General features: G+C 72.5%; 33 protein-coding genes, 2 pseudogenes and 1 riboswitch. Of the genes and pseudogenes, 19 read left to right on the top strand and 16 right to left on the bottom strand.

The genetic code is table 11. The features are described 5' to 3' along the window. Positions 1-117: 117 nt before the first annotated feature. The 6 genes from mmsA to NHG27_RS15395 all read left to right on the top strand — a co-directional run bounded on the left by mmsA (position 118) and on the right by NHG27_RS15395 (position 8239). On the top strand, positions 118-1668 hold the full coding sequence (gene mmsA, locus NHG27_RS15420; protein WP_193718768.1) for a multiple monosaccharide ABC transporter ATP-binding protein: 1551 nt from the start codon (positions 118-120) through the stop codon (positions 1666-1668). Next, positions 1665-2837, top strand: a complete 1173-nt coding sequence (gene mmsB, locus NHG27_RS15415; RefSeq protein WP_193718769.1) for a multiple monosaccharide ABC transporter permease — start codon at positions 1665-1667, stop codon at positions 2835-2837. Before mmsA ends, mmsB begins: the two co-directional genes overlap by 4 nt. 438 nt (positions 2838-3275) lie before the next feature. Continuing rightward, positions 3276-3366, top strand: a riboswitch (ZMP/ZTP riboswitch). A 79-nt stretch (positions 3367-3445) separates the two neighbouring features. Further along, positions 3446-4732, top strand: a complete 1287-nt coding sequence (gene glyA / locus NHG27_RS15410) for a serine hydroxymethyltransferase (RefSeq protein ID WP_193718770.1) — start codon at positions 3446-3448, stop codon at positions 4730-4732. A gap of 106 nt (positions 4733-4838) precedes the next feature. Continuing rightward, on the top strand, positions 4839-5729 hold the full coding sequence (locus tag NHG27_RS15405; RefSeq protein WP_193718771.1) for a bifunctional methylenetetrahydrofolate dehydrogenase/methenyltetrahydrofolate cyclohydrolase: 891 nt from the start codon (positions 4839-4841) through the stop codon (positions 5727-5729). A 111-nt stretch (positions 5730-5840) separates the two neighbouring features. Further along, the gene (locus tag NHG27_RS15400; protein ID WP_497016877.1) at positions 5841-7337 is read left to right on the top strand and encodes an MFS transporter; all 1497 of its coding nucleotides are present in this window, start codon (positions 5841-5843) and stop codon (positions 7335-7337) included. A 98-nt stretch (positions 7338-7435) separates the two neighbouring features. Continuing rightward, positions 7436-8239, top strand: coding sequence for an exodeoxyribonuclease III (locus tag NHG27_RS15395; RefSeq protein ID WP_193718773.1), 804 nt, complete (start codon positions 7436-7438; stop codon positions 8237-8239). Positions 8240-8290: 51 nt separating this feature from the next. On the opposite strand, the gene NHG27_RS15390 is transcribed toward NHG27_RS15395, so the two are convergent. Further along, positions 8291-9583: an MFS transporter gene (locus NHG27_RS15390; protein WP_497016876.1), complete on the bottom strand. Its 1293-nt coding sequence runs from the start codon at positions 9581-9583 to the stop codon at positions 8291-8293. A 53-nt stretch (positions 9584-9636) separates the two neighbouring features. Between NHG27_RS15390 and NHG27_RS15385 the strand changes: the two genes are divergently transcribed. The 3 genes from NHG27_RS15385 to NHG27_RS15375 all read left to right on the top strand — a co-directional run bounded on the left by NHG27_RS15385 (position 9637) and on the right by NHG27_RS15375 (position 16075). Beyond that, complete coding sequence (locus tag NHG27_RS15385; RefSeq protein WP_193718775.1) at positions 9637-10227, top strand: winged helix-turn-helix domain-containing protein; 591 nt, start codon at positions 9637-9639, stop codon at positions 10225-10227. A gap of 154 nt (positions 10228-10381) precedes the next feature. After that, positions 10382-13690, top strand: a complete 3309-nt coding sequence (locus NHG27_RS15380; protein ID WP_497016875.1) for a 3-keto-alpha-glucoside-1,2-lyase-like domain-containing protein — start codon at positions 10382-10384, stop codon at positions 13688-13690. A gap of 195 nt (positions 13691-13885) precedes the next feature. After that, on the top strand, positions 13886-16075 hold the full coding sequence (locus NHG27_RS15375; protein WP_497016874.1) for an MMPL family transporter: 2190 nt from the start codon (positions 13886-13888) through the stop codon (positions 16073-16075). Here the strand turns inward: NHG27_RS15375 and galK are convergent. The 10 genes and pseudogenes from galK to NHG27_RS15325 all read right to left on the bottom strand — a co-directional run. Then, positions 16052-17254: pseudogene (galK, locus tag NHG27_RS15370) on the bottom strand (galactokinase); the annotation flags it as partial. The gene NHG27_RS15375 and the pseudogene galK overlap by 24 nt on opposite strands. Positions 17255-17380: 126 nt before the next feature. Further along, positions 17381-18574 (bottom strand): annotated as a pseudogene (gene galT / locus NHG27_RS15365) (galactose-1-phosphate uridylyltransferase); the annotation flags it as partial. Further along, complete coding sequence (locus NHG27_RS15360) at positions 18571-19404, bottom strand: DeoR/GlpR family DNA-binding transcription regulator (RefSeq protein WP_497016873.1); 834 nt, start codon at positions 19402-19404, stop codon at positions 18571-18573. The pseudogene galT and the gene NHG27_RS15360, both read right to left, overlap by 4 nt. Before the next feature lie 75 nt (positions 19405-19479). Further along, entirely contained in the window at positions 19480-20778 is a 1299-nt protein-coding gene (locus NHG27_RS15355; protein ID WP_193718779.1) for an ABC transporter permease, read from the bottom strand. 50 nt (positions 20779-20828) lie between these two features. Then, positions 20829-22028, bottom strand: coding sequence for an ABC transporter permease (locus NHG27_RS15350; RefSeq protein ID WP_193718781.1), 1200 nt, complete (start codon positions 22026-22028; stop codon positions 20829-20831). After that, positions 22025-22912, bottom strand: coding sequence for an ABC transporter ATP-binding protein (locus tag NHG27_RS15345; RefSeq protein ID WP_193718782.1), 888 nt, complete (start codon positions 22910-22912; stop codon positions 22025-22027). Before NHG27_RS15345 ends, NHG27_RS15350 begins: the two co-directional genes overlap by 4 nt. After that, positions 22909-23931: a permuted SH3 domain-containing protein gene (locus NHG27_RS15340; protein WP_193718783.1), complete on the bottom strand. Its 1023-nt coding sequence runs from the start codon at positions 23929-23931 to the stop codon at positions 22909-22911. The genes NHG27_RS15345 and NHG27_RS15340 overlap by 4 nt, the downstream gene beginning before the upstream one ends. 279 nt (positions 23932-24210) lie before the next feature. Continuing rightward, positions 24211-25416, bottom strand: coding sequence for an Mrp/NBP35 family ATP-binding protein (locus NHG27_RS15335; RefSeq protein WP_497016872.1), 1206 nt, complete (start codon positions 25414-25416; stop codon positions 24211-24213). A 9-nt stretch (positions 25417-25425) separates the two neighbouring features. Next, positions 25426-26118, bottom strand: a complete 693-nt coding sequence (locus tag NHG27_RS15330; protein WP_497016871.1) for a DUF1003 domain-containing protein — start codon at positions 26116-26118, stop codon at positions 25426-25428. Next, complete coding sequence (locus NHG27_RS15325) at positions 26111-27433, bottom strand: magnesium transporter MgtE N-terminal domain-containing protein (RefSeq protein ID WP_193718785.1); 1323 nt, start codon at positions 27431-27433, stop codon at positions 26111-26113. Before NHG27_RS15325 ends, NHG27_RS15330 begins: the two co-directional genes overlap by 8 nt. Positions 27434-27752: 319 nt before the next feature. On the opposite strand from NHG27_RS15325, the gene NHG27_RS15320 reads away from it, so the two are divergent. The 9 genes from NHG27_RS15320 (at position 27753) to NHG27_RS15280 (ending at position 36651) form a co-directional block, all read left to right on the top strand. Further along, positions 27753-28994 (top strand): extracellular solute-binding protein, encoded by a 1242-nt coding sequence (locus tag NHG27_RS15320; RefSeq protein ID WP_497016870.1) that lies wholly within the window; start codon positions 27753-27755, stop codon positions 28992-28994. A gap of 104 nt (positions 28995-29098) precedes the next feature. Beyond that, positions 29099-30043: a carbohydrate ABC transporter permease gene (locus tag NHG27_RS15315; RefSeq protein ID WP_193718787.1), complete on the top strand. Its 945-nt coding sequence runs from the start codon at positions 29099-29101 to the stop codon at positions 30041-30043. Continuing rightward, a complete protein-coding gene (locus NHG27_RS15310; protein WP_321575271.1) occupies positions 30040-30954 on the top strand; it encodes a carbohydrate ABC transporter permease in 915 nt (304 codons plus the stop codon). The genes NHG27_RS15315 and NHG27_RS15310 overlap by 4 nt, the downstream gene beginning before the upstream one ends. Beyond that, positions 30951-31817, top strand: coding sequence for a DeoR/GlpR family DNA-binding transcription regulator (locus tag NHG27_RS15305; RefSeq protein ID WP_321575272.1), 867 nt, complete (start codon positions 30951-30953; stop codon positions 31815-31817). The genes NHG27_RS15310 and NHG27_RS15305 overlap by 4 nt, the downstream gene beginning before the upstream one ends. Before the next feature lie 105 nt (positions 31818-31922). Beyond that, complete coding sequence (locus tag NHG27_RS15300) at positions 31923-32819, top strand: SIS domain-containing protein (protein WP_193718788.1); 897 nt, start codon at positions 31923-31925, stop codon at positions 32817-32819. Continuing rightward, the gene (locus NHG27_RS15295; RefSeq protein WP_497016869.1) at positions 32816-33865 is read left to right on the top strand and encodes an ROK family protein; all 1050 of its coding nucleotides are present in this window, start codon (positions 32816-32818) and stop codon (positions 33863-33865) included. The genes NHG27_RS15300 and NHG27_RS15295 overlap by 4 nt, the downstream gene beginning before the upstream one ends. Next, entirely contained in the window at positions 33862-34842 is a 981-nt protein-coding gene (locus tag NHG27_RS15290) for a 1-phosphofructokinase family hexose kinase (RefSeq protein WP_497016868.1), read from the top strand. Before NHG27_RS15295 ends, NHG27_RS15290 begins: the two co-directional genes overlap by 4 nt. Then, on the top strand, positions 34843-35679 hold the full coding sequence (locus tag NHG27_RS15285; RefSeq protein WP_193718790.1) for a class II fructose-bisphosphate aldolase: 837 nt from the start codon (positions 34843-34845) through the stop codon (positions 35677-35679). It abuts the gene before it with no gap. Between the two features lie 135 nt (positions 35680-35814). Further along, the gene (locus NHG27_RS15280; RefSeq protein ID WP_497016867.1) at positions 35815-36651 is read left to right on the top strand and encodes a YflT domain-containing protein; all 837 of its coding nucleotides are present in this window, start codon (positions 35815-35817) and stop codon (positions 36649-36651) included. Between the two features lie 109 nt (positions 36652-36760). On the opposite strand, the gene NHG27_RS15275 is transcribed toward NHG27_RS15280, so the two are convergent. The 3 genes from NHG27_RS15275 to NHG27_RS15265 form a co-directional block, all read right to left on the bottom strand. Continuing rightward, complete coding sequence (locus tag NHG27_RS15275; RefSeq protein WP_497016866.1) at positions 36761-37756, bottom strand: TetR/AcrR family transcriptional regulator; 996 nt, start codon at positions 37754-37756, stop codon at positions 36761-36763. 75 nt (positions 37757-37831) lie between these two features. Next, positions 37832-38668, bottom strand: coding sequence for an ABC transporter permease (locus tag NHG27_RS15270; RefSeq protein ID WP_497016865.1), 837 nt, complete (start codon positions 38666-38668; stop codon positions 37832-37834). Then, positions 38665-39690 (bottom strand): ATP-binding cassette domain-containing protein, encoded by a 1026-nt coding sequence (locus NHG27_RS15265; RefSeq protein WP_497016864.1) that lies wholly within the window; start codon positions 39688-39690, stop codon positions 38665-38667. The genes NHG27_RS15270 and NHG27_RS15265 overlap by 4 nt, the downstream gene beginning before the upstream one ends. 127 nt (positions 39691-39817) lie before the next feature. Here NHG27_RS15265 and NHG27_RS15260 point away from each other — a divergent pair, with 127 nt between their 5' ends. Beyond that, positions 39818-40567: a class I SAM-dependent methyltransferase gene (locus NHG27_RS15260; protein ID WP_497016863.1), complete on the top strand. Its 750-nt coding sequence runs from the start codon at positions 39818-39820 to the stop codon at positions 40565-40567. Positions 40568-40702: 135 nt separating this feature from the next. On the opposite strand, the gene NHG27_RS15255 is transcribed toward NHG27_RS15260, so the two are convergent. Continuing rightward, positions 40703-42241, bottom strand: a complete 1539-nt coding sequence (locus NHG27_RS15255; RefSeq protein ID WP_497016862.1) for an aminopeptidase P family protein — start codon at positions 42239-42241, stop codon at positions 40703-40705. A 160-nt stretch (positions 42242-42401) separates the two neighbouring features. Further along, entirely contained in the window at positions 42402-44567 is a 2166-nt protein-coding gene (locus NHG27_RS15250) for an OmpL47-type beta-barrel domain-containing protein (RefSeq protein ID WP_497016861.1), read from the bottom strand. Between the last annotated feature and the right edge of the window lie 94 nt (positions 44568-44661).

The raw sequence follows: 44661 nt of genomic DNA, 5'->3' as shown, positions 1-44661 counted from the left end.
GCACCGTTCCCCGGGGCCGGGCACGCCACGCGCAGCAGGACGGGCGACGGCCCGTCGCCGCGGCACCCCCGCGGTGACGGGCCGTCGAGAAGGAACGGACGAGTGAGGAGCTGACCCATGGCCAGCGAGAGCAACATCCTCGAGATGCGGGGGATCACCAAGGAGTTCCCCGGCGTCAAGGCCCTGCAGGACGTCACGCTGGACGTGCGCCGCGGCGAGGTCCACGCGATCTGCGGGGAGAACGGGGCCGGGAAGTCGACCCTGATGAAGGTGCTGTCGGGCGTCTACCCGCACGGCACGTACGACGGCACGATCGTCATGGACGGCGAGGCGTGCGAGTTCAGGACCATCCGGGACAGCGAGGCCCGCGGGATCGTCATCATCCACCAGGAGCTGGCGCTCGTGCCGCACCTGTCGATCGCGGAGAACATCTTCCTCGGCAACGAGAAGGCGACCGCGGGCGTCGTCGACTGGCACCGCACCACGAGCGAGGCCGCGGCCCTGCTCGAGCGCGTGGGGCTGTCCGAGAACCCCGCGACCAAGGCCATGGACATCGGCGTCGGCAAGCAGCAGCTCGTCGAGATCGCCAAGGCGCTGTCCAAGCGCGTGGACCTGCTCATCCTCGACGAGCCCACCGCGGCGCTCAACGACGAGGACAGCGCCCACCTCCTCAAGCTGATCGACGAGTTCCGCAGCCACGGGATCACCTGCATCATCATCAGCCACAAGCTCAACGAGATCGCCGCGATCGCCGACCGCGTGACCATCCTCCGCGACGGCGCGACGATCGAGACCCTCGACCTGCACGGTGACGAGCCCGTGACCGAGGACCGCATCATCCGCGGCATGGTCGGCCGCTCGCTCGACAGCCGCTTCCCGGACCACGAGCCGACGATCGGCGAGGAGGTCCTGCGCATCGAGGACTGGACGGTCCACCACCCGATCGACACCGAGCGCGTCGTCGTCGACCACGCGAACCTGTTCGTGCGCGCGGGCGAGATCGTGGGCATGGCCGGCCTCATGGGAGCCGGGCGCACCGAGCTCGCGATGAGCGTGTTCGGCCACTCGTACGGCTCCCGGATCTCCGGGACGGTCCTCAAGAACGGATCGCCGATCAGGACCCGCAACGTCGCCGAGGCGATCGGGCACGGGCTGGCCTACGCGACCGAGGACCGCAAGCGGTACGGCCTCAACCTCATCCAGACGATCCGGGAGAACATCTCGGCCTCGGCCCTGGGCAAGGTGTCCCGCTGGGGCGTCGTCGACTCGCAGGCCGAGACGCAGGTCGCCGAGCGCTACCGCACGGACTTCCGCATCAAGGCGCCCACGGTCGAGGCCGTCGCGGGCAAGCTCTCGGGCGGGAACCAGCAGAAGGTCGTCCTGTCGAAGTGGGTGTACTCCGACCCGGACGTCCTCATCCTCGACGAGCCGACCCGTGGCATCGACGTGGGTGCCAAGTACGAGATCTACGCGATCATCAACGCCCTCGCCGACGCCGGCAAGGCCGTGATCGTCATCTCCTCCGAGCTCCCCGAGCTCATCGGCCTGTGCGACCGCGTCTACGCGATGAGCCAGGGCCGGATCACCGGCGAGGTGGCGCGAGCCGACGCCACCCAGGAAGCACTGATGCACTACATGACCATGGACAAGGGAGTCGACGTCCGATGAACGCCGTCAGGGAATACCTCGGCCGCAACGTCCGCCAGTACGGCATCGTCGCGGCACTGCTCGTGATCGTCCTGCTGTTCCAGGTCCTCACGGACGGGCGCCTGCTGTACCCGAACAACGTCGCGAGCCTCATCCAGCAGAACGCCTACGTGATGATCCTGGCGATCGGCATGGTCATGGTGATCGTGGCCGGGCACATCGACCTGTCGGTCGGTTCGGTCGTCGCGTTCGTCGGCGGGCTGTGCGCCATCATGATGAGCCAGTGGGAGCTGCCGTGGCTCCTGGCGGTCGTCCTGTCCCTCGGGGTCGGTGCGCTCGTCGGGATGTGGCAGGGCTTCTGGGTCGCGTACGTCGGGATACCGGCGTTCATCGTGACGCTCGCGGGCATGCTGATCTTCCGTGGTCTGGCGATCGTCCTGGTCGGCACCACGGTCGCGGGCCTGCCCGCCGGGTTCATCGGGATCAGCAACGGGTCGGTGCCCAACTGGTTCGGGTTCGTGGGCGACCTCGACGTCGTGACGCTCGTGATCGGCGCGATCGGGATCGTGGCGTTCGCCGTCGCGCAGTGGCGCTCGCGGATGTCGCTGCGTCGTCACGAGCTCGCGGTCGAGCCGATGCCCGCGTTCGTCGTCAAGATCGTCCTGGCTGCGGTGCTCATCGGCGTCGTGACGTACTGGCTGTCGCTCAGCTCGGGCGGCACCCCGATCGTGCTGCTCATCGTCGGCGTCCTCATCATCGCGTACTCGTTCGTCCTCAACCGCAGCGTGTTCGGCCGGCACATCTACGCGATCGGCGGGAACCGTCACGCCGCGGTCCTGTCGGGCGTCAACTCGCGCCGGGTCGACTTCGGCATCTTCGTCAACATGGGCGTCCTCGCGGCTGTCGCGGCCGTCATCACGACGTCGCGTGCGGGGGCCGGCGTGGCTGCGGCGGGCATGAACTACGAGCTCGACGCGATCGCTGCCTGCTTCATCGGCGGGACCGCGGTCGCGGGCGGTGTGGGACGCGTGTCCGGCGCGATGATCGGTGCGCTCATCATGGGCGTGCTCAACATGGGTCTGTCGATCATGGCCGTCGACGCCGCCTGGCAGCAGGCGATCAAGGGCCTGGTCCTGCTCCTCGCGGTCGCGTTCGACCTGCTGAGCAAGAGGCGTGCCGCGCTCGCCTGAGCCGGCACCTGGTGACGAGGGGGAGGGCGCACACCGTTCCCTGCGTCGCCGACCGGCGGGGTGCGTGCGACGGGGGTCGCACGCGCCCCGCCGTGTCGTGCCCGGGGTCCGACGGCGTCGCCCGCCCCGGTCCGTCCGCGGCGGTCGCGGCGGCCGGGGCCGCCCGGGCCCGAACGAGACGGGTGGTCCGGCACGAGACGGGCCCCTGGGCGGGTGCCGGACCACACGTCTCGTGCGGGAGCACCCGTCTCGCGGCGGCGGCCCGCCCGGCGGGGTGACCCGACCGTCCGAGGTGCGCTCCGCCGTCGGGCAGGGACGGGCTGCCGCCCCGGCGTGGTGACCGGACGACACGACCCGGCCGTCGCTCCCGCGCGCTGCGGACGTGGGCTAGGATCGTGCACGTCGCGACTGGCGCACCCGCGCCCCGCACGCCGCCCTCCGGGAGGCCGCGGGACGGACGGGGATGGTGGATCACCACCGGGGAGCGGCATGCTGTGTAGACGACGGGTCGTTCGCCTGGGCCCCGGGTCGCCCCCTGCGGGGAGCGTGCCCGGATGGAGCACGCCTTTCCGCGAGACCGTCATCCGCAGACACACGCAAGGAGACGCATGAGCGCCCAGCCGGACAACGTCCTGAACCAGTCCCTGCTCGAGGTCGACCCGGAGATCGCCGCGGTCCTCGACGGAGAGCTCGCGCGCCAGCGCGACACCCTCGAGATGATCGCCTCGGAGAACTTCGTGCCGCGCGCGGTCCTGCAGGCGCAGGGCTCCGTCCTGACCAACAAGTACGCCGAGGGCTACCCGGGCCGCCGCTACTACGGCGGCTGCGAGCAGGTCGACGTCGCGGAGAACCTCGCGATCGCGCGCGCCAAGTCGCTGTTCGGCGCGGAGCACGCGAACGTCCAGCCGCACTCGGGCGCGACCGCGAACGCGGCCGTGCTGCACGCCCTCATCAACAAGGGCGACAAGATCCTCGGCCTCGAGCTGGCGCACGGCGGCCACCTCACGCACGGCATGAAGATCAACTTCTCGGGCAAGCTGTACGACGTCTCGGCGTACGGCGTGGACCCGCAGTCCTACCGCATCGAGATGGACGAGGTCCGCAAGACGGCCCTCGAGACGCGCCCCGACGTGATCATCGCCGGCTGGTCCGCGTACCCGCGCCACATCGACTTCGCGGCGTTCCGCGAGATCGCGGACGAGGTCGGTGCCAAGCTCTGGGTCGACATGGCGCACTTCGCCGGCCTGGTCGCCGCCGGGCTGCACCCGTCCCCGGTGCCCTACGCCGACGTCGTGTCCTCGACGGTCCACAAGACCATCGGCGGCCCCCGCTCGGGCTTCATCCTCTCCAAGGAGGAGTACGCCAAGAAGATCGACTCCGCGGTGTTCCCGGGTCAGCAGGGCGGCCCGCTCATGCACGTCGTCGCCGCGAAGGCCGTGTCCTTCAAGATCGCCGCCTCGGACGACTTCAAGGACCGCCAGGAGCGCACGCTGCGCGGCGCGAGCATCATCGCGGACCGCCTGGCCCAGCCCGACGTCGCCGAGAAGGGCGTGTCCGTCCTCACGGGCGGCACGGACGTCCACCTGGTGCTCGTGGACCTGCGCCACTCGGAGCTCGACGGCCAGCAGGCCGAGGACCTCCTGCACGCCGTGGGCATCACGGTGAACCGCAACGCCGTGCCGTTCGACCCGCGCCCTCCGCGTGTCACGTCGGGCCTGCGCATCGGCACGCCCGCGCTCGCGACGCGTGGCTTCGGCGACACCGAGTTCGCGGAGGTCGCGGAGATCATCGCGGCGACCCTCAAGGCCGGCGCGGGCGCCGACGTCGAGGGCCTGAGCGCTCGCGTGAGCAGGCTGACGGCCGACTTCCCGCTGTACCCGGGTCTGTCGCAGTAAGCCCGTGACCCGCTGGGTGCGGAGCACCCGTCGTCGATCCGGCCGATCCGCGACAGGCTCCGCACCCAGCGGTGCGCTCACCCCCGCCAGACCCTGAGGAGCCCCCATGACCGCACAGATCCTGGACGGCAAGGCCACGGCCGCCGCCATCAAGTCCGAGCTCAAGACCCGCCTCGCGACCCTCGCCGAGCACGGCATCCTGCCGGGTCTCGGCACCCTCCTCGTCGGGGACGACCCGGGCTCGCAGTGGTACGTCGCGGGCAAGCACCGTGACTGCGCCGAGATCGGGCTCGCGTCGATCCGCGAGGACCTCCCGGCCGAGGCCACGCAGGAGGAGATCGAGGCCGCGGTCCGCCGCCTCAACGACGACCCCGCGTGCACGGGGTACATCGTGCAGCTCCCGCTGCCCAAGGGCATCGACACCAACCGCGTGCTCGAGCTCATCGACCCCGACAAGGACGCCGACGGCCTGCACCCGACCAACCTCGGCCGCCTCGTGCTGCGCGTCAACGAGGAGGTCACGTCGCCGCTGCCGTGCACGCCGCGCGGCATCATCGAGCTCGTCGAGCGCCACGGGATCTCGCTCGCGGGCAAGGAGGTCGTGGTCGTGGGCCGCGGCGTGACCGTGGGCCGCTCGATCGGCCTGCTGCTCACGCGCCGTGCGGTCAACGCGACCGTGACGCTCACGCACACGGGCACCCAGGACCTGGCCTCGCTCGTCCGGCGCGCCGACGTCGTCGTGGCTGCCGCGGGCGTCCAGGGCATCATCACGCGCGACATGGTCAAGCCGGGCGCCGTCGTGATCGACGTGGGCGTCTCGCGCGAGGTCGACGAGGAGACCGGCAAGAGCCGCGTCGTCGGTGACGCCGACCCGGCCGTGGCCGAGGTCGCGGGCTGGATCTCCCCGAACCCCGGGGGCGTCGGGCCCATGACCCGCGCGATGCTGCTCGCGAACGTCGTGGACTCGGCCGAGCGCGCCGCGGGGATCACCGCCTGAGGTTCCCGCTCCGCGGTACGGCGGGACGGGCGCCCCCACCGGGTCGCGCCCGTCCCGTCCTTTCCTGACGCGCTGTCGTGCCGAGCCGCCGAGCAGGACTAGTGTTCCGCCATGACCCCCGCGTCCCGGGCCGGGGGAGACGACGGCATCGCGGCCCTCGTCCCTGCGCCCCACGCCGTCCCCGTCCCTGTCCGACGCGCGCGCCGCAGCGCCACGGCCGCGTACGCGGCGCAGGGCTTCGGCTTCGCCGTGATGCTGACCAACGTCCCCACGTACGAGCGTTACCTGGGCATCGGCCCCGACGTCATCACGCTCGTGATCCTGGGCGTCTGCGTGTGCGCGGCGACCGGCAGCGCGCTGTCCGGGTGGTTCGCCGCGCGGTTCGGGTCGGCGCGCGTCGTGACGGGCGGGCTGCTCGTGGCGGCGGCGGGGATCCTCGCGGTCGGTCTGAGCGCGGGGGCTGGGCTGCTCGGGGCGTTCTTCGTCGCGTTCGCGGTGTACGGGCTGGCGCTCGGGTCGGTCGACGCCTCGACGTCCATGCAGGGCATCGACGTGCAGCGCGCCTACGGGCGCAGCCTCATCGCCGCGTTCTTCGCGGCCAACGCCGCGGGCGGTGTCGTCGGGTCGCTCGCGGTCTCGGGGGCCGCGGCCCTGGGGCTCGCGCTGCCGGTGTCGCTCGCGCTGGTCGCGGGGGTGGTCGTGATGGCGGTGCTCGTGCTGCGGGCGGGGCTGCTCTCGCGGACCGCGGCGGTCGCGGTCGCGGGGGAGGTGGTGGGGTCGCGGAAGGGGCGCGCCCCGGCGGTGCCCGACGGCGCCGATCCCGTCCCGGGGGCAGGCGGCGGTGCCGCAGAGCGCGGGGAGGGGGAACCAGGTGCCGCCGCGAGGGGATCCGCCGCGCGGGGCGCGCGGGGTGCGACAGGCATGGTCGGCGCGGGGACCGTCCTCGTGCTCGGCGCCGCGATGCTGGCCTTCCCCGTCGCGGACTCCGCGGTCTCGAGCTGGGGGGCGACGTTCCTGCAGGGCGTGCTCGGGGCGAGCGCCGTCGTCGGGCCGCTGGGGTTCGGTGCCTACCAGGCGATGCTCATCTGCTCGCGGCTCCTGGGCGACCGCGCGGTCGAGCGGTGGGGGCGCGTGCGCGTCGTGGCGTCGGGTGGTGCGGTGGGCGTGCTCGGGCTGGGGCTCGTCGCGGTCTCGCCGGTGTGGCCGCTCGCGGTGCTCGGGTTCGCAGCGACGGGTCTCGGGCTCGGGGTCGTGGCGCCCATGGCGTTCTCGGCCGCGGGGGACCGGGCCGCCGAGTCGGTCGCCGCGGTCGCGGGTGCGCGGCCCTTGGCCGGCGCGGTGACGCCGACGGCCCCGACGGCCCCGGCGGCCCCGACGGCCCCGGCGGCCCCGACGGTCGAGGAGGCGACGGACCGGGCGGTGGCCCGGCTCAACGTCTTCACGTACGTGGGCGCGGTGCTCGGCGGCGTCATGACGGGAGTCTTCGCGACGACGGACGCGCTGCGGATCGGGTTCGGGGTGCTCGCCGTGCTGGCGCTCGCGACCGTGCTCCTCGCGGGGAGGTTCCGCGAGGCCGCGCTCCCGGCCGACCCGCCGGGACGGGCGTGACCTCGACGCCACGCGCGCACCGGGTCCGCGGCGGGTCGTGACCAGCGTCTCGCCCGCCGGGCTTCGCCCGTGTGGGTGGCGTGGGGTTTGATGTCGAGGTGCTCACCATCGCCAACGCCAACGTCAACGGGATCCGCGCCGCCTACCGCCGGGGGATGGACGCCTGGGTCGCCGCGCGCACCCCGGACGTCATGCTCCTGCAGGAGGTCCGCGCTCCCGACGAGATCCTGAACGAGCTCGTCGGCGAGGACTGGCACGTCGCGCACCAGGCGTGCGACATCAAGGGCCGCGCAGGGGTCGCGGTCGCGTCACGCCTGCCCGTGACCGCGGTGCGCATCGGGCTGGGCAAGGGCGAGCCCGAGCCCCCGGTCGACACGGGCCGGTGGGTCGAGGCCGACCTCGAGCTGGCCTCGGGCGAGAAGCTGACGGTCGTCTCGACGTACATCCACTCCGGCACCGCTGGCACGCCCAAGATGGACGAGAAGTACGCCTACCTCGAGAAGGTCACCGAGCGGCTGCGCGAGCTGTCCGCGGCGGGCGGGCTCGCGGTCGTCGCGGGGGACCTGAACATCGCGCACAAGAACGTCGACATCAAGAACTGGAAGGGCAACCAGAAGTCCGCCGGCTTCCTCCCCGAGGAGCGCGCGTACCTCGACACCTGGTTCGACGAGCTGGGCTGGGTGGACCTCGGCCGCAAGCACGGCGGCGAGGGCCCCGGCCCGTTCACCTGGTGGTCCTGGCGTGGTCAGGCCTTCGTCAACGACTCGGGCTGGCGCATCGACTACCAGCTCGCGACGCCCGCGCTCGCCGAGCACGCCGTCAAGGTCGAGGTCGACCGTGCCGACGACTACGAGAGCCGCTGGAGCGACCACGCCGCACTCGTCGCGACGTACGACCTCTGACGCCGACGCCGCGAGCGAGGGTCCGGCCGCGAACGCTCGGGGCGTCCGGGGTCAGTCGTGGGCGGGGACCGGGAGCTCGGTCGTGCGCGCGAGCGGCGACAGGACGACGGGCAGGGCGCCGAGCGTCATGACGACGGCCCCGACCCACAGCGCGGGGGCCGCGCCCCACACCGACCCGATCCACCCGCCGAGCAGACCGCCGATCGGGAGGGGGCCCCACACGATGAAGCGGGCCGAGGCGTTCATGCGACCCAGCAGCGCGGGCGGGCACAGCCGCTGACGGAAGCTCACCTGCGCGACGTTGTAGACCACGACCGCGAGGTTGAACACGAAGCCACCGACGACGAGCACGACCGGGACCACGGCGGCCGGTGCGCCGGTCACGGCCACGACAGCCGCCGCAGGCGTGATGGCGTAGGACAGCCCGGTGACCACGGCGGAGGCAGGGATGATCCGGGCGGGGCCGACCCAGCGGGACGCCCGGTCGGCCAGGACGGCGCCGAGCAGCCCGCCCGCTGCGCTCGCCGAGAGCACGACGCCGTAGGTCGAGGTCCCGACGTCGAGCGTGCGCAGCGCGAAGATCACCAGGACGGCGTTGCCGATCGCCCCGCCCAGGTTGCTGAGCGCCGTGCAGGCCAGGATCCGTCGGAGCAGCGGCTCGCTCGCGACGAACCGCAGCCCGTCGGCGATCTCGGTGCGCAGCGGACGTCGCTCGGTCGGGTCGGGCAGGTCCTCGTGGTGGCCGATCCGCGAGACCGCCAGCGCGCTCGCGAGGTAGGTCCCGACGGTCGCGACCATGACGAGAGGGGCGGACAGGACGCGCAGCGCGAACCCGCCGATCGCCGGACCTGCGATCATCGCGACGGACTGGGTCGCCTGGAGCTTGGAGTTGCCCTCGACGACGTGGTCGAGCCCGACGAGGCCTGGGACGTAGCTCTGGTGCGCGACGTCGAAGAAGAGGCTGAACGCGCTGATGACCACGGCGGCACCGATGAGCAGGCCCATGCTCGCGTGGCCGGTCAGGGCGGCGAGGACGACGACCGAGAGGATCGCCGCGCGTGCCAGGTCGGCAGCGACGAGGACCCGGCGCTTGCGCAGGCGGTCGACCCACGCGCCCGCCGGCAGGCTCAGGAGCAGGAACGCCGCGGTCTCGGCGGCGTTGAGGGCGCCCATCTGCCACGCGCTCGCGTGCAGGTGGGACACGGCGAAGACGGGCAGGACGAAGCCCGTGAGCTGGGCGCCGAGCTGCCCGAGCGCGTCGCCGCCCCACAGGCGGCGGAAGTCCCGGTGGTGGACCAGGCTGCGGGGCGGCGCGGTGGCGCGTACCGGTCCGTCGGGCGTCATGGGGACAGCGTGGTGCAAGTGATTGGGAACTGTCAATCGGTTAGCCTGGGGGCATGCCCCCCTCGCGCGCAGTCCCCGACCCGTCGCCCGTGGACGCGCGACGCGGTGCGCACGCGCCGACCGCCGGCCTGCCGAGGGCGGCCGGCTCGGACGCCGAGCGGGACGCGGACGCACGCGCGCTCGCGTCGTCCCTGCGGGTGCGGATCCTGCGCATCTGCCTCGACGAGCCGCGGACCAACAAGGAGATCGCCCAGGCCCTCGGCAAGAACCCGGCGACGACGCTCCACCACGTCCGGACGCTCGTGGCCCGGGGGTTCCTCGCGGCGCAGCCCGCCCGTACGGGGGCGCGGGGCGCGCGCGAGGTGCCGTACCTCGCGACGGGCAAGTCGTGGACCGCAGACCTGGGCCCTGGCGGCCACCGGGTGCTGCTCGACGCGTTCCTCGAGGAGCTGTCCGCAGCGGACCCGGCGCGCGTCGACATGGGTCGGCTCGGCCTGCGGCTCGACGCCGAGGGCAGGGACGAGCTCTCGCGACGACTCAACGAGGTCCTCGAGGACTTCCGGCAGCGCGAGCCCGCGGCGGACGGCGAGCCCTGGTCGGTGTTCATCGCGATCCACCACGACGCGAGCCGCGAGCCGCGCTGAGCGGCCCGGCCGCCTGGCTGCCAGGCGGCCCGGCCGCCCGGCCGCCCGGTCAAATCTGTTGACCGACATGGGACTTTTGGTTGACAGTAGGCAAAAGCCTCCTTAGGCTCCGACGTGGTCACTGCCGACCCGTCTTCAAGGAGGAAGAACACTCGTGCACACCTCACCGCGTCATCGAAGAGGTCTCTCAGGCCTGCTCGGAGCTTCCCTGCTCGTCCCGCTCGCCTTCGCCGGAGCGCTCCCCGCCGCACAGGCGGCCGACACCATGGAGCCCGGCGTCACGCTGCGCACCTTCCAGCTCGCTCAGGACCCGGGGTCCGTGTGCACCCTCAAGTCGGGCACCACCCCCAACGTCGACAAGCTCATGCCGACCATCGACTGGAGCACGCCCGAGCAGTTCGGTGCGTCGGACCGCTTCATCACGCACGCCCTCGCGACGCTCACGGTCCCCACCGAGGGTGAGTACACGTTCCGCGTGACGAACGACGACGGCGCGCTCGTCTACGTCGACGACCAGCTCCTCCTCGAGAACGACGGCCCGAACGACTCGACGTCGGTCGAGGGGGCGATCACCCTCACCGCAGGAGCGCACGACCTGCGGGTCGAGTACTACGAGGGCACGGACAAGCAGCGCCTGACGCTCGCGTGGAAGACCCCGGGGTCGTCGACGTTCGTGGTCGTCCCGACGTCGGCCCTGAGCACCGAGGCGAACGTCGTGCGCGTCACCGCGCCCGGCAACAAGTACTGCGAGGGGGCGACGGACACCTCGGGCGACGGGCTGCGCCTCGACGCGGTCAACCCCAACTACGAGCTCGTCGACCTGCGCCCCGCGGGCTTCGAGCCCAAGGTCTCGGGCCTCGCCTTCACCCCGGACGAGAAGCTTGCCGTCGTGACCACGGGCGACGTGAGCTCCGGCGGATGGCGGCCCGACCCGACGACCGGTGAGGTGTACCTCCTCGACGGTGTGATCGACGCGACCGGACCGGAGGACGTCACCGTCACGAAGGTCGCGGACAAGCTGCTGAACCCGATGGGCATCGAGGTCATCGAGGACTCGATCTTCGTCTCCGAGCGGTACCAGCTCACGCAGCTCACCGACCCGGACGGCGACGGCTTCTACGACACGCACACCAAGATCGCCGGGTGGCCCGACGGCGGGAACTTCCACGAGTTCGCGTTCGGCCTGATCCACGACGAGGACTACTTCTACGTCAACCTCTCCGTCGCGATCGACAACGGCGGCGCGACGACCACGCCGCAGCCCGCCGCCAACCGAGGCACGTCGATCAAGATCGACCGCGCGACGGGCGAGGTCACGTACGTCGCGGGTGGTCTGCGCACCCCGAACGGGATCGGCTTCGGCCCCGAGGGCGAGATCTTCGGGACGGACAACCAGGGCGCATGGCTGCCCGCGAACAAGCTCGTGCACATCGAGCAGGACAAGTTCTTCAACCACTTCACCACGCCGGCCGGTCCGTTCGACGCGAACCCCGTCTCCCAGCCCGCGCTGTGGCTCCCGCAGAACGAGATCGCCAACTCCCCGGGCAACCCGATCCTCGTGCAGGACGGCGAGTTCGCCGGCCAGATGCTCCTGGGCGACGTCACGTACGGCGGTCTCCAGCGTGCGTTCCTGGAGAAGGTCGACGGCGAGTTCCAGGGTGCGGTCTTCCGCCACACCGCGGGCCTCGAGGTCGGTGCGAACCGCGTCATCACCGGCCCCGACGGTGCGCTGTACGTCGGTGGCACGGGCGAGGGCGGCAACTGGGGTGAGTCCGGCAAGCTGCGGTTCGGCCTGCAGAAGCTCACCACGGTGAACGAGGACTCGTTCGACATGGTGGAGATGCGCGTCGTCGAGGGCGGGTTCGAGATCGAGTACACCGACCCGGTGTCCGACGCCGTGGTCGCGAAGCTGGCCGACGCCTACCGCCTCACACAGTGGCGCTACGTGCCGACCCAGCAGTACGGCGGCCCCAAGGTCGACGAGCAGCCGCTGTTCGTCACGGACGCCATCGTGTCCGAGGACCGCACCACGGTCACGCTGACGGTCGACGGGCTCAAGCCCGGCCACGTCGTGCACCTGCGTTCGCCGCGTCCGTTCGCCTCGAACGAGGGGGCCGAGCTCCTGAGCACCGAGGCCTGGTACACGCTCAACTCGCTGCCGGGCTACGTCGCCCCGGCCGAGCGTGGCTGGTACGAGGCCGAGGAGGCGCAGCCGCTCGGTGGCTCGAGCCTCGGCTCGGACCACAGCAACTACTCCGGCACGGGCTTCGCCGCCGGGATGCAGAACGTCGGCTCGGGTCGGCAGTTCTCCGTGACGGTCCCCGAGGCGGGCACCTACCCGCTCAACCTGCGCTACGCCAACGGCATCCACCCGTACACCGAGCTGCGCTCCAAGGACGTGTCGCTCTACGTGAACGATCAGAAGGTCGGCCCGTGGACGCTGCCCACGACCGGCGACTGGAAGAAGTGGGACACGATCACCCGTGAGGTCGCCCTCGTGGCGGGCCACAACACGGTCACCCTGAAGTACGACCAGGGCGACCAGGGCAACGTGAACCTCGACGTGCTGTCGATCGGGCAGAACCCTGACATCTGCTCCCCGGCGGACGTCGAGGACGGCTACCGCGGCATCTTCGACGGCACCCTCGCGAGCCTCGCGGACTGGAGCCTCGCCGGTGCCGGCACGTTCGGGCGTCAGGACGACTGCTCGATCCGCACCAACGGTGGCATGGGCCTGCTCTGGTACACGGCCGAGGAGCTCGAGGAGTACTCGCTCAAGCTCGACTGGAAGCTCGTCAAGGACGACAACGGCGGCGTGTTCGTCGGCTTCCCGAACCCCGGCAACGACCCTTGGGTCGCGGTCAACAAGGGGTACGAGATCCAGATCGACGCGAGCGACGCCGCTGACCGCACGACCGGTGCGATCTACACGTTCCAGGGCGCCGACGCGGCGGCCGTGACCGCGGCCCTCAAGCCCGTCGGGCAGTGGAACGCGTACGACATCCGCGTCGAGGGGGACCGGATCCGGATCTACCTCAACGACGTGCTCGTCAACGACTTCACGAGCACCGACCCGGCTCGTGACCTGTCGAGCGGGTTCATCGGGATCCAGAACCACGGCAACGGTGAGACGGTCTCCTACCGCAACATCCGCGTCAAGGACCTGGGCGCCGAGCCCGAGCCCGAGGTCGCGGTGTCCGTGACCGTCCAGGCCAAGTGCCTCGCGGGCAAGGTCTCGCTGAGCGTCCGTGCCGTCAACGACGACACGGTGCCGGTCGACGTCGTGCTCAGGACGCCGTTCGGCACGAAGACCATGGTCGGCGTCCTGCCGGGCAAGTCCGCCCAGCAGACGTTCTCGACGCGCTCGACCTCGGTCGAGGCCGGGACAGCCACCGTGTCGGCGAGCGCCGGGGACAGGGAGGTCGTGGTCGAGACGGCCTACGACGCGTCGAGCTGTGGCTGACGCGCCCTCCCCTCGCTGAGTGCATGACTCGGCTGCGGCACGCACGGCGTGCCGCAGCCGAGTCGTGCACCCGGGACGACGGCGGGCCGCGCAGCGCGGCCGCATCCTCGTTTGCCGCCGCAGCGCGGCGTCTGTCACCATCTGCCAGGGCGTCGACGACGACGTCCTGCCGTGCCGTCGAGAGGTGGTCGAACGATGCTCGCGCACCTGGGACGGGCCGTGACCCGGTACCGCGCTGCCGTCCTCGCCCTCTGGGCCGTGCTGGCGCTGCTGGGCGCTGTGATCGGCGGTGGGGTCTTCGACCGCACGACCGCGGTCGACAGCCTGCCGCCCGGCGCTCCGGCCGCGCAGGCGCAGGCGCTGCTCGACGAGCTCGACCCGCAGGGCGAGACGCTCACGGCGGTCGTCGGCGGCGTCGACTTCTTCACGCCCTCGCTCGTCGCGAGCGGGTACCGCGTCATGCAGGAGGTCCGTGAGATCCCCGGTGTCCTGGAGGTGACCGACGCGTTCACGGCGGGCGGGCTGATCTCGGACGACGGGTTCGGGTCGCTCGTGGTGGTCGAGCTCGACCACGACCTCACGGACGAGCAGGCGCTCGAGGTCGGGGACCGTGTGGTGGCGGTCCTGCAGACGCTCGACGCGCCCGAGGTCGTCGTGGGCGGGGAGCTCATGGCCGAGCGGACGTTCGCCGACATCGCGACGGCGGACGCGGTCGTGGGCGAGTCGGTCGCTCTCGTGGTGCTGTGCGTGGTCCTCGTGCTCGTGCTGGGCGGCTTGCGCGCCGGGCTGCTGCCGGTCGCCGCCGCGCTCGCGTCGATCGCGGCCTCTCTGCTGGCGCTGAGCGCGCTGGCCGGCGCGGTCCCCGTGAGCGAGTTCGCGGTCAACGTCGTGACGCTCCTGGGCCTGGGGCTGGCCGTCGACTACAGCCTCCTGGTCATCGTGCGGTTCCGGGAGGAGCGTGACCGCGCACCCGAGGCCCTGCTCGAGGAGCTGCTGGCCAGGACCGTGACGACCGCGGGCCGGGCCGTCCTCGTCTCGGGGCTCGCGGTCGCGTCGGCGCTCACGGGGCTGCTCGTCCTCGCCGACCCGCTGCTGGCGAGCATGGCCCTGGGCGGTCTGCTCGTGGTCGGGCTCACGACGCTCGCCGGGCTCACGCTCGTCCCTGCCCTGGTCGCGGTGCTGCACCGCTCGATCCCTGCGCCGCGGACCCGGACCTGGGCTCGCCGCCGGACGGGGACGGGGACCGGGCTGCTGGCGCGGTCGGCGTCGTTCGCGCAGCGTCGCCCCGTGGCCGTGACGCTCGGCTCGACGGCCGTGCTCCTGCTCCTGAGCGCTCCGCTGGCCTCGCTCGCGCTGGGGAGCTCGGACGCGCGGTCGTTGCCGCCGGGGACCCCGGAGCGGGTGGCGCAGGAGAGGATCGAGCAGGACTTCGACGTCCTGGGCGTCCAGCCGGTCACCCTCGTCCTGGGGGAGTCGGTCGAGGACCCGCAGGTCCGGTCGCTGCTCGACGCGGTCTACGCCCTGCCGGGTGTCGAGGACGTCGAGCACCTGGTGGACTTCCCGGCGGACGTGACGGTCGCCGAGGTGACGCCCGTGGGCGCGGCCGCAGGCGAGGAGGCGCAGTCCGTGGTCCGGTACGTCCGGGGCCTCGACGTGCCGTTCCCCGTGCAGGTCGCGGGGCCGGCGGCCGAGCTCGTCGACGCGACCCAGCAGTCCCGGGACCGGCTCCCGTGGGCCTTCGCCGCGGTCGTGCTGCCGGCCATGCTCCTGCTGGGCTGGCTCACGCGGTCGGTCGTGGTCCCGCTCAAGGCGCTGGTCCTGAACCTGCTCGCGCTGACCGCGTCGCTCGGGGTGCTCGTCGCGGTCTTCCAGTGGGGCTGGGGGGCGCGGCTCCTGGGCTTCGAGCCCACGGGGACGATCGACGCGACGAGCCCCGCGCTGCTGTTCGTCTTCCTGTTCGGCCTGTCGATGGACTACGAGGTGTTCCTCCTCGCGCGCATCGCGGAGGAGTGGCGTCGACGGACCGGCGACGACCGTCGCGCGAACGACCGGGCGGTCCTCGCGGGCATCGTGGCGTCGGGTCCGGTCATCACGGTCGCGGCCGTGTCGATCGGGATCGTGTTCGCCGGCTTCGCGCTGGGCGACCTCGTGGCCATGAAGGAGATCGGCGTGGGGATGGCCGTCGCGGTCCTGCTCGACGTCACGATCGTCCGCGGCCTGCTGCTCCCGGCCTCGATGTCGCTCCTGGGGCGCTGGAACTGGTGGCTCCCGGGAGGACGGAGAGGCTCGGCCCGCGGCACCGAGCCGGACGGGGCGCGCGGCGAGGAGGCCTCGCCGCGCACCCTCGTGGGCAGCGGTGCGTCAGCAGGCGCCGGCAGGGGCTGACGGCACGGCCAGCAGGAAGCCGGGGGCCGCGAGGCCGGCGCGGGCGAAGGCTCCGGCCACGGCGTCCGCGACCGCGGACGCGCGCTCGGCCGGGACCAGCGCGATCGCGGACCCGCCGAACCCGCCGCCCGTCATGCGGGCCCCCAGCGCGCCCGCCTCGCGCGCGGCCTCGACCGCCACGTCGAGCTCGAGCGCGGAGACCTCGTAGTCGTCGCGCAGGGACGCGTGGGACGCGTCCATGAGCGGCCCGACGTCGGAGGCTCGCCCTGCGCGCAGCAGCGCCACCAGGTCCTGGGTCCGGGCGATCTCCGTGACGACGTGGCGCACGCGGCGGCGCGAGACGTCGTCGGGCAGGCGGTCGAGCGCCGCGCCGAGGGCGTCGGCGAACGCGGCCTCCCGGGCTGCGGGGTCGCCCGTGGCGGCAGCCGCAGCGGCGACCGAGTCCGCGAGCTCACGCAGGTTCGCGAGGCCCAGGGTCGCGGCGGCCGCCTCGCACGTCGCCCGGCGCTGGGCGTACTGGCCGTCGACGAGCGCGTGCTCGGCCCGGGTGTCGATCACGAGCAGGGCGAGCCCCTCGGCCGCGAGGTCGAACGGGATCTGCGCGACCGCGTCGACCGGGTCGAGCCCCGGGCGGCAGTCGAGGAGCAGCGCGTGACCCGGGGCGCACCGCAGCGACGCCGACTGGTCCATGCCGCCCGTCGGGGCGCCTGCGACCTCGTTCTCGGCGCGGATCGCGGCGGCCGCGAGCGTCGCGCGCCCGGCGTCGGTGGCCGCGAGCCCCAGGCCCGCGACGTCGTCGATCCCGACCGCGACCGAGCACTCGAGCGCGGCCGACGACGACAGGCCCGCACCGTAGGGCACGCACGAGTCGACCACGGCGTCGAAGCCTCGGACGGTCCCGGCCGAGCCACCCGTCTCCTCGAGGTGCTGCCCGAGCGCCCACGCGACCCCGGCCACGTATGCGGCCCAGCCGGACACGGCCCCCGGTGCGACGTCCTCGAGCCGCCCGGTCCACGCCGCGCCCGGCTCCTGGGCCGAGGCGAGGCGCACGACCGAGTCGGTCCGGGGGCGCAGCGCGACGTACGTGCGGTGGGGGAGCGCGACGGGCAGGCACAGCCCGGCGTTGTAGTCGGTGTGCTCGCCGATGACGTTGACGCGCCCGGGGGCCGCGTAGACGCGGACCTCCGGAGCGCCGTCCGCCTCGTCCCCGCCGTCCGCGGGGTACGCCGCCGCGAAGGCCTGCCGGACGCGGTCCGCGCCGACGTCGTCGGGCCAGGACTCGACCCACTGCGCGGCCGGGGCCGGGGCGAGCGCCTGCAGGCGCGCCGCGATCCGCTCGGGGGTCGTGTCGCTGACCCACGCGCCCATGCCGGACTCCGAGCCCGCGAGGTACTTGAGCCTGCCCGGCGCGCGCAGCACCGAGAACACCCGCAGGTGCAGGCGCGAGAGCTCGCGGCCCTCGCGCACCGGTGCCTGGTGCCAGGCCGCGATGTAGGGCAGGGGGACGGGGGCGCCGTCGGGCCCCTCGAAGAACAGGTCGAGGCGGCGCAGGAGCTCGAGGTAGACCACCGCGAGGTCGTCGCGCTCGGGGTCGGTGAGCGCGGGCAGGTCGGGCACGTCGCGGCGCGGAGCGAGGTGCACCTCGACGGGCCAGCGCGCCGCGAAGGGCACGTAGGCGACCCAGTGCTCGGTCTCCAGGACGATCCGGCGGCCGTCCGCGAGCTCGGCGTCGAGGACGTCGCGCAGCAGGTTGCCGCCCGTGCGCTCGTGGTGGGCACGGGCCTGGTCGAGCATCGCGCGGGTCGTGGGCGTGACGTACGGGTAGCCGTAGATCTGGCCGTGCGGGTGGTGCAGGGTGACACCGATCTCCTGGCCGCGGTTCTCGAAGCAGAAGACCTGCTCGACGCCGGGCTCGCGTCCGAGGGCCTCGGTGCGGTCGGCCCACGCGTCGACGATGGTGCGCACTCGCTGCGGGGGCAGCGCGCCGAACGACGAGGAGTGGTCGCTCGAGAAGACGATGACCTCGCAACGGCCCGACGCCGGAGCGCGGGTCTCGAGGGTCCCCTCGCCACCGAAGAAGCCGTCGGGCGCGCCTGCCCCGTCGCTGACGCCCGGCACGAACTGCAGCGACGGGAAGCGGTTCTCGAAGACCACGACGTCGTAACCGGTGTCCGGGACCTCGCCGTCCGAGTACGCGGCGCCGGGGCGCGCCGGGCACAGCGGGCACGAGTCCGCGGCCGGCAGGAACGTGCGGTTCATGCGGTGCGCGGCCATCGGGATCCAGTCACCCGTGAGCGGGTCGAGGCGCATCTCGGGGCCCGTGTAGGGGTGCTCGTGCCCGTCGGGGCCGGTGACGGGGGCGAACCGGTCGCCCAGCGGGCGAGGGTCGTCGAGCCGACGCGTGAGCTCGCCCGAGACGTACGCGGGCGAGTCGTCGAAGTAGACGAGCTCGCGGCCGTCGGCCAGGCGGGTCGGGGTGCGGCGCAGGTGCTGGTTCATCGGGAGGTACGACCGTCCTGGGTGTCGTCGGGCAGAGGGGAGTGCGTCTGGTTGGCGGGGGCGACCACGAGGCGTTCGACGGCGTCACGCGCGGCCTCCTGGTCCTGCGCCGGGAGGGCGTCGTCGGTCACGAGGACGTCGACCTGGTCGAGCCGCGCGAAGACGCTCAGTCCCGTGGTGTGCCACTTCGAGCGGTCGGCCAGCACGACGGTCTGCCCGGCGATCGCGACGAGCGCGCGGTTGGTCGCGGCCTCGTCCAGGTTGGGGGTCGTCAGCCCGGCCTCGACGCTCACGCCGTGCGCGCCCAGGAAGGTCTGGTCGACGCGCAGGCTCGCGAGCGCGGCCTCGGTCAGCGGACCGACCAGGGCGTCCGACGGCGTGCGCGAACCGCCCGTGAGGACGGTCTCGAGCCGCGGGTCGCCCGCGCGGTGCAGCGCGTCGGCGACCGGCAGGGAGTTGGTCACGACCGTGAGGGGGCGCAGGCGCTGGTCGGCGGCGATCTCGACCGCGAGCAGGTGGGTCGTGGTTCCTGCGGAGAGCGCGATCGAGGACCCGGGGGAGACGAGCCGCACGGCGGCGCGGGCGATCGCCCGCTTCTCGGTGAGCGCGATCGTGCTCTTCGCCTCGAACCCCGGCTCGTGCGACGTGGCCTGCGGCGAGACCGCACCACCGTGGACCTTGCGGAGCAGGCCCTGCTCGGCCAGCTCGGCGAGGTCGCGGCGGACCGTCATGTCGGACACCCCGAGGTCCTGGGTCAGGTCGGCGATCCGGACGGCGCCGTGGTCGCGGAGTCCCGCGAGGATGCGTTCGTGGCGCTGCGTGGCGAGCATGACGCCATCCTGACACATTCGAACAGAAACGAACAATATTGAACATGCGGATGGTGGGCCGAGCGCGCCGGGAGGTCAGATCCCCCCGCGCAGCGCCGCGATGGGCTCGATCGCCGCGGCCTTGAGGGCGGGGTACGTCCCGGCGAGCAGCCCGATCACCCCACCGAGCAACGCCGACCCGATCGCCATCCGGATGTCGAGGATGGGCGTCCACTCCTGGACGACCGACACGATCACCACGGTGAACACCCCGAGCGACGCACCGACCAGCCCTCCGAGCAGCCCGATCACCACGGACTCCACGACGAACTGACCGGCGATGTCCCGCTTGGTCGCGCCGAGCGCCCGGCGCAGCCCGATCTCGCCGACCCGCTCCATGACGGACAGCAGCGTGACGTTCGCGATCCCCAGGCCACCCACGAGCAGGGCGATGCCACCCAACGCCAGGAAGATGGCGTTGATGTCCGCCTGGACGTTCCTCTGGAGCGCCGACCCGTTCGCCGGCGCACTGGCCTCGAAGACGTCGGGGTCGGTGGGATCCAGGGCGACGGGCGCCTGCCGCGCGACGAGAGGGCCCGCTCCCGTCGTGATGTGGATCTGGAGCTCGTCGGGAGGGCCGAGGGCGAAGTCCTGCCGCGCGGTACCGGCCGGCAGGACCACCCCGTCGAGGAGGTCCGTGCGTCGCTTCACGTCGGCGAAGATCCCGATCACGGTGTAGGAGTCCTCACCGATGAAGATCGACGGCTGGCTGTCGACCCGGTTGACGCCGAGCCGTTCGGCGGCGCGCTCCCCGAGGAGCACGACACGGTCGGCGCGAGCGTCGTGGCCGGTGTCGAACGACCGACCCGTCACGATCCGGCCACGGACGGCCTCGAGCAGCCCGGCAGTGCCCGCGAAGACCTGAGGGCTCGACTGAGGAGCGACCGACGGGTCGTTGACGGGTACCGCGGTCACCTTGAGGTCGCCGATCCCGACGGGCGCGACGAGCCCCGCGTCGATCACGCCGTGGATCTGCGCGACGCGCTCGGCCCCGTCCCAGGGGATGGCGCCCGCAGCCCGTTCCTGCCCGCCGGAGCCTGACGTCGCCGGCTTCACGACGACCTGCGTCGCGGCCACCGCGTCGAACTGGCGGGTGATCTGGCCCGCGGCGGTCTGCGCGAGACCCACCGTGATCACGACCGACGCGATGCCGAGCACCGTGCCGAGGATCGTCAGGACCAGGCGCCCTGGCCGTGCCCCGATACCGTGGGCAGCCTCGGCGAAGAGGTCGCGCGCGCTGAAACGGTCACGTGCCCGGCCACGCAGGAGCCGCGGTCGGTCTCCTCGGTCGCGCCGCCCGCGCCACCGGTGCGCGAGGGCGCGGGTGGCCCTCATCGGTCGAGCTCCGTGAGCCGGCCGTCGGTGATCCGGCAGGAAGCCTCGGTTCAGTAGCGGATGGCGTCGATCACCTTGACCCGGACCGCGACGAGCGCGGGGATCAGGCCGGCGAGAGCGCCGACGGCCACGGCGGCGACCATGCCGGTCACGGCCGCCGAGACCGGGAAGCCCGGTCGGTCCTGGACGGCCGGGCCCATCATGGTGTCGAGCGGGACGTTGTGGAGGATCACGATCGCGAGCGCGACCCCGACGATCCCGGCGACGACGGTGGCGACGACGCTCTCCATGAGGACCGAGAAGAAGACTCGACCCGAGGAGGCGCCGAAGCTGCGTCGGATGCCGATCTCGCGGATGCGGTAGCGCACCGTGACGAGGGCGATGTTGACGAGCCCGAGCCCGCCGAGCAGCAGGGCGATGACGCTGACCCCGAGGATGACCCACTTCGTGGCCTGGTCCATCATGCCCATCTCGGGGTTGTCCATCCGGTACACGTCCGACTGGGACCCGGGGATGGCCCCGGCGAGGTCACGGCGGATCGCCTCCGTCAGGGCGTCGGCCATGTCCGGCGGCACCCAGACCTCGAGCCGCGGGGGCCCCGTGTTCAGGAGCGACTCCGGCGTGGCCCAGCGCAGCTGCGACGAGACGAGGGTGTAGGCGCTCGGCCCCTCGTCGACCCAGGTGTTGGGGTAGGAGCCGACGATGGTCGCGAGCACCGGGTTCTCGCCACCGATCATGACGGTCGGGTGGTCCTCGATGCGTTGTCCCAGGGCGTCGAGGAACGCCTGGTTGACCACGAGCGCGGGCGACAGGTTCCCCTCGTCGGCCTCCGTGAACCACCGGCCCCCGTCGACCACGAAACGGTGCATCGTCGCCCACTCGGCGCTGACAGCGTTGGTCTGCACCTCCATGGTCCCGCCGGGGAAGCGGATCGGCGTCTGCGCCCACATGGTCATCGAGGAGTGCTCGATCTCGTAGCGGGCCGTGATGTCCTCGTACGCGGCGACGTACTCCTCGACGCCCGGCGCCTCCTGCCCGGTCGGGTACGCCGAGATGTCGAGCGTCGCGGGGCGGCCGCTCTGGCGCTCGCTCACCTCGGTCGACACCTGGCGCAGCATGTCACCGGCCGCGGTGATGGTCGTGATCGCGCAGACCGCCACCGCCACCCCGATCAGCGCGAGCAGGACACGCAGCTTGTGGACCCGCAGCTCGTCCCAGGCCTCGGCGAGGGCCCCGAAGAACCCGGTCACGAGGCAGCCACCGAGTCGTCGAGGAGGTCGTCGGCGCGTGCGGCAGGAGCCGTCGTGCCGGTGGCGGGCGTGGCCCCGACCCTCGAGGTGGCCACCGGGTCCAGAGGGACGGCGACGTGCTCCGCCTGGTGGTCGTCGCCGTGGGGCACGCGCTCGACCGAGGAGCTCAGGCCGTCGAGCGACCCCGCGCTGCGCGCGCCGATCGCGATGGGGGTCAGGACCCCGTCGGCCAGCCGGAAGTGACGCTTGGCGCGTGAGGCGACCGCGAGGTCGTGGGTGATGGCGATGAGGGCTGACCCGTTCTCCTGGGCGATGGTGTCGAGCAGGTCCATGACCTCGCCGCCAGTGTCGACGTCGAGCGCGCCCGTGGGCTCGTCGGCGAGGATGACGCGCGGGCCGCGGACCAGCGCGCGGGCGATCGCGACCCGCTGCTGCTCACCGCCCGAGAGCTTCTCCGGCATGGTGTCGAGGCGGTCCCCGAGGCCGACGCGCTCGAGCATCTCCGCGGCGAGCCGCTTGCGGGCCCAGAACTGCTTGCCCTGCGCGTAGAGCAGGGGAGCGGCGACGTTCTCCAGCGCCGTGCGCGCCTGGAGCAGGTTGAACTGCTGGAACACGAAGCCGAAGTCGGCTCCGCGCCGCCGGGCGCGCACGCGCCCCGACAGGCGGCCGATGGGCACGCCGTCGAGCAGGAACTCCCCGGCGGTCGGGGTGTCGAGGAGACCCAGGATGTTCAGGAGGGTCGACTTGCCGGTCCCGGACCGCCCGACGATCGAGACGTGCTCGCCCGCGTCGACCGTGAGGTCGATCCCTCGGAGGATCTCGAGGATGCGGTCGTCCGGGAGCCGGACGGACCGGGTCACCCCGTGCAGCTCGAGCAGGCTCATCCGGCCGAGCCCCCGTACATCATCCCGTCGTCGACCGGGGCGACGTCCTCGCCCGGCACGAACTCGAGGACGGTGTCGCCCACGGCGAGGCCTTCCACGATCTGCACCTGGGTGCCGTCGGTGATGCCGAGCTTCACGGCCGTCTCGACCGGTTCGCCGTCCGCACCCACGACCCAGACGTTGCCCGACTCGACCGACCCCTGGACCGCGGTGATGGGGACGAGGACCGCGTCCTCCGCGGCTCCGGCCGTGACCTCGAGCTTGGCCGCGAGCCCGGCGAAGACCGTGACGCCGGCCGGGACCGCGCACGTGATCGAGGCGGACGGTGCCGCCCCCGGGACGTCACCCGTCGTCTCCGCGCCCTCCGCCGGGTCGGCCGCGGCGGCCGTCCCCATGCGCAGCGCCGTGCACAGGAAGGGAGCGGGCCCGCCCGTGACCGTCACGCTCGCCTCGGACGGGATGGTCAGGAGGCGGAACTGCTGCTCGGGGAGCATCGAGGCGGTGACGGACAGCGTCCCGGGGGAGACCGAGGCGAACGTGTCGCCCACGGTGACCTCCTGGTCCTTGAGCGCGGTGAACGTCGCGACCGTCCCGGCCGTCGTGGCCGTCATGGTGGACCGGGTGACCTTGGGCCGACGCTCGGTCACGGTCTCCTCGCCCGTCTCCTTGTCCGTGGTCACGAGGGGCTCCCGCGGCTCCTCGAGGACGACCTCCAGGAGCGGGGCGCCCACCGCGACCACGTCGCCGACCTTGGCGTGCACCGCGCTCACCTTGCCGGCCTGCGTGACCTTCTCCGTGCTCGCCGGGTCCGAGACGATCTGCCCCGTGAGGGACACCGTGTTGGTGATGGCGCCCGTGGCCACCTCCACCTGCGGCAGCGAGAGGACCGCGGACGGTGTCTGGGTGTCTCCCTCCGCCTGGGGCGCTGACTTGAACGCGATCACCACGAGGGTCACGGCGATCACCGCCCAGATCACGATGCGAAGGGCAGGAAAGATGATCCGGCGGGTGATGCCCACGGCAGGTCTCCAGGTGAATCCGATGAGCGGGAAGGCTCAAGGTCTTGGCAAGCTCTGGGAAGCCTAGGAGGGCGGCGATGCCCGCGTATCCACCTCAAGGAGGAGATGTCTGCGCAGAAGATCACGATCGGGTAGAGGTCCGGTCCGTGACGTGGTGTGGTGCCCCCCTGGACGACCATCGTTGGTCTCGCTCCTGACGAGCGGTGAGGGCACAGTACACCCTGGACTTCCGTCCAGGGAGCGACGTCTCCGTATCGGCGTCCGGAGCGACGCAGCGGGTCAGACGGGGGAGAGCCCCAGCCGTCGTCCGGCGAGCCCGCGGCTGCGGGTGGCGAGCCGCCTGGCGACGTCCCGCAGGGCGAGCGCGGCAGGCGAGTCCGGGTCGGACAACGTGACGGGAGTGCCGGCGTCGCCGGCCTCGCGCAGCGACACGTCGAGCGGGACCTGGCCGAGCAGCTCGACGGGTCCGCCGGTCGCGGCCGTCAGGTTCTCCGCGACGCGCGCGCCGCCCCCGGCGCCGAACAGCTCGAGCCGGGAGCCGTCCGGTTGCTCCAGCCAGGACATGTTCTCGACGACGCCGACGACGCCCTGCTGGGTCTGCGTCGCGATCGACCCGGCCCGCTCCGCGACCTCGGCGGCCGCGACCTGGGGGGTCGTGACGACGAGGATCTCGCTCGTCGGCAGGAGCTGTGCGACCGAGATCGCGATGTCGCCCGTGCCGGGCGGCAGGTCGAGCAGGAGGACGTCGAGGTCGCCCCAGTAGACGTCGGCGAGGAACTGCTGGAGCGCCCGGTGGAGCATGGGGCCACGCCAGATCACGGGCTGGCCCTGGGGCACGAACATCCCGATCGAGACGACCTTGACGCCGTGCGCGACGGGCGGCAGGAGCATGTTGTCGACCCGCGTGGGCTGACGGTCCACGCCGAGCATGCGCGGGATCGAGAACCCGTAGATGTCCGCGTCGACCACGCCGACGGAGAGTCCGTCCGCCGCGAGGGCCACCGCGAGGTTCGCGGTCACCGAGGACTTGCCGACACCGCCCTTGCCCGAGGCGATCGCGTACACCTTGGTCAGCGAGTCGGGCTTGGCGAAGGGGATCTCGGGCTCGCCCACGCCCCCGCGCAGCATGGTGCGCAGCTCGGTGCGCTGCTCGGCGCTCATGACGCCCAGGTCCACGCTGACCTCGCCGACGCCCGGCACGGTCCGCGCGGCGGCCGTGACGTCCTTGACGAGCGTCGACTTCATGGGGCAGCCCGCGACCGTCAGGTCGATCCCGACGACGACGCGCGCGCCCTCCGTGCCCGTCGCCCCTTCCGCGCCCGCTGACCCGTCGGCTGCGGACGAGCCGAGGGTCACGTCGACCGACCGGACCATGCCGAGCTCGGTCACGGGACGCCGGATCTCCGGGTCCATGACCTGGGTCAGGGCCGTCCGGACGAGGTCCTCGAGAACGTCGGTCGTGGGTGTTGCGGAGCCGCCAGCCATGGCTCCATCCTAAGCGGGCCCCCGCGTCCGGTCGGCCGCGTCGGTGGAGGGGTCCGGCGAGGTCTCGGGCCCGCGACGGGGGCCCGTCGCGCGCCGTCCGTCACGGTTCGAGCCGCGCCCGTCGCGCCCCGACGACGTGCGGGACGACGGCTCGTGCCCGTCGCGCCCCGTCGATGCGCCGTCGGCCGACGAGCGGCCCGTCCCGGCTCCCTCCGCCGCGCGCTCGGTCTCCTTCTCGTCGAGCTCCTCGAGCAGGTTGCGCATCTCCGAGCGCACGAAGTCACGGGTCGCGACCTCGCTGAGCGCGATGCGCAGTGCTGCCATCTCGCGCGCGAGGTACTCGGTGTCGGCCAGGTTCCGCTCGGCGCGCTGCCGGTCCTGCTCGGCGCTCACGCGGTCCCGGTCGGTCTGGCGGTTCTGCGCGAGCAGGATGAGCGGGGCCGAGTAGGAGGCCTGGAGCGAGAGCATCAGGGTCAGGGCGGTGAAGCCCAGCGCCGCCGAGTCGAAGCGCAGCGACTCGGGGCCCCACGTGTTGAACCCGAGCCAGGCGAGGCAGAAGACGGTCATGTACAGCAGGAAGCGCGGCGTCCCCATGAAGCGGGCGATGCCCTCGGAGATCTTGCCGAACGCGTCCTGCTCGACCCGCATCCGGGGGAGCAGGGACCGGCGGGCGGCCTTGGGGGTGTCGAGACGCTCAGCCACGGCGACCTCCTCGGCGGACCGGGAAGGCCGAGGACGCGGGGGTCTGGGTCCCGAGGCTCGTCTCGTCGGAGTCGTCGTCGGTCTCGCGCCAGTCGTCCGGGAGCATGTGGTCGAGGACGTCGTCGACGCTGATGGCGCCGAGCAGGCGCTTCTCGTCGTCGAGCACGGGCAGCGCCAGCAGGTCGTACGCGGCGAGCAGGCGCGTCACGCGTCCGAGCGGGGCGTCGGGACGGACCCACTCGATGTCCGAGTCGAGCACCGACCCGACCGACACGTGCGGTGGCTCGCGCAGCAGCTTCTGGAAGTGCACGACGCCGAGGAACCGCCCCGTGGGCGTCTCGAGGGGCGGGCGCACGACGAACACGATCGCGGCGAGCGCGGGCGGCAGGTCCTGACGCCGGATCTGGGCGAGGGCCGTGGCGATCGTGGTCTCGGGGCTGAGGACGACGGGCTCGGTCGTCATGAGCCCGCCCGCGGTGTTCTCGTCGTAGGCGAGCAGCCGTCGCACGTCGCGCGCCTCCTCGGGCTCCATGAGCTCGAGGAGCTCGGCCGCCTGCTCCTGGGGGAGCTCGTGCAGGAGGTCGGCCGCGTCGTCGGGCTGCATGGCCTCGAGGACGTCGGCCGCGCGGTCGGTGTCGAGCCCGGAGAGGATCGCGACCTGGTCGTCCTCGGGGAGCTCTTCGAGGACGTCGGCGAGGCGTTCGTTGTCGAGGGCCGTGGCGACCTCGAGGCGGCGCGTGTCGCCCAGGTCGTGCAGGACGTCGGCGAGGTCGGCGGGCTTGAGGTCGTCGTACGCGGCGAGCAGCCGAGCGGCGCCCTGGGTCTCGGGGGTCCCCGCGAGGCCCGTGACCGCGCTGATCTCGACGACGAACGCGTCACCGCGGCGGCGGATGCCCAGTGCGCCCGGGGTCGTCTGCCGCCGCACGAAGAGCTGGTTGACGAGCCAGTCGCCCGTGCGCTGCTTCTCGATCGACAGGTCCTCGACGGTCGCCGACCCGGAGCCGTCGACGAACTGCACCGTCCGGTCGAGCAGCTCGCTCACGGCGAGGGTCTCCATGGCGCGCTGCTCGAAGCGCCGCATGTTGACGAGCCCGGTGCTGATGACCTGCCCGGCGTCGATGCTCGTGACACGGGTCAGGGGGAGGAAGACGCGCCGGCGGCCGGGGACCTCGACGACGAGGCCGACGGCGCGGGGCGCTCCTTTGGGGCGAAGGAGAACGACGACGTCGCGCACCCGTCCGACCTGGTCGCCGAGAGGATCGAACACCGCGATCCCGGCCAGACGCGCGACGAAGACGCGGGTAGTTGCACTCACGTCGCAAGACTACGCACCGCGCGGTGGGGTGGCTCCCCGACGGGCCGCGCGAGGCGGGCGCGGTCGGGTGCGTCGCTCGCACGACGGGCGCCGTCGTGCGAGGCCGCGCGGACCGTGGCCAAGTCGTGACCTTCTTTCTGGGAGGAACCACTGGACTAGACGAGTCAGACCTGCTTGTATGTGGAGCCAATGGGGCGCAATCAATCAAGATCAGTCATCATTGATGACGGAATATGGCGGAGCCCTCATCGCCGGCGGAGCACCCTGCGGCGACACAGCTCGAGCAACACCTCAAAGCAATGAAGCGGAGGAAGTACTCATGAAGAACCCGATCCGGCTCGTCAGCATGACGATCGTCACGGGCCTCGCCCTCTCGGCGTGCGGCTTCGGCGGCGACAGCGGCAGCGGCAGCGCGGGGGCCGACGGCGCCACGACCCTGAACCTCCTGGTCCCCACCTACTCCGACCAGACGAAGTCGCTCTGGGAGGACGTGATCAAGGGCTTCGAGGCCGAGAACACGGACATCGACGTCAAGCTCGAGGTCCAGTCCTGGGACAACATCAACGACGTGGTCCGCACCAAGGTCCAGTCGAACCAGGCCCCCGACATCCTCAACATCGACGCCTTCGCAGGGTTCGTCGAGGACGACCTGCTCTACTCGGCCGACGAGGTCCTCTCGCCCGAGACCATCGCGGACTTCCAGGAGTCGTTCGTCGAGAACGCCTCGATCGACGACACGCAGTACGGCCTGCCGCTCATCGCCTCGGCCCGCACCATGTTCTACAACAAGGACATCTTCGAGCGGGCAGGCGTCACGGCGCCCCCCACCACGTGGGACGAGCTCGCGGCAGCGGCGACCAAGATCTCGGCGCTGGGCGACGTGTACGGCTACGGCCTGCCGCTGGGCTCGGAGGAGGCCCAGGCCGAGGCCGGCCTCTGGTTCTTCGGCGGCGGTGGCGGCTACGGCGACGCGTCGGAGATCACGGTCGAGACCCCGGAGAACCTCGAGGCGACCCAGTTCTTCCAGAAGCTCGCCACGAGCGGCCTCACGCAGCCCGACGCAGGTGCGTCCGACCGCACGCCCCTCATCGACACGTTCATCCAGGGCAAGATCGGCATGATCGTGGGCCTGCCGCCCACGATCGGTCAGATCGCCGAGAAGAACCCCGACCTGAGCTACGGCACGGCGCCGATCGCGACCAAGGACGGATCGCCCGTGACGCTGGGCGTCGCCGACCACCTGATGGCCTTCAAGAACGACGGCAAGAAGCAGGACGCGATCACGAAGTTCCTCGACTACTACTACACGCCCGACGTGTACGTGCCGTGGGTCGACGCCGAGGGCTTCATCCCCGTGACGAAGTCCGGCTCGGAGGAGCTCGCGACCAAGGAGTCGATCGCGCCCTTCCTCGCGCTCCTGCCCGACGCGCAGTTCTACCCGTCGACGAACCCCCAGTGGTCGGCCACCCAGGGGGCGATGCAGTCGCTCATCGGACAGGTCGCGCAGGGCAAGGACGCGGCAGCGGTCCTCCAGGAGATCCAGGCCAAGGCCGACTCCTGACCCCGGACCGGTAACTGCCCGTCCAGCAGTCCTGTCCCCCGCGGTGCGCGGCCGGCTCGCCCGGCCGCCCCGCGGGGACCAGGACCCGGCACCGAAGGACCTCGATGAGCTCGACCACCACCACCGCCCCGGCGCCAGCCGCCGGTTCACCCGAGCGGCCACGCCGCTCGTTCCGGGACCTGCTCACAGCGCTTCCCTGGATCGGTCCCAGCCTCGCGCTGATCACCCTGATCGTCCTGTTCCCTGCGGGGTACATGGTCTTCAGCTCGACCCGTGACATCTCGCAGTCGGGCGTCGACCGGGGGAGCGCCGGGTTCCAGAACTACCTGGACGTCTTCGCCATCCCCGCGCTGCCCCGCGTGCTCGCGAACACCGCGGTGTGGGTCGTCGCGGTCGTCGCCCTCACGGTCGTCCTGTCGCTCGCGCTGTCGAACTTCCTCGACAAGCAGTTCCCGGGCCGGCAGATCGTGCGCCTCGCGGTCATCGTCCCGTGGGCCGCGAGCGTCGTGATGACCACGACCGTCGTCTACTACGGGCTCCAGCCCAACTACGGCATCATCAACCAGCTCCTGGCGGACGTCGGGATCCTCGACAGCCCGGACTTCGGCTTCACCAAGAACGCCACGTCGGCGTTCGTCGTCGCGATCGTCGTGGCGGTGTTCGTCTCGCTGCCGTTCACGACGTACACGCTCCTCGCCGGGCTCCAGTCGATCCCGGGCGACGTGGTCGAGGCGGCACGCCTGGACGGCGCCTCGCACCGGCAGGTCTATTTCGCGATCATCCTGCCGCAGCTCAAGCCTGCACTCGCCGTCGCCGCGATCATCAACATCATCAACGTCTTCAACTCGCTGCCGATCCTGCGACTCATGACGGGCTCGATCCCGGGGTACGACGCGGACACGACGACCACGCTCATCTTCAAGCTCATCCAGTCCGACCGTGCGGTCGACCAGGCGAGCGCCCTGTCGGTCGTGAACTTCGTGATCGTGATCGCGGTCATCGCGCTCTACATGCGCATCGTCAAGCCGATGAAGGGAGTGGACGAGTGAGCAACGCAGTCCTGACGCGCAAGCCCGACGCCCGCCCCGCCCAGCCCCTCAAGAAGGCCTCGAGGTACGCGACCGGCGGACCCGGCTCGGGCGGGTCGATCCCGGGGCGGGTCGTCGCGGGCATCCTCGTGGCGCTGCTCTTCCTGGCGCCCTACGGCATCATGCTGTTCGGCTCGCTCAAGAGCCGTGCCGAGATCCTGCGGATCCCGCCGACGTACTTCCCGGAGCAGTGGCACCTCGACAACTACGTCACCATGTGGTCGACGCCCGAGACGCCGCTCCCGCAGAACCTCGTCTCCACGATCGTCATCTCGGTCGCGGCGACGGTCCTCGTCCTGATCGTGGCCCTGCCGGCCGCGTACTTCACGGCCCGCTTCCGGTTCCCGGGCCGCATGGCCTTCCTGTTCCTCGTGCTGGTCACGCAGATGCTCCAGCCGGCCGTGCTCGTGGCGGGCCTGTTCCGACAGTTCCTCGCGTTCGGGATCGTCGACACCTGGCTCGCCATGATCCTGGTCAACGCAGCCTTCAACCTGGCGTTCGCGGTGTGGATCATGCACAGCTTCTTCGCGAGCGTCCCGAAGGAGATCGACGAGGCCGCGCAGATCGACGGCGCGGGGCGCTGGGCGACGCTGTTCCGCATCAACCTGCCGTTGGTCTGGCCCGGTATCGTGACGGCGATCATCTTCACCTTCGTCGCTGCGTGGAACGAGTTTGCCGCCAGCCTCGTCATTCTCTCGACAGCAGGCAACCAGCCGCTGTCCGTGGCGCTGACGAAGTTCGTGGGTCAGTACGACTCGGCGTGGCAGTACGTGTTCGGCGTCTCGATCGTCGCCATCGTGCCTGTCATCGTCCTCTTCGCGATCATCGAGAAGCGTCTCGTCGGAGGTCTGACCGCAGGGAGCATCAAGTGACACGCATCGAGGACGCGACCGACGAGCCCGGCGGCGCTGCTGCCGAGCCGTCGGGTGGACTCAGCAAGTCGGTCCGCTGGGAGCGCATGCTCGCGCTCCTGGCGGACCGCCGCCGGCTCTCCGTCACCGAGGTGGCGGAGCTGTTCGGCACCTCCGAGTCGACCGTGCGCCGGGACTTCGACCAGATGGCCGACCGCCAGCTCGCGCACCGCACCCACGGGGGGATCGTCGCGGCCTCGGTCGCGTACGGCCTGCCCGGCCGGTACGGCAAGCAGCTCGACGACCGTCAGCGTCTCGCGGAGGCGGCGGCCCACCTGGTCACGCAGCGCCACGCGGACCAGGCCGTCATCGGGTTCAACGGCGGGCGCACCACGACCCTGGTCGCCAAGGCGCTCGGCGAGCTCTCGGACCAGAGGTCCGAGCACGCGGCTCGCACCGGCGAGCACGTCTACACGATCGTGACGAGCGCGCTCAACATCGCCGCCGAGCTGGTCCTGCGCCCGCAGCTGCGCACGGTGTGCCTGGGCGGCACGGCGCGCGCCCAGTCCTACGAGCTCACGGGCCCCATGGCCGTGAGCATGGCCCGCACCCTGTGGCTCGACGTGCTCGTGCTCGGCATGGTCGGCATCGACGCCCAGGCAGGGCTCACGTGCGGCGACCCCGACGAGGCCGGGGTCACGTCCGCGCTCGTCGAGCACTCGCGCCACGTGATCGCCGTCGGGACCTCCGACAAGGTCGGCGAGCGCTCGTTCGCGCAGATCTGCGACATCTCCCGCATCACCACGCTCGTCACCGACTCGGGCGCGACCGAGGAACAGCTCGCGCCCCTGCGGGAAGCAGGCGTCGAGGTCATCGTCGTCTAGGACGAGACCGCGCCGCTCCCGCCCCACACGTCCGCACCACGACGGACGCCGGACCGCGCCGACCGCGCAGCCCCGGTGGCCACACCAGAAGGGTTTGACATCACCATGAGCACCTCCCACGTCAGCGCCGAGATCGCGAGCCAGCCCCAGGTCTGGCGCGAGGCGGCCCGCCTCGCCGCCGAGAGCGCGGCGGTCCTCCCGCAGCCGGGCGAGCGCGTCGCGATCGTCGGTTGCGGAACGTCCTGGTTCATCGCCCAGGCCTACGCGGCCCGCCGCGAGGAGCTGGGCCAGGGGGTCACGGACGCGTTCGCGGGCAGCGAGTACCCGGTGGGCCGTGAGTACGACCGTGTCGTGGCGATCACCCGTTCCGGGACGACCACCGAGATCCTGCACCTCCTCGAGGTGCTCGACGGCAGGCAGCGGACCCTGGCGATCGTCGGCGACCCGACCTCGCCCGGCGCGAGCGCGGCGGACGACGCGGTCGTGATGCCCTTCGCCGACGAGCAGTCCGTGGTCCAGACCCGGTTCGCGACGGCCGCGCTGACGCTCCTGCGCGCAGGCCTGGGCGACGACATCGAGTCTCTCGCGACCGCGGCGGAAGAGGTCGTGGGCTGGGAGGTCCCCGAGGCCGTGCTGGCCCGCACCCAGTTCACGTTCCTCGGTCGCGGTATGGCCGTAGGGCTCGCGAACGAGGCCGGGCTCAAGATGCGCGAGGCGTCTCTCGCGTGGGCGGAGTCGTACCCGGCCATGGACTACCGTCACGGGCCCATCAGCATCTCCGACGAGACCAGCGCCGTCCTCCTGCTCGGTGCCGAGGTCCCGGGGCTCGTCGAGGACATCGAGCGCACGGGGGCCCTCGTGGTCCGCTTCGACGAGGACGCACAGCTCACGCTCGTGCGCTGCCAGCTCCTGTCGGTCGCGAACGCCGAGCGCAAGGGCCTGGACCCCGACGCCCCGCGCCACCTGACGCGCTCGATCATCCTGGAGGACTCGGCATCATGATGGTCGGGGAGGGGCAGCTCGCCGTGCCCGCCGTCCCGGGGCTCCGGCTGCCGTCCCACGCAGGGGCAGCGACCGGGGCCCCGGGGGCGGGCCTGCGTCGGGCGGTGATCGCGCTCGACGTCGGCGGGACCGACATCAAGTCCGCGATCGTCACGCGTGGCAGCGACCCGGACGCGCTCGACGAGATCCTCGTCGAACGGGTCACGTCGACCCGCGCGGCCGACGGCCCCGGGGCCTCGGTCGCCGCGGTCCTGGCGGCGGTGGAGGCGCTTCGCGCCGAGGTGCCCGCGGGCTACCAGGTCCTGGGTGTGGGCCTCGCGGTGCCGGGCACGGTCGACGAGTCGGCAGGCCTCGTGGTGAGCGCCGAGAACCTCGACTGGGTCGACCTGCCGCTGCGGAAGGTCGTCGCGGACGCGACGGGCCTGCCCGTGGGGTTCGGCCACGACGTGCGCGCAGGGGGCCTCGCCGAGGCCCGCCTGGGCGCGGGCCGTGGTGCGCCCGACCACGCCTACGTGTCGATCGGCACGGGCATCGCCGCGGCGGTCGTGCTCCACGGCCAGGTCTACGTGGGCGGTGGGTACGCAGGTGAGATCGGTCATGGCGGCACGCACGGCGGGGCGCCGTGCGCCTGCGGTGGCACAGGTTGCGCGGAGACGTTCGCGTCGGCCGCGGGCATCGCGCGCAGCTACCGGGAGCTCACGGGCGCGACGGCCGACGAGGTCCCCGGCTCGGCCGAGGTCCTGGCACGTGCCCACGCGGGCGACACCGTGGCTCGCCAGGTCTGGGACCGGGCGATCGACCGGCTCGGCGAGCTCGTCGCCGACATGGTCCGCCTCCTCGCACTGCCGGTCGTCGTGATCGGCGGCGGTCTGGTGCGAGCGGGCGAGGACCTCATGGTCCCGCTCGACGCCGCGGTGCGCTCGTACCTCACGATCCATCCCGCGCCCCGGCTCGTCCCGGCCACGCTCGGGTCGGCGGCCGGCACGTACGGGGCCTCGGTCCTCGCGTGGGACGCCGTGACCGCTGCTGCGCTGGGGGCGCTGTGACGGCCGGCCGGCAGGTCCGGGTCCTGTGCCTCACGCCCAACCCCGCGTGGGACGTGACCTACGGCGTCGACCGTCTGGACCCGGGCGAGGCCCTGCGGGTCCGGTCCGTCACGGCCCGTGCCGGCGGCAAGGGCGTCAACGTCGCGCGCGTCGTGCGCGCGCTGGGTGGCGGCTCGGTCGCGGTTGCCCCGGTGGGCGGCATCCTCGCACCGGCCTTCGCGGCCGATCTCGAGGCCGCGGGCCAGCCCGCGACGCTCGTCCCGGTGGCGGGTGCGCTGCGGCAGGCGGTCGCGGTGGTCCCGGAGCACCCCGGGCCCGACGACGGAGGTCACCCCACGGTCCTCAACGAACCGGGGGCCGTGCTCACCGAGGAGGAGTGGGGGGTGCTCGTCCGTACGGCGGTCGGCCTCGCGGCGGACCGCCCGGTCGTGACGATCTCCGGCTCGCTGCCTCCCGGTACGACGCAGGACCGGTTCACCAGTCTGGTGCGCGCGCTGCGCGAGGCCGGCTGCCCGGTCCACGTCGACGCGTCGGGCCCCGGGCTGCTCTGGGCTGCCCAGGCGGGCGCGGACCTCATCAAGCCCAACCGCGCCGAGCTCGCCGAGGCGACCGGGACGGACGACCTGGCCCAGGGCGTGGCGGTGCTGCAGCGCCTGGGTGCGCACGACGTCGTCGTGACCGACGGCGAGAAGGGGCTCGCGGCGTTCGAGCCCGGGTCCACGGCGCCCGTGGCGCGGGCCCGGCTCGACGCCCCCGTGCACGGCAACCCGACGGGTGCCGGTGACGCGGCCATGGCGGCGCTCGCGGTGAGCGTCGGGAGGCCCTGGGCCGAGCGCCTGGCGCTGACCGTCGCCACGTCGGCCGCAGCGGTGCTGCAGCCCGTCGCGGGCCAGGTCGACCCCGAGGACGTGCGGAGGCTCGCCGACCGCGTCCTGACCGAGACCGTGAACGACATCCCGAGAACCACGGAGGACTGAATGCCGCTCGTCACCGCCAGCCAGCTGATCGACGGAGCCCGCGCCGGGCGCCGGGGGGTCGGCGCGTTCAACGTGATCCAGGTCGAGCACGCCGAGGCCTTCGTGGCCGCGGCCGCACGCGCCGGCACGGGCGTCGTCCTGCAGATCAGCCAGAACGCCGCGAAGTACCACGGCGGGCTCGAGCCGATCGCCCTCGCGACGCTCGCGATCGCCCGTGCGTCGAGCGCACCCGTCGTGGTCCACCTGGACCACGCCGAGGACCGCGCCCTCGTGAGCGAGGCCGTCGAGCTGGGCATGAGCTCGGTCATGTACGACGGCTCCGCGCTCGACTACGAGGCCAACGTCGAGGCGACAGCCGACGTGGTGCGCGAGGCCCATGCCCGGGGGGTCTTCGTCGAGGCCGAGCTCGGCAAGGTCGGCGGCAAGGACGGCGTGCACGCCCCGGGCGTGCGCACCGACCCGGCCGAGGCCGTGGCGTTCGTCGCCGCGACCGGCGTGGACGCGCTCGCGGTCGCGGTCGGCTCGTCGCACGCCATGACCGACCGCACGGCCTCCCTCGACTTCGAGCGGATCGCCGAGCTGCGGGCGCTCGTGCCCGTGCCGCTCGTGCTGCACGGGTCCTCCGGCGTCGCCGACGCCGACCTCACGCGGGCCGTCGAGGAGGGGATGACCAAGATCAACATCTCGACCCACCTCAACAACACCCTGACGCGGGCGCTGCGCTCCTACCTGGACCAGAACCCGGCCGTCGTCGACCCGCGCAAGTACCTCGGTGCGGGCCGTGATGCGATGCGCGACGAGGTCGTGCGCCTGCTGGGTGTGCTGAACGCGGCCTGACGGGTCCTCCCGGGAGGCCGAGGGGCGTCGTCGGGGGAGAGGGTGCCGGCTCTCTCCCCCGACGCGGTCCCTCGCGGCGATACCCCCTGAGTGAACGCCCTCGCCTCCTGCCGACTTGTACGGGAGACTGGGCAGATGAGCATGACTCGTCCCAATTCCGCGCCCAAGGTCCCGACGCCGCCGAGCGGGGAGCAGGTCGCGTCCTACGCGACCTACCTCGAGGCGCAGAAGGCCGTCGACTACCTCTCCGACAACAAGTTCCCCGTCGAGTTCGTGACCATCGTCGGCACCGACCTGCGTATGGTCGAGCGCGTCATGGGCCGTCTCACGTACGGCCGGGTGGCGCTCGCGGGCCTGGCGTCCGGGGCGTGGTTCGGCCTGTTCGTGGGTCTGCTGCTGTACATGTTCGACGGCAGCGGCGGCCTGATGGTCGCCGCGATCGGCCTGGGCGCGGGCTTCGGCCTGCTGTTCTCGGTCCTGTCGTACTCGCTCACGGGGGGCAAGCGCGACTTCACGTCGTCGAGCCAGATCGTCGCGTCGTCGTACTCGATCCTGTGCCACCCGGAGCAGGCGGGCGACGCTCGCCGCCTGCTGTCCCAGATGCCCGACGGCGCCGCCGCCCTCGCCCGCCAGGTCCCGCCGGTCGCGGGGCAGGGCGGGCAGTCCGCCCAGCCCGGTCAGTGGGCTCAGCCCGGCCAGTCGTGGGGGGCCCCGCCCCAGGCGCCGGCCGCTCCCGCGGCGCAGCCGCCCGCCGACGCACCGGTCCGGCCCGCACCTCCGGCCCGGACGCCCGACCCGCGCTGGACCACCCCGTCGGGTCAGCCGCGCTACGGCGCGATGCGCAGCGACGTGACGCCGCCGGCGCAGCCGCCCGCCGACGCAGCCCCGGCCGACGGGCAGGCCGCCCCGACGACCGACACCCCGGGTGCGGCCGACGGTGCGACGGACGAGACGTCGTCGGGCACGCGCTAGGTCCTTGCCGCCCGCCGTGCGGGCGCGGTCAGGAGGTGGTCGGGACGGATCCCGGCCACCTTCCGCGCGTTGGGCGGGCGCCGCGGAAGGTCGCGTCCGGCCCGACGCCTCACTGCCGCGCGGCCCGCTCCGCGGCGGCCTTGGCCGCGTCCCGCTCGCGCTTGCGCGCCTCCTTGAGGCGCTTCTCGGCCTCGCGCACGGCCTTCTCGGCCTCGCGGCGGGCCCTGGACGCCTCCTTGACCTTGGCGTCGCGCGCGTAGAGCTCGGCGGCCTCGCGCTCCTCGTGCGGGGGGAGCGGCGACTCGGCGCGCTCGGCGGGCGAGCGCTCGACGTACACCCCGATCCCGTCGAGGACCCGTTCGAGGCCGAACACGACGTCGTCCACGCCGTCGTCGTCGCTCAGGTACGCGCCCGAGGCGACCACGGGGTGCAGGTACGGGAACCGTTCGGGTGTCACGAGCTCGGAGAAGACCTCGGCGTACGCGGCCCCGCTCACGTCGCGTCCGCCGGGGTCCTGCCGGGCTCCGCGCAGCTCGCGCTGGATCCGGGCGGCACTCTGCGCGTAGCTCGTGACGAGCATGATCATCGCGAGCTTGTCGGCGTCGGACAGCGAGGTGTCGTGCAGCGCGCGCAGGCCCAGGTCGACGAAGCGCAGGTTGTTGGGCGTGAGCGGGACGCCCTGGACCGCGACGTCGAGGAACCACGGGTGTGCCTCGTAGACCGCGAGTGACGCGAGCGCGAACTCGCGCAGGCCGCGCCGCCACGTAGGCCCGTCGCCCGCGGGGATCCGCCCCTCCATGACCGCGGTGAGCTCGGGGTGCGCCCCTGAGGGAAGGTCGACGTCCATCGCCTGCTCCTGCATGAGGAGGAGGAGGTCGTCCTTGCTCGTGACGTAGCGGTACAGCGACATGGTCGTGTACCCCAGCGCTGCCGCGAGCTTGCTCATCGACAGCGCGCCGAGCCCCTCGGCGTCGGCGATCTCGATGGCCTGCTCGACGATCCGCTCGATGCTCAGCTCGCGGCGCGGGCCGCGCTGCGGGTTCTCGGCCACGCCCCACGCCAGGGCGATGGCGTGGGGCAGGCCGGGATCGGTGGTGTCCGTCATGGGTACATCATCGCTGGTCCGGTCGGGACCGCCTGTCCGGCGCGGGAACGGCGCGGGCGGCACGGGGCGATGACCTCAGTGCGCCGTCCGACGTCGGTAGAGGATCGACGCCGCGACGCACGAGGCCACGAACATGCCGACGAGCCACGCGAGCGCCGGCGCGAGCTGCCCCGCGGTCGACGTCCCCGAGAGCAGCGCACGCAACGTCTCGATGACGGGCGTGAACGGCTGGTGCGTCGCGAAGCCGTGCAGCCACGTCGGCATGGTCTCGACCGGCACGAACCCGCTCGACAGGTAGGGCACGAACAGGAAGAACATGTTGAAGCTCGCCGCGGCGTCGACGCTCAGGACCAGGCCCGCGAGGCAGCTCAGCCACGTGAACGCGAGGACCATGAGGGCGAGGTAGCCCGCGACGCCCACCCACCCGCCGAGGCCGGCCCCCGGGCTGAAGCCGAGCGCGACGGCCACGAGCAGGACGAGAGCGGCCGAGACGAGGTTGCGGACCGTGCTGGCCAGGACGTGGGCCCACAGGACCGACGGTCCGAAGATGGGCAGGGTCTTGAAGCGGTTGATCGTGCCGCTCGTCATGTCCTGGGCCACCGAGAGCGCGGCGGTCGCCGACCCGAACCCCAGGCACAGGACCAGGATCCCGGGCACGACGTAGTCGACGTAGCTCCCGTCGTCCTCGATCGCGCCACCGAACACGATGACGAACACGAGCATGATGAGGACCGGCAGCATGAGGGCCGTGACGAGACCGTCGACGCTGCGCAGCGTGCGACGCAGCTCGCGGCCCGTCATGGCCGAGACGTCGCGCAGCGCGGTCGCGGGGGTCTGGCGGACGCGCGCCGGGGTCGTGCGCGAGGCGCGGCTCGGTGCGGGTCGCCGCGTGGTCGGTGCTGTGGCGCTCATCGCAGGCCTGCCTTCGTCGTCGCGGGGGAGGCCGCGGGCCGGGTGGGGGCGGACGGGGTGGTCGGGGTGCTCTGGCGCGGCCCGGCGGTTCGCGCGGTGCGCGATCCCGTGAGGGCGAGGAAGACGTCGTCGAGCGAGGGCTTGACCACGGACACGCCCGTGACGGTGATGCCGTGCTCGTCCGCACGTGCCAGGACGTCACGGACCGTGCGGAGCGGGTCCGTCGTCGGGATCGTCGCCGCGAGGTCCTTCTCGTCGATCCCGGAGATCTCCAGCCCGATCTTCTGGACGGACGCGAGCGCGTGGGCGTCGTCGACGTCGACCCGCACGTGCTGGCCGGGGACGAGGGCCTTGAGCTCGCTCGCGGTCCCGCGCGCGACGACGCGTCCGCCGTCGAGCACCGCGATGGTGTCGGCGAGCCGGTCCGCCTCCTCGAGGTACTGGGTCGTGAGCAGGACCGTGATGCCGTCGGCCGCGAGCTCGCGGACCACGTCCCAGAGCTCGGAGCGCGACTGCGGGTCCAGGCCCGTGGTCGGCTCGTCGAGGATGAGGACCTGCGGGTTCGCGACCAGGCTGATCGCGAGGTCGAGGCGGCGTCGCATGCCGCCCGAGTAGGTCTCGACGCGTCGCCGGGCGGCGTCGGTCAGGCCGAAGCGGTCGAGGAGCTCGGCCGTGCGGGCCTTGACGGTCGAGCGGGGCAGGTGCGCGAGCGTGGCCATCATCGCGAGGTTCTCCTCGCCCGTCTGGAACTCGTCGACCGAGGCGTTCTGACCCGTGAGGGCGATGACCTCCCGGACCTTGGCGGCCTGGCGCACGACGTCGTGGCCCGCGATGGTCGCGGTCCCGGCGTCGGGCCGGACGAGGGTCGTGAGGACGTTGACGGCGGTCGTCTTGCCCGCGCCGTTGGGTCCGAGGAGCGCGAAGATCTCGCCTCGTCGGACGGACAGGTCCACGCCCCGCAGGACGGCGTGGTCTCCGTAGGACCTGGTGAGCCCCCGGACGTCGATCATCGGGTCGGACATCGCTACCTCCGTGTGCGTCGCAGACTGTGTGTATCTCCTACACTGTGTAGACCATACGCACTGTGTGTGACGTACACAAGAGGGAAATCCCGTGACCACGGCCGCAGCCGCTGGCTAGCGTGACCACATGCACACCGCCACGCACCAGGCCGAGTTCCGTGACGCCCGCCTCGTCGAGGTCTACGACGCCCAGAACGCGTGGGGTCGGGACGACGACTACTTCCTCGCCCGCGCCGCCGAGGGCCCGGGCGGGCGTGTGCTCGACCTCGGGTGCGGCACCGGTCGGCTGACCGTGGCGCTCGCGGCCGCGCGGTACGCGGTGACCGGCGTCGACCCCGCGGGGGCGTCGCTCGACGCGGCCCGGCGTCGGCCCGGCGCCCAGACCGTGACCTGGGTCCACGGGACCTCCACCGACGTGCCCGCGGGCGCGTTCGACGTCGCCCTCATGACGAGTCACGTGGCCCAGTTCTTCGTCGCCGACGACGAGTGGGCGGGCGTCCTCGCAGACCTCCGGGGGGCGCTCGTGCCAGGTGGGCTCCTTGCCTTCGACGCCCGGGACCCCCTCGGCCGGGCGTGGGAGTCGTGGCACGCGCCCGACGACCGCGACCCGGTCGACCTGGGCGACGGGCGCGTGGTGCTGACCTGGAGCGAGGTCACGGGCGAGCGTGACGGCGTCGTCGACTTCACGCTCGGCTACGCGATGCCGGAGGGGGACGAGCTGAGGAGCACCGCGACGCTCCGGTTCCGCACCGAGGACGCGTTGCGCCGGAGCGTCGAGGCGGCCGGGTTCGTCGTCGAGCAGGTCGACGGCGGGTGGGGGAGGGAGGCCGTCGGGCAGGGCGACGGTGAGCTGCTCGTGGTCGCTCGCGCGGTCTGAGCCGCCGGACGTCCGGACGGCGAGCCTGCACGGGCCGACCGCAGGGCACGACGAAGGCGGCGGCCCCGAGGAGCTCCTCGGGGCCGCCGCCTTGGTGCGCCGGTGGTGCGGCGCAGCGCCGCCGCGACGCGTGCGTCAGTCGCGCAGCGACGCCATCCACGCCTCGATGTCCTCGGGGCGACGCGGGAGCGCCGCCGAGAGGTTCTCGTTGCCGTCCTGCGTGATCAGGACGTCGTCCTCGATGCGGATGCCGATCCCGCGGTACTCCTCGGGGACCGTGAGGTCGTCGCTCTTGAAGTACAGGCCGGGCTCGATCGTGAAGACCATGCCCGGCTCCAGGACGCCGTCGACGTACAGGTCGCGACGCGCCTGCGCGCAGTCGTGCACGTCGAGGCCCAGGTGGTGGCTCGTGCCGTGCACCATCCAGCGGCGGTGGAACTGGCCCTCGGGGGCGAGGGACTCCTCGGCCGTCGCGGGCAGCAGACCCCACTCGGCGAGGCGCTCCGCGATGACCTTCATCGCGGCCGCGTGGATGTCGCGGAAGCGGGCCCCCGGGACGGCGACCGCGAAGGCCGCGTCGGCGGCGTCGAGCACGGCCTGGTAGATGCGGCGCTGGACGTCGGTGTAGGTGCCGTCGACGGGCAGGGTGCGCGTGACGTCGGCCGTGTAGAGCGAGTCGACCTCGACGCCCGCGTCGAGCAGGACGAGCTCGCCCGGGCGGACCTTGCCGTCGTTGCGGATCCAGTGCAGCGTCGTGGCGTGCTCGCCCGCGGCGGCGATGGTCTCGTAGCCGACCGTGTTGCCCTCGAGGCGCGCGTGCGCGTCGAACGTCGTCTCGATGACGCGCTCGCCGCGGCGGTGCTCGGTCGCTCGGGGCAGGTTCCGCACGACCTCGGCGAAGCCCGCGATCGTCGCGTCGACGGCCTCGCGCATGTGCTCGATCTCGAGCGCGTCCTTGACCAGGCGGAGCTCCGAGGTGGCCTCGACGAGCGCGGCGTCGGCGACGTCGTCGCCCTGGCCGTTCTCGAGGCGGATGGCCTCGACCAGGGCCTCGATGTTCTCGTCGGCACCCGTGACGACGAGCAGGGAGACGTGCTCGCCGACGTCCTTGGCGAGCGCGTCGCGCAGCTCGTCGATGTGCGCGGCCTCGATGCCCGTCACGGTGGTGACGTCGTCGAGGCTCGGGCGGGCGCCGACCCAGAACTCGCCGTAGCGCGAGTCCGCGTAGAACTCCTCGGTGTCGCGCGCCGCGAGGGGGCGCACGTAGAGGACCGAGTGGTGGTTCGAGCCGTCGTCACCCGTGCCGGGCTCGACCGGGTGCAGGACCAGGACCGCGTCCGGCTCCTGGTCCGTGCCGAAGCCCGTGAGGTGCGCGAACGCCGAGTGCGGGCGGAACCGGTAGTCGGTGTCGTTCGAGCGGACCTTGAGCGGTCCGGCGGGGACCACGAGGCGCGCGCCGGGGAAGCCGGCGGACAGCTCGGCGCGGCGGGCAGCCGTGTACGGAGCGGCGACGCCGGCCTCGACGTCGTGGCTCGCACGGGGGGCCCAGCCGCTCGTGATGAACGCCTTGAAGGCCTCGGAGTCGGGGCGGTGCGACCGGTTGTCGTTCCGGGCGGCGATCTCCTGCTCGGACTCCGTGACCGGGGCGCTGACGGGGGTGGTGTCGTTGCTCATGGGTACCAGTGTCCCATCGGTCGCTGGGAGGGAGCGTGCGGCCCGACGGCGCCGCTCGCCCTCCGGCCGTCAGGTCGCCCTCGCAGGGGCGGGGAGCGGCGACAGGTGGTCCCGAGCTGCTCGGGACCACCTGTCGTCCACCCTGCGGGCGTGGACGTCGTCAGCGGCCGACGTCCGACACCTCGGCCGCGGTGATGATCCGTCGACGTTCGACCGGCCGGATCACGCCGTCGTCGACGAGGTCGCGCGTGACCTGCTTGACGTGCTGCAGGAAGGCCCGGTGGTTGGGGTAGTCGTCGTCCTCCGCGACGAGATCGTTGATGGTGCAGCCGTTGCCCGTGTCCACGTTCGTCACGGTGCTGTCGTTGCCGTCGATGACGACCGTCGGTCGGACGTCGGAGCCGGGGCACCGGTCCAGCCCCTGCACGACGACCGTGAAGATGACCGACCGGGCCTTCGACACGTTCCCCGCGGCGTCGGTCGCGCGGTAGGTCACGGTGTGGTTGCCGTCCGTGGCGACGACCACCGGCGCCGCATAGCGCTGCCACGCGCCGCCGTCGACCTGGAGCTCGGTCCGGTCGACCCCCGAGCCCGCGTCGGTCGCGACCAGGGTGATCGTGACCTTCCCGAGGAACGCCCCGCGCAGGTCCCGGCTCCCGCTGAGGGTCGCCGTCACCTCGGGCGCGACGGTGTCGGCAGGCACGGTCGACTCCACCACGAACGAGACGGTACCCGGCGCCGACACGTTGCCCGCTCGGTCCGTCGCGCGGAACGCGACCGTGTGCGAGCCCGGCGTCGAGACCACCACCTGGGTCGCGTAGCGGTACCACGTGCCGCCGTCGACCTGGTACTCGATCGTCGCGACGCCGGAGTCGTCGTCGGTCGCGGTCAACCGGACCTGTGCGCTGCCCACGTACTCGCCCGCGCTGTTCCTGGCGCCGTAGACCCCGGCGGTCACCACGGGAGCTACGGTGTCGCCCGGGTCGGCCGGAACGACCGTCAGGGTCACGGAGGCGACCTCGGAGACGTTCCCGGCCTCGTCCGTCGCACGGTAGGCGAGCGAGCGGTCACCCGGCTCGTCCAGCACGACCGCCGTGGTGTAGCCGGTCCACGCCCCGCCGTCGACCGCGTACTCGATCGAGGCGACACCGGACCCCTCGTCGGTCGCCGTGAGCGTGACGGTCGCCGACCCGACGTACGCACCCGCGCCGTCCTGGTCGCCGCTGACCGTGGCTGCAACGACCGGTGCCGTCGTGTCCTCCTCGCCGTCACCCGCGACGACGACGAACGTCGACGCACCGACCTCGGAGACGTTGCCCGCGACGTCGGTCGCGCGGTACGAGACGGTGTGCTCGCCCGGCTCGGTGATCGTGACCGGTGCGGTGTACGGCATCCAGTGCCCGCCGTGCACGTCGACCTCGATCGAGGCGACACCCGACCCGTCGTCCTGGGCCGCGACGGTCACGGTCGCGGAGTCGACGTACGCACCGTCGTCGTCCTGGTGGCCCGCGACCTCGGCGGTCACGGTCGGGGCGACCGTGTCCTCCTCACCGCCCCCCTCGACGACCGTGAACGTCGCCGTCTGCGGGGCCGAGGTGTTGCCCGCCTCGTCCGTGGCGCGGAACCCGAGGGAGTGCTCGCCGACGGTCTCGACGACGAACGGTGCGTCGTACGCCCGCCAGCCGGCACCGTCCAGGTCGTACTCCACGCCCGCGACACCCGACCCGTCGTCGGTCGCGGCGAGCGTGACCGTGGCGCCGCCGACGTACGCACCGGCGCCGTCCCGCTCGCCCGTCACCTCGGCGGTGACCGCCGGTGCCGTCGTGTCGTCGCCGCCCCCGCCGTCCTCGGTCACGACGAGCTCGCCCCACATCTCGCCGTGGCCGGGGATCGCGCAGAAGTAGCGGTACGTGCCCGGGGTCAGCACGACCTCGGCCACGTGCTTGCCGCCGTTCGTGTCGAACGGGCTCGCCAGGATGTCGAGCGTGACGTCGTGGTTGTAGCCGGGGGTCGACGTGTCGAAGGTCAGTGTGTGGCTCATGCCGAACGTGCTGCCGGTCGCGACGCTGTTCTCGAACACGATCGTCGCCTTCCCGGCGGTGGCCGTCGCCGGGAACGTCTTGTAGTCGGTGACGCTGTTGTCACCGGTCCAGGTCAGCACCTGCTCGGCCGCGACGGTCGTCGCGGTCGTCGTGGACGACTGGTTCGCACCGGGTGGGGCGGCCGTCGCCGGGGCGACGGAGACGACCGTGGCGGCGGTGAGGCCGGCGACCAGGGCGGCCACGAGCCGTCGTGCGCCGCGAGCTCTCGAGCTTCTTCGTTCCATGGGTGTGCACTCCTCGTCGATGTGCAATGGGTCGGGGTCGGGGTCGGGGTCGGGTGCCGGTCCGGGGGGGGGGGGGGGGCCCCCCCCCCCCCCC

This window comes from Oerskovia sp. 140933, from assembly GCF_059651515.1.
Note: the sequence above shows the minus strand (reverse complement) of the source record. Positions and strands in the feature narration are given on the sequence as shown.

Bases quoted from the DNA above. Each gene is read 5' to 3' on its own strand.
- NHG27_RS15315 (WP_193718787.1), top strand. From the start codon at position 29,099: ATGAGCTCGACCACCACCACCGCCCCGGCGCCAGCCGCCGGTTCACCC.
- mmsA (WP_193718768.1), top strand. From the start codon at position 118: ATGGCCAGCGAGAGCAACATCCTCGAGATGCGGGGGATCACCAAGGAG.
- NHG27_RS15335 (WP_497016872.1), bottom strand. From the start codon at position 25,416: ATGGCTGGCGGCTCCGCAACACCCACGACCGACGTTCTCGAGGACCTC.
- NHG27_RS15260 (WP_497016863.1), top strand. From the start codon at position 39,818: ATGCACACCGCCACGCACCAGGCCGAGTTCCGTGACGCCCGCCTCGTC.
- NHG27_RS15265 (WP_497016864.1), bottom strand. From the start codon at position 39,690: ATGTCCGACCCGATGATCGACGTCCGGGGGCTCACCAGGTCCTACGGA.
- NHG27_RS15355 (WP_193718779.1), bottom strand. From the start codon at position 20,778: ATGAGGGCCACCCGCGCCCTCGCGCACCGGTGGCGCGGGCGGCGCGAC.
- NHG27_RS15255 (WP_497016862.1), bottom strand. From the start codon at position 42,241: ATGAGCAACGACACCACCCCCGTCAGCGCCCCGGTCACGGAGTCCGAG.
- NHG27_RS15250 (WP_497016861.1), bottom strand. From the start codon at position 44,567: ATGGAACGAAGAAGCTCGAGAGCTCGCGGCGCACGACGGCTCGTGGCC.
- NHG27_RS15270 (WP_497016865.1), bottom strand. From the start codon at position 38,668: ATGAGCGCCACAGCACCGACCACGCGGCGACCCGCACCGAGCCGCGCC.
- NHG27_RS15285 (WP_193718790.1), top strand. From the start codon at position 34,843: ATGCCGCTCGTCACCGCCAGCCAGCTGATCGACGGAGCCCGCGCCGGG.
- NHG27_RS15300 (WP_193718788.1), top strand. From the start codon at position 31,923: ATGAGCACCTCCCACGTCAGCGCCGAGATCGCGAGCCAGCCCCAGGTC.
- NHG27_RS15275 (WP_497016866.1), bottom strand. From the start codon at position 37,756: ATGACGGACACCACCGATCCCGGCCTGCCCCACGCCATCGCCCTGGCG.
- NHG27_RS15375 (WP_497016874.1), top strand. From the start codon at position 13,886: ATGCTCGCGCACCTGGGACGGGCCGTGACCCGGTACCGCGCTGCCGTC.
- NHG27_RS15400 (WP_497016877.1), top strand. From the start codon at position 5,841: ATGACCCCCGCGTCCCGGGCCGGGGGAGACGACGGCATCGCGGCCCTC.
- NHG27_RS15280 (WP_497016867.1), top strand. From the start codon at position 35,815: ATGAGCATGACTCGTCCCAATTCCGCGCCCAAGGTCCCGACGCCGCCG.
- NHG27_RS15320 (WP_497016870.1), top strand. From the start codon at position 27,753: ATGAAGAACCCGATCCGGCTCGTCAGCATGACGATCGTCACGGGCCTC.
- NHG27_RS15390 (WP_497016876.1), bottom strand. From the start codon at position 9,583: ATGACGCCCGACGGACCGGTACGCGCCACCGCGCCGCCCCGCAGCCTG.
- mmsB (WP_193718769.1), top strand. From the start codon at position 1,665: ATGAACGCCGTCAGGGAATACCTCGGCCGCAACGTCCGCCAGTACGGC.
- NHG27_RS15345 (WP_193718782.1), bottom strand. From the start codon at position 22,912: ATGAGCCTGCTCGAGCTGCACGGGGTGACCCGGTCCGTCCGGCTCCCG.
- NHG27_RS15405 (WP_193718771.1), top strand. From the start codon at position 4,839: ATGACCGCACAGATCCTGGACGGCAAGGCCACGGCCGCCGCCATCAAG.
- NHG27_RS15360 (WP_497016873.1), bottom strand. From the start codon at position 19,404: ATGCTCGCCACGCAGCGCCACGAACGCATCCTCGCGGGACTCCGCGAC.
- glyA (WP_193718770.1), top strand. From the start codon at position 3,446: ATGAGCGCCCAGCCGGACAACGTCCTGAACCAGTCCCTGCTCGAGGTC.
- NHG27_RS15385 (WP_193718775.1), top strand. From the start codon at position 9,637: ATGCCCCCCTCGCGCGCAGTCCCCGACCCGTCGCCCGTGGACGCGCGA.
- NHG27_RS15295 (WP_497016869.1), top strand. From the start codon at position 32,816: ATGATGGTCGGGGAGGGGCAGCTCGCCGTGCCCGCCGTCCCGGGGCTC.